This is a genomic window from Streptomyces sp. A 4/2 (genome assembly GCF_940670765.1).
Lineage (GTDB): Bacteria > Actinomycetota > Actinomycetes > Streptomycetales > Streptomycetaceae > Streptomyces.
In genome coordinates, this window is the sequence record NZ_CALNVW010000004.1 from 1 (window position 1) to 47,431 (window position 47,431).

Below are 47,431 nucleotides of genomic sequence, written 5' to 3' on the forward strand. Positions count from 1 at the left end.
AACCTAACGAGAACTCGGCTGTGCGGAACCCTCCCGTCAGCGGATGCAGCTACTGACCAAGCCACCGGACGGCTTGTTTCCGTCGCCTGGCGTGGCCTTGTGTACCTCGCTTTCTGGAGCATCCCTGAGCGCGGGTCGACTCGTCCCTGACGTAGCTCGCGCCCTCGGTGACCGGAGCATCCCCGCAGGCGCAGGTCGCCCACGGGGCACCTGGTCGACCCCAATATCTGCCGGCGCGGAACCGGCGCCCTTCGGAGCAACCCTGACGGAGAGCGAGGGCGACAGCCCAATCACTCAACTCTCGAAACGAGGCGGGTGGGACGCCCCATCACGCATCCCACGGAGGCGCCACGACAAAAGCCCAGGTCACAGCAGCCAAAGACTCATCCGCCACACGCGAGGACGCACACTCGCCACACCCCCGTTAGGCATCCGCCACACGCAAAACAGCCCCCGAAAAACACGTTTCCCCAGGTCAGAACGATTCTGCCTGGGGATACTCGGTGGGGCGGGTGGGACTCGAACCCACGGCCGACGGATTATGAGTCCGCTGCTCTAACCGGCTGAGCTACCGCCCCTTTACGGCGTGGCGCGCACACCTGTGCGCGCCGTCTGCCGCAGCATAGCCGCTCATACGATCTCCTGCCTCGGATGGTCGGCTTCACCTGACCATGAGGACTGCGCCGCAGGCCGGGCGGTTCCACCAGGGTGGGAAAGACACACGAAAAAGGGCCCCGGGGGGCCCTCTTCCGTCATGTGCTCCCCCGACTGGACTCGAACCAGTAACCCTCCGGTTAACAGCCGAATGCTCTGCCAATTGAGCTACAGGGGACCGCGCTCCCCCGACTGGACTCGAACCAGTAACCTGCCGGTTAACAGCCGGCTGCTCTGCCAATTGAGCTACAGGGGATTGCTCTTTGCACCGAACGTACCCGTCCGAACGATCCCGGGGGGCGTGTGCTCGCTGCGACACATACATTAGCGCAAGCAGGGGGGTGCTCCGCCAATCGGTTCCGCCCCGGGTGATCACGCGCGTTGCCGGGTAGGCGGGCAGCACCGGCACAAGGGAAGGCAGCCATGCGGTACAAGCTGACGTTCGTCGTTGGACTCGCTCTCGGATACGTGATCGGCACACGGGCCGGGCGGGAGCGTTACGAGCAGTTGAAGAAGTCCGCCCGCCAGGTCGCGGAGAACCCCGCCGTGCGCAACGCCGCCGAGGCCGCAGCGCAGAACGGGCGGGATGTCGCGGGCAAGGCTCTCCACACGGTGAGCGAGAAGGTCGGGGACCGGATGCCCGAAGCGATGGCCCAGCGGGTCCGCTCGCTGCGGGAGCGCAACGGCGCCGTCGAGGACGACTGGGGCACCACCAACACCTGACGTTCCGGTTGTACGGCACAATCGGTCCGCATGGGGATAGTCGCCGGTCTTGACAGCTCTTCCGCGTTCACGCGCATCGTCGTCTGCGACGCGGACACAGGTGCCGTGCTGCGGCAGGGGTACGCGCCGCACCCGATCGACCCGAAGGTGTACGAGGTCGATCCGCAGGCCTGGCTGCTCTCGCTCGGCGAGGCGGCGGCCGGCGGCCTCCTGGAGGGCGTGCAGGCCATCGGCGTCTCCGCGCAGCAGCACGGTCTGGTGCCGCTGGACCGGCAGGGCAATCTCGTACGTCCCGCGCTGGTCGGCAACGACAAGCGGGCGCAGGTCGCCGCGGCGGATCTGATCGACTCGCTCGGCGGCCGGTCCGCGTGGGCCGAGGCCGTCGGGTCCGTACCGCAGTCCGCGCAGCCGGTGGCGAAGCTGCGCTGGCTGGCGAAGCACGAGCCGGAGGCCGCCGCGCAGGTCGCCGCCCTGCTCCAGCCGCACGACTGGCTGGTGTGGCAGCTCCTGGGCCGCCCCGCCCGGCGGATCACCGACCGGGGCGCGGCCTCGGGGACCGGCTACTGGTCGGCGGCGACCGGCGCCTACCGTCCCGACCTGGTGGAGCTGGCGCTCGGTCACCCGGCCGCGCTGCCCGAGGTGCTCGGCCCGTCCGACACAGCGGGGACCACCCCCGAAGGGCTGCTGATCTCCGCCGGGACGGGCGAGACGATGGCCGCCGCGTTCGGGCTCGGGGTCGCGGCCGGGGACGTGGTCGTGTCGCTGGGCGCTTCGGGTTCGGTGATGGCGGTGCATCACGAGGCGCTGGCCGACCCGTCCGGGATGATCACGTCTTTCGCCGACGCGACCGGCATGCATCTGCCCGTCGTGCATACGCTCAACGCCGTACGGGCCCTGCGCGGCACCGCCGAGCTGCTCGGGGTCGAGGATCTGGAGGCCCTTTCGGCCCTCGCGCTGACCTCCACCCCCGGCTCCTCCGGACTCGTACTCCTGCCGTACCTGGAGGGCGAGCGCACCCCCGAGCTGCCGCACACCGCGGGGACCCTGTCCGGGCTGCGGCGTGAGTCGATGAAGCGTGAGCATCTGGCGCGGGCCGCCTTCGAGGGCATGCTCTGTTCGCTGGCCGACGCGATGGACGTACTCCGGGACCGCGGGGTCGAGGTGCGCCGGGTGTTCCTGCTGGGCGCCGCCGCCGAGCTGCCCGCCGTCCGGGCCGCGGCGCCCGGGATCTTCGGGGCGCAGGTCGTCGTACCGCAGCCCGCCGACTACGCCGCGGTCGGCGCCGCGAGGCAGGCCGCGTGGGCTCTCGGGGTCTCCCGGGGAACGCTGGACGCGAAGACCCCGCCCGCCTGGCAGGGCGCGGCGGCGCAGGTGCTCGAACCAGGTGAGGAACTGGCGGTGGGGCAAGCCGTGCGTAAGCAGTACGCAGCCACCCGTGACCAGATCCATCCGGGAGCCTTCGGCGAGCCGTCCTGATGCGGTCGTCTTGACCTGTCCTTGAGGAAAACGGTTAGTTTCGGGAGGGCCGGTACCGGAAACTGGGGGGATCTGCCCTGCCGGACCGCCGACCCCGAGAGACAGCGCGTGCTCATACAACTCCTGCGGACGTACCTGCGTCCGTACAAGAAACCGATGGCCCTGCTGGCGCTGCTTCAGCTGTTCCAGACCTGCGCCACCCTCTACCTGCCGACTCTCAACGCGGACATCATTGACAACGGTGTCGTGAAGGGTGACTCGGGTTACATCCTGACCTTCGGTGGCGTCATGATCGCCATCAGCGTGGTCCAGGTGATCTGCAACATCGGCGCCGTCTACTTCGGTGCGCGGACGGCCTCCGCCCTCGGCCGGGACATCCGTGCCGGGGTCTTCGACCGGGTGCAGTCCTTCTCGGCGCGCGAGGTCGGGCACTTCGGGGCGCCGTCCCTCATCACCCGCACCACCAATGACGTCCAGCAGATCCAGATGCTGGTGCTGATGTCGTTCACGCTGATGGCTTCGGCGCCGATCATGTGTGTGGGCGCCATCGTCCTGGCGCTCGGACAGGACGTACCGCTCTCGCTCGTCCTGGTCGCGGTCCTCCCGGTCATGCTCGTCCTGGTCTCCCTGATCGTCCGGCGCATGCGCCCGCTCTTCCGGCAGATGCAGGTCCGGCTCGACACGGTGAACCGGGTGCTGCGCGAGCAGATCACCGGCAACCGCGTCATCCGCGCGTTCGTCAAGGACGACTACGAGAAGGAGCGCTTCAAGGGCGCCAACACCGAGCTGACCGAGGTCTCCCTGGGGACCGCGCGGCTGATGGCGCTCATGTTCCCGACGGTGATGACCGTGGTGAACGTCTCGTCGATCGCGGTGGTCTGGTTCGGCGCGCACCGGATCGACAGCGGGGCCATGCAGATCGGGGCGCTGACCGCGTTCCTCTCGTATCTGATGCAGATCGTGATGTCCGTGATGATGGCCACCTTCATGTTCATGATGGTGCCGCGTGCGGAGGTCTGTGCCGAGCGGATCCAGGAGGTGCTCGGCACCGAGTCCAGCGTGGTGCCGCCGCTGGAGCCGGTGCGGGAACTGGTCAGGCACGGCCATCTGGAGATCCGGGGGGCCGGTTTCAAGTACCCGGGCGCCGAGGCTTCGGTGCTGCGGGACATCGCCCTGGAGGCGCTGCCCGGTGAGACGACCGCGGTGATCGGATCGACGGGCAGCGGGAAGTCGACGCTGCTCGGCCTGGTGCCGCGGCTGTTCGACGCCACCGGCGGCGAGGTGCTGGTGGACGGCGCGGACGTCCGGCAGATCGATCCCACGCTACTGGCGAAGACCGTGTCGCTGGTGCCGCAGAAGCCGTATCTGTTCTCGGGGACCGTCGCGACGAACCTGCGGTACGGAAACCCCGACGCGACCGATGAGGAGCTGTGGCACGCGCTGGAGGTCGCGCAGGCCAAGGACTTCGTGGAGAAGCTGGAGGGCGGGCTGGACGCGCCGATCGCCCAGGGCGGCACCAATGTCTCCGGCGGGCAGCGGCAGCGGCTCGCGATCGCCAGGACGCTGGTCCAGCGGCCGGAGATCTACCTCTTCGACGACTCCTTCTCGGCACTGGACTACGCGACGGACGCGGCGCTGCGGACCGCGCTGCGGCTGGAGACCGCCGAGGCGACCGTGGTGATCGTCGCGCAGCGCGTCTCCACCATCCGCGACGCGGACCGGATCGTCGTGATGGACGAGGGCCGGGTGGTCGGAACCGGCCGCCATCACGAGTTGATGGACGGCAATGAGACATACCGGGAGATCGTGCTCTCCCAGCTGACCGAGGCGGAGGCAGCCTGATGGCCGGTCCTGGTGGACGCATGATGATGGGGCCGACCCAGAAGTCCATGGACTTCAAGGGGTCGGGCAAACGGCTGCTGCGGATGCTCGCGCAGGACCGCCCCGCGCTCTTCGCGATGCTGACGGCCGTGGTCGGCAGCGTCGCTCTCTCGGTGATCGGGCCGAAGATCCTCGGCCGGGCGACCGACCTGATCTTCGGTGGGATCATCGGCCGGCAGCTGCCGGCGAGCACGACCAAGGCGCAGGCCCTTCAGGGGCTGCGCGCCAAGGGCCAGGGCGCCATGGCCGACATGCTCTCCGGTGTCGACTTCACTCCGGGCCAGGGCATCGACTTCACCGAGGTCGGCAAGATCCTGCTGCTCGCGCTGGCGGCGTTCGTCTGCGCGGGCCTGCTGATGCTGACCACCACCCGGCTCGCGGCACGGATCATCAACCAGGCCGTGTACCGGATGCGTGAGGAGATCCAGGCGAAGCTGTCGCGGCTGCCGCTGTCGTACTACGACAAGGCGAAGCGCGGCGAGGTGCTCAGCCGGACGACCAACGACGTCGACAACATCGGCCAGACCATGCAGCAGACGATGGGACAGCTGGTCAACTCGCTGCTGACCATCATCGGTGTGCTGGTGATGATGTTCTGGATCTCCTGGATCCTCGCGCTGGTCGCGCTGGTGACCGTACCGCTGTCGGTCCTGGTGGCGACGCGGGTCGGCAAGCGGTCGCAGCCGCAGTTCGTGCAGCAGTGGAAGGTCACCGGCAAGCTCAACGCCCACATCGAGGAGATGTACACCGGGCACGCCCTGGTGAAGGTCTTCGGGCGGCAGGAGGAGTCGGCGGAGGCGTTCCGCGAGCAGAACGACGCGCTGTACGAGGCGGGCTTCAAGGCGCAGTTCAACAGCGGGATCATGCAGCCGCTGATGATGTTCGTCTCCAACCTCAACTACGTGCTGGTGGCGGTCATCGGCGGCCTCCGGGTCGCTTCGGGCTCGCTGTCGATCGGTGACGTCCAGGCCTTCATCCAGTACTCGCGGCAGTTCTCGCAGCCGCTGACGCAGGTCGCGTCAATGGCGAACCTGGTGCAGTCGGGCGTCGCGTCCGCCGAGCGGATCTTCGAACTGCTCGACGCGGAGGAGCAGGAGCCCGACGCGGAGACCGCCGAGCGGCCCGAGAACCTGCGCGGCAGCATCTCGCTGGAGAAGGTCGCCTTCCGGTACTCACCGGACAAGCCGCTCATCGACGATCTGTCGCTGTCGGTGGAGCCGGGGCACACGGTCGCGATCGTCGGTCCGACCGGCGCGGGCAAGACGACCCTGGTGAATCTGCTGATGCGGTTCTACGAGGTGACCGGCGGGCGGATCGTGCTCGACGGTGTCGACATCGCCAGGATGTCCCGTGAGGACCTGCGTTCCGGCATAGGGATGGTGCTCCAGGACACCTGGCTCTTCGGCGGCTCGATCGCGGACAACATCGCGTACGGCTCCTCGCGTCCGGTCACCCGCGAGCAGATCGAGGAAGCGGCCCGCGCGGCCCACGCCGACCGCTTCATCCGCACCCTCCCCGAGGGCTACGACACGGTGATCGACGACGAGGGCACCGGGGTGAGCGCGGGCGAGAAGCAGCTGATCACGATCGCGCGGGCGTTCCTGTCCGAGCCGGTGATCCTGGTGCTGGACGAGGCGACGAGCTCCGTCGACACCCGTACCGAGGTGCTGATCCAGAAGGCGATGGCCCGGCTGGCGCACGGTCGTACGAGCTTCGTCATCGCACACCGGCTGTCCACGATCCGGGACGCGGATGTGATTCTGGTGATGGAGAGCGGGGCGATCGTCGAGCAGGGGTCGCACGAGGAGCTGCTGGCGGCGGACGGGGCGTACGCGCGGTTGTACGCGGCGCAGTTCGCGCAGGCAGTGGTCGAGGTCGACTGAGCGGAGCGGCCGGTCCAGCGATGGACCGGCCGCCGCCGGGACGGGGTCCGGAGGGGCAGCTGTCACGGCACCGGGGGCAGGTGCGGGGGCCGAACGGAGCCGGGCTCGCGGCGTCGAGGGGGCGCCGGAGCGGGGCGCAGGCGCGCGGTGTCGGGGCCGGGCCTGAGGGCCGGGTCAGTCCAGATAGCCGCGCAGCTGCTCCGCGAACGCGTGGTCCCGCAGCTTGTTCAGCGTCTTGGACTCGATCTGGCGGATACGCTCCCGGGTCACCCCGAAGATCCGCCCGATCTCCTCCAGGGTGCGCGGCCGTCCGTCGGCCAGCCCGTAGCGCAGTTGAACGACCTTCCGCTCCCGCTCCCCCAACGTCGAGAGCACGGCGTCCAGATGCTGCCTCAGCAGCAGGAACGCCGCCGACTCCACGGGGGACGCCGCATCGCCGTCCTCGATCAGGTCGCCCAGCGCCACATCGTCCTCCTCCCCCACCGGGGCATGCAGCGACACGGGTTCCTGGGCCAGCCGCAGGACCTCGGTGACGCGTTCGGGGGTGAGATCGAGATGAGCGGCGACCTCGTCGGCGGTGGGCTCCTCGCCGCGTTCCTGGAGCATCCGGCGCTGCACCCGCACCACCCGGTTGATCAACTCGACCACATGGACGGGGACTCGAATGGTCCGGGCCTGGTCGGCCAGGGCGCGGGACATCGCCTGCCGGATCCACCAGGTCGCGTACGTCGAGAACTTGTAGCCCCGGGCGTAGTCGAACTTCTCCACGGCCCTGATCAACCCGAGGTTTCCCTCCTGGACCAGGTCGAGCATGGTGAGCCCGCGACCCACGTACCGCTTGGCGACGGAGACCACCAGCCGGAGGTTGGATTCGATCAGGCGGCGCTTGGCCATCCGGCCGAGTACGACCAACTTGTCCAGATCGACGGCGAGTCGGGAGTCGAGATCGGAGGAGCCCGACAGCCGCTCCTCGGCGAAGAGGCCCGCCTCGACCCGTCGGGCGAGCTCGACCTCGTCGGCCGCCGTGAGCAGTGGGATGCGGCCGATCTCACGTAAGTACTGGCGGAAGAGGTCGGAGGACGGGCCACCGGAATCGGCCGTGGCTCTGCGGCGGGGCGGCTCGGGGGTCTCCGCCAGGTCCTCCATGGCGGGCTCGGGCGCGGACGGCCCGTCGTCGGCGGTGGGCCGGATCTCGGGGTGATGTGCGGCCGGGCCCTGCGGTGGAACCGCCGTGGCCACATCGGTTTCGGTCAGGGTCCGGGTCTGCACGGGGGCGGCCTCCAGGGGGACTGCCGGATCGGGGGCGTGCGGCAGTGGAGCGTCGGCGGCCGGGCCGATCCCGTCCCCCGTTCGCGGGTCGGTCTCGGACACCGCTGTCCAGTGTGGGGTACGACACATCGCCGCCACGAGGGGCGTGCGGTGACTTTCTGGTTCCCCAGCGTGACTTTCCGGCCCGCGGCCAATCCTGCTTCCCGGGGAAGCGCAGTGATCCGTCGACACGGGGAGGGAGCGCACCGGTCGGAGTACGCCGGGGCGGCGCTCCGGAGCCACGCCCCGGGTCGGAGCGCTCCGGGTCGGCGTGCCTCGGGTCAGAGCGCCTCGGCGCCGAGGTTGCGCAGGGACCGGCCGTACTGCTGGAGGGTCCAGAGTTCGTTCTGGACCGCCGCGTACTGTTCCGCGTCGCCCTGGGTGGACACCCGGGCCAGGGTGGACTGGACGTCGGTGATGCGGCGGTCCACCGCGCGGAGCCGGACGCTGACCAACTGGTCGCCCGCGTACACCTCGTCGACCGTACGGCGCATGATCGCTTCCACGGCCAGCTCGGTGACGACGGCGCGGACCGTGTCGTCGGGGGCGGCCCCGCGGACCCGGGTGAGGTACTCGAAGGAGTCGGTGATGCCTTCCTCGGCGCCACCCGCCTCCATGATCGCCTCGCGTACGGCGGCGTACGGCGGGGCGGTGAACTCGTCGGCCCCGTACGCGTCGAAGGCCGGGGAGACCAGTTCGGGGCGCTGGAGCGCCAGCTTCAGCAGCTCCCGCTCCGTACGGTGGGCGGGGCTGCGGAGGTTGAGTGCGGGGCCGCCCGCGGGGGCCGGGGCCGGCCGGGTCCCGGGCTGGGGGCGACCGCCGCGCGCGGGCGTCGGTGCGTTGCCCCGGCCGCGGGCCCACTGGGCCAGCTGGCTGATGCGCTTGACCACGAACTGGGTGTCGAGGATGCCGACCATTCCGGCCAGCTGTACGGCCACCTCGTGCTGGGAGGCGCTGTTCTTGATCCGGGCGACGATCGGTGCGGCTTCGTCCAGCGCCGTCGCACGGCCCGCCGGGGTCTCCAGGTCGTAGCGGGAGACGATCTGGCGGAGCGCGAACTCGAAGAGCGGGGTGCGGGGTTCGGCGAGGGTGCGCACCGATTCGTCGCCCTGGGCGAGCCGCAGGTCGCACGGGTCCATGCCGTCGGGGGCGATGGCGATGTAGGTCTCGGCCGCGAACTTCTGGTCGTCCTCGAAGGCGCGCAGGGCGGCCTTCTGGCCGGCCGCGTCACCGTCGAACGTGAAGATCACGCGGGCGCTGCCGTTGTCCATCAGGAGCCGGCGGAGGATCTTGATGTGGTCGGTACCGAAGGCCGTGCCACAGGTGGCGACCGCGGTGGTCACCCCGGCCAGGTGGCAGGCCATGACATCGGTGTAGCCCTCGACGACGACGGCCCGGCTGGACTTGGCGATCTCCTTCTTGGCCAGGTCGATCCCGTACAGGACCTGGGACTTCTTGTAGATCGACGTCTCGGGGGTGTTCAGGTACTTCGGGCCGTTGTCGTCGTCGCGGAGCTTGCGCGCGCCGAAGCCGACGACCTCGCCGCTGATGTCCCGGATCGGCCACATCAGCCGGCCGCGGAAGCGGTCGATGGGTTTGCCGCCGCGGGTCTCCTGGGCGAGGCCGGAGGCGAGCAGCTCCTTGTCGGAGAACCCCTTGCCGCGCAGGAAACGGGTCAGGTGGTCCCAGCCCGCCGGGCTGTAGCCGACGCTGAAGTGGGTGGCGGCGGCCTGGTCGAAGCCCCGCTGGGCGAGGAACTTGCGCCCGATCTCGGCCTCGGCGCTGTCGAGCTGGTCGACGTAGAACTGCGCGGCTGCCTTGTGCGCCTCGACCAGCCGGATGCGCTCGCCGCGCTGGCTGTTCGGGGTGTAGCCACCCTCTTCGTACCGCAGGGTGATGCCCGCGGTGCCCGCCAGCCGCTCGACCGCCTCGCTGAACGAGAGGTGGTCGATCTTCATGATGAAGGCGAGGGTGTCCCCGCCCTCCTGGCAGCCGAAGCAGTGGAAGAGGCCCTTGGCGGGGCTCACCTGGAAGGAGGGGGACTTCTCGTCGTGGAAGGGGCACAGACCCTTCAGGTTTCCGCCGCCCGCGTTCCGCAACTGGAGGTACTCGGAAACGACGGCGTCGATCGGGACCGCGTCCCGGACCGCCTTCACGTCGTCATCGTTGATCCTGCCTGCCACGCATGAAGTCTACGGTCCGGGTCGGACAGTCCGTGCTGCCGATCCCCGGCCGGCCGCGGCCGGGGCGCGGGCCCGGCCGCGGACCAGCCCGGGAGGATCACCGTGCTTCGGGTCGGATTCCCAGCGTGGCCAGCTCCACCGACGGGTCCGCCAGCGCTTCGGGGTCCAGCGTCGCGCCCGAGCGGATCAGCCGCTGGAGCTGTTCGGTGACGTCCCACACATTCACGTTCATCGCGGCCAGCAGCCGGCCGTCCTTCAGCCAGAAGGCGATGAACTGGCGCTTCCCCGCGTCACCCCGGACGATCACCTGGTCGTAGGAGCCGGGCGGAGCCCACCCCGAGTACTCCAGGCCCAGATCGTACTGGTCGGAGAAGAAGTACGGGATCCGGTCGTACGCGACGTCCTGGCCGAGCATGGCGCGCGCCGCCGCCGGGCCTTCGTTCAGGGCGTTGGCCCAGTGTTCGACGCGCAGCCGGGTGCCGAGCAGCGGATGCTCGGCGGCGGCCACGTCCCCTGCCGCGTAGATGTCCGGGTCGGAGGTGCGCAGCGAGGCGTCGACGGCGATGCCGCCGCCGTGCGCGCGGTCGACGAGCTCCAGACCGGCCGCCTCCGCGAGGGAGACGCGCGGGGCGGCGCCGATCGCGGCGAGGACGTCGTGGGCCGGGTGTTCCTCGCCGTCGTCGGTCTGGACGGCGAGGACCATGCCGTCCTGGCCGGTGATCTCGGTGAGGCGGGCGCCGAAGTGGAAGCGGACGCCGTGCTGGGTGTGCAGGTCGGTGAAGATCTGGCCGAGTTCCGGGCCCAGCACGGCGTGCAGCGGGGTCGGGTGCGGTTCGACGATGGTGACCTCGGCGCCGTAGCCGCGGGCCGCCGCCGCCACCTCCAGGCCGATCCAGCCTCCTCCGGCGATCACCAGATGGCCGTTGTCCCGGCCGAGGGAGGCGAGGACGTGGCGCAGCCGGTCCGCGTGGGCCAGGCGGCGCAGATGGTGGACGCCCGCCAGCCCGGTGCCTGGAATGTCCAGCCGGTGCGGTTCGGCACCGGTGGCCAGCAGCAGCTTGTCGTAGTGGATGGCGGTGCCGTCACCGAGCCGTACGACCTTGACGGCACGGTCGATCTCGACGACCGTCTGGCCGAGGTGCAGCTCGATGTCGGCCTGCGCGTACCAGGCCGGTTCGTGGACGTAGACGCTGTCGCGCTCCTCCTTGCCCGCCAGGTACCCCTTCGACAGCGGCGGGCGCTCGTAGGGGTGGTCGCGTTCGTCCCCGATGAGGATCACGCGGCCCGCGAACCCTTCGGCGCGGAGGGTTTCGGCGGCCTTCGCCCCCGCGAGCCCTCCGCCGATGATGACGAACGTCAGATGTGCGTCGACCACTTGATGCCTCCTTGTAGTGCGGGCGCCGCTTGCGAGCGTCCCGCACGGAGTGTGATGGGGGAAGAGGTGTGAGGTGTTGAGGCTCACGCACGGTCAGGAATGGCCGGTCATGATGGCATGTCGGCCGGTCCGGAACCCCGTCCGGGCCGCCGGCCGCCGGTCAGTGACGGCCGGTCAGCCGGGCGTGCAGGGAGCGCGCCGAGGCATCGGTGAGCGAGCCGATCTGGTCGACGATCACGCGTTTGCGGCTGCGTTCGTCGGGTGCCGCGTCGAACAGGGTCCGGAACTGCGGGTCCAGCCCTTCCGGCGCGCGTTCGGTCAGTGCCTCGGCCAGTTCGGCGAGGACGACGCGCTGGTCGGCCCGGAGCCGCTCCTGCTCCTCGCGCTGCATGACGTACCGGTCGGCGACGGCTTTGAGCACGGCGCATTCGAGCCGTGTCCGGCGCGGGACGACCAGTTCCGCGGCGTATCTGGTGAGCGGTCCCGTGCCGTACGACCGGCGGGTGGCGCTCTCGGCGGCCAGACAGAAACGGCCGATGAGCTGGCTCGTGGCGTCCTTCAGCCGGGCCTGCGCGACGGCCGTTCCGTCGTAGCCGTGCGGCCACCAGTCCTGGGCGAGCAGTCCGTCCAGGGCTTCGGCGAGCTCGGCCGGGTCGGTGTCGGCCGGCACGTAGCGGCCGACGGCCACGGCCATGATGTCGGCCCGTTCGGGCGCGGAGTGCAGGCAGTTGGGGTCGATGTGGCCGGCGTGCAGCCCGTCCTCGACGTCGTGCACGGAGTACGCGACGTCGTCGGACCAGTCCATGACCTGGGCCTCGAAGCACTTGCGGTCCTGGGGGGCGCCGCGCCGGGCCCAGGCGAAGACGGGCAGGTCGTCCTCGTACACGCCGAACTTCACCGAGCCGGGCTCGGTGGGATGGCCGCCGCGGGGCCAGGGGTACTTGGTGGCGGCGTCGAGGGCGGCGCGGGTGAGGTTGAGGCCGACGCTGACCAGCTCGCCGGTGGTCTGCGAGGTGACGAACCGCTTGGGTTCCAACCGGGTCAGCAGGCGCAGTGACTGGGCGTTGCCCTCGAAGCCGCCGCAGTCCGCGGCGAAGTCGTTGAGCGCCAGTTCGCCGTTGTGCCCGAACGGCGGATGCCCCAGGTCGTGGGCGAGACAGGCCGTCTCGACGAGATCGGGGTCGCAGCCGAGTGCCGCGCCGAGCTCTCTTCCCACCTGGGCGCATTCCAGGGAGTGCGTGAGGCGGGTGCGCGGGCTCGAGTCCCAGACGCGGCTGCGCGAGCCGGGGGTGACCACCTGTGTCTTGCCCGCGAGGCGCCGCAGCGCGGCGGAGTGCAGCACGCGCGCACGGTCGCGTTGGAAGGCGGTACGGCCTGGTCGCTTGTCCGGCTCGGTGTCCCAGCGTTCGAAGTCGGTCGGGTTGTACGCGGTGCCTTCCATGCTTCGACAGTACTGAGTTTCACCTCGCGGACGGCGCCGGGCCCGCCAGGTGGCGGTTCAGGTGGTGTCGGGCGGTCCTGGCCCGTCCGCCCGTCCGGGCGTTGTCAGACCCCCCGCCTACTGTGATCCACAGAACGAACCTGAAGGTCGGGAGGGGGTCTCGCCATGGGCTGGATCAGTACATCGGGTGGGTATGCCGTCACTCTGGACGGCGCGCGGCTGCGCTGTCGGAACGCGGCAGGGCGCGAGCTGAAGCAGGTGCCCGCCAAGCTGCGGGACGACGCGGAGGTCGTACGGCTGCGGCAGTTGGCACAGTGGCTTGACCGGCACGAACGGGAGTGCCGGGAGCAGGTGGACACCTGGCTGGTGCGTTCGCTGCCGGTGCCCGCGGAGCTGCTGGCGCGGGTCTGGGCCGACACGGCGTGGCAGGGGGCGCTGCGGGACCTGGTGGTGGCGCCGGTGCGCCCCGACGGTTCCGCGGACCTGGCGCGCGCCGGGTTCCTGCGCGACGCGGACCCCGAGCGGGGTATCGGCGTGGTGGACCTCGACGGGGATTCGGTGCGGCTGGACGCCGGGTCGGTACTGATACCGCACCCGGTTCTCCTCGAAGACCTGGCGGAGCTGCGGGAGTTCGCGGCGGAGCTGGGCGTCGAGCAGGGGATCGAGCAGTTGTTCCGCGAGGTGTGGCCGATACCCGCCGAGCTGGACGGTGCGGCGCAGGAGTGGCGGGCCTACGCGGACGGGAAGTTCGAGGAGCTGCGCCACGCGACGGCGCGAGCGGTGTCGCACGGCTACCGGGTGCGCGGCGGGTCCGCCGTCTGCTCGCTGGTGGAGGACGGCCGTCCGCTGGAAGCGGCGTACTGGATCGGCGACGACTACCCGGAGGGCGAGGCCTGCACGGGCGGTCTGGAGTGGCGGGGCGCGGGCGGTCGGCGGCTGCCGCTGCGTGAAGTCGGGCCGGTGGCCTGGTCGGAGGGGGCGCGGATGGCCGCGCTGGTGTACGCGGGTCGTGTGGTGCGGGACGAGTCGGAGGGGGAGCTGTGAACGGACTTCTTGAGGCGGGGGCGGTGCTGCCCGCGGGTGGCGCCGAGGGCGACGCGCTGACGGCGCGGGCCTACGAGCATCCGGTGCTGGAGGGCCGCACGGTCGTGCGGCTGGTCCCCGAGGCGATCGGGCCGGCCGAGGATCTGGCCCTGGAGTACCTGGGGTTCGGCGCTGCCGCTCCGGTGGTGGTGGGCCGGGTGAAGCGCCGTTCGCTCGGCTTCCCCGCCTGGGCGCTGGTCAACGACCCGGCCAACGGTCACCATGCGCTGGCCGTGGTCAAGGAGATGGAGCGGCTGACCCGGCTCGTCACCAGTAAGCCGGGGCATGCCAAGGACGGCTTCGACGAGATCGGTGTGCGGCTCGACCGGTCGGTCCCGCACTTCCTGCCGACGTTCTACGAGCAGGTGGCGCGGCTGTTCCTCGCGGCGGAGTCGCAGCAGCAGGCGTCGACGTTCTTCGGGAAGGCGCGGGCCGCCGAGCAGCGGCACGCGCTGGAGGTCGACGAGGACCGGCTGCGCGAGGTGTTCCTGGAGTTCGCCGGGGCGGGCGCGCTCAGCGGCAAGGCGATGCGTGACCACGCGAAGGGCCTCGCGGAACGGCTGTCCGCGGAGGCGGCGTACGCGGAGTTCCGGACGCTCTCGGTGGAGCGGTGCGGGGCCGGACTCGCCCCGTACGCGGGCATGCTGGAGGATCTGCGGCGGCTCGCGAGGAGTGCGGGTCTCGACGCGCGGGCCGAGGAGCGGTCGGTGCTCGGCGAGATCATCCAGCTGGGCGGGATGAACCGCGCGGCGGCGAGCTTCTGGAAGTCGGCGCTGCCCGCGCTGGCGGAGGCCGCGGCCGGTGACAGGACTGTCCAGGAGCGGCTGTTGGCCCTGTTGCCGACCGCGGGCGGTGACTCCACGGCGGAGTTCGACGCGGCCTGGCTCGGCGTGCTGGAGACGTGCGGGGCCATCGATCTGCTGACCGACGGCACGGTGCCGGCCGCCGAGTGGCTGGCGTCCTGGGCGGCGCACCGGCAGCGCGGCTGGCGGCAGTCGAGGCGTCTTGCCGACGAGCTGGCACTGGTGGAGCGGCTGGCTCCACGGCTGATCGCGGACGGGACGCCGGTCGAGCTGGTCGGCGGGGGCCGCAGGCGTGCCGATGTGGATCTGGATCTGCTGGACACCTGTCTGGCGGCCGGAATCCCGGTCGCCGATCCGGTATCCGGGGCGCGACCGCTGGATCTGCGCGAGTGGCTGGCCGACGACGGGCCGGGCCGCCGGGATCTGGCCGTGCTCCTCTCGGACACCCGTTTCGTTCCGATGGTGCGGCAGGCGGTGGAGAACCTCGCGACGTACGGCGGCTCCGGGAACGGCCCGTCCGCACGGTTGGGGAAGGCGGCCGAACACCCTTCGCTGCACGGCGCGATGGCGGGCTGGCTCGACGACCGGGCCGAGGAGCTGGGGCAGCCCCTCGGGCTGCCCGGTCTGAACTCCCTGCTGTCCAGGGTCGCCCGGTTCTCCGCGCCTTCCGTGCTGGCCACATCGGAGGCCGCGACACAGCGGATCACCACCTTCGACCCGGTGCCGGTCCTCGGCCGTACGCTGCGGGCGGGCATCCTCGACGAGCTGGGCTGGCCCGCGCTGGAGCAGGCGCTGGGCACGCTCGGCGAGGTGGACGCCCCCACGCAGGGCGGGCGTTACTTCACCGCGCGCGACCGGTGGTACCGGGCCGAGGACGCCTGGCCGGCACTGGTCGTGCGCACCGGGCTCCAGGTCGCGCTGGCCGGACCCGACGCGGTGCTCGATCAGCGCACTCTCCCGATGCCCGGTCCGAACTCGCACGGCGAGCCGATCGTGCGCCATGTGGACGGACAGTGGCTGGTCGCCTCGTGGCACAACGGCGAGTGGCGGGCCACCTGGTCGGGACGCCAGGCCGACGTGTTCCGGCCGACGGGACTCGACGGCGCCGCATACACCGACCACACGGTCTCGCTGCCGCTGCCCGAGGGCGGACGCTGCTACGGCGGTCGCCCGGTGCACGCGGGCGACACCTCCTTCGCGGAGCAGCGCCGCGAGGTCGCCTCGGACGGCGTCTCGTACTGGGTGCTGCACGAGGGCCGTTGGTACGAGTACGACCCGCAGTCGGCGCGGCGCGGCCGGGCCTCGGTGCCCGCGGTCTTCGACGCGGCGCTCGCCCAGGCGCTCGCCGGTGCCGGATCCGGCACCGGAACACGCCTCGAAGAGCGGGCGAGCCAGCTACTGCCGGTCCCGCCGGGGCTCGAAGCTTCGCCGTTCGGCACAAAGGACGGGCTGCTGGGCTGGTCGGTGACGTACGAGGCGGATTCCGGCGCCCGGACGGCCTGTTCGGTCGACGGGACGCGCGGTCTGCCCACCACCGACGGCTACCCGGTGGCGCCGCTGCGGCTGCCCGCCGGTGCGGTGCTGCATCCGGTGCGTACGGGCCACGGCCGCGGAGTGGTCGAACTGCGCGACACGCAGGGCGTGGTGGTCGGCCAGGTGACGCCGCGCGAGGGCGGTGGCGTCCATGCGGCGGGCACCCGGTTCGTACCGCCGCTCTGGTACTGGCACGCGCTGCGGCCCCGTGACGAGCAGGGTTCCGCGGTCCTGCGGTCGGTGACCGACGCGGACGCGGCGGCGTTGCTGGCCGCTGTCGACGAAGGTCTTGACGCGGCCGGGGCGGTGGCCCGGGTGCTGCCCGGGATCACCGATCCGGCGCTGGCCGCCGGGGTGGCCGGGCTGGTGACGGAGACGGTGCGGTGCCGTGAGCGCATCGCCCAACTGGCCGAGCGGGCCGCCGCCCCGGCCCCCGCGAAGTCCACCCGCGTCGTACGGGCGGCACGGGACGGACTGCTGCTCAGGTCACTGGGCGGGCTGCTGGAGTCCGGCGGCTACTGGTCCAGCCATTCCGACGCCGAAGGCACCACGACGCTGGACCACCTCCACTTGTTCCAGGCGCTGCTGAACGAACCGCGGAGCGCCGCGACCACACAGGTGAACCTGGCGGACACCCGGGTCGAGTGGCAGCGGTTCATCGGCGAGGGTATGGCGACCGTGGCCTTGCGGGCCGTCTCGTCGGGTACGGACGCCGAGGAGCGGGCCGCGGCAGCCGAGTTCGTCGAGGCCGCGCTCGCCGCCGGGCCGGACGGGGACTCGCTGTTCGCCGACCCGCGCGGGCGGCTGCGCACGCTGCAGCTGTGCTCGCCCCCGATCGCCGGACACACGGGCATCGGAACGGTTCACCGCGCGGGGAACCGGCTGGTCCTGCTCACCAACTCGCAGTGGCACCGGGGTGACCGCAAACACTGGACGGCCGTCGAGTACGACCCGGCCGGGGAGTTCGGGCCGTGGGAGGGCTTCACGATCCATGAGTCGCAGGTGCACGGCGCGCCCGGCGACCCCGTGCGGGCACCCGCGCTGCGCAAGCTCCTCGCGCTCGCCGAAACCCGGGGGCCGCTGGCCTTCCGGCCCGAGCAGGCCATCGGGTTCGCCGAGGCCACCGGGGTGAGCGTGGGGGCGGCCCTGTTGCTGCTCCTGGGGCTCCCCCGGCTGCACGAGAGCGGCCGGGACGGGCTGCCGGGCGCCGCGTGGCTGGACCCGCTGGGGCTGAAGGTCACCCAGGTCAAGTCCGCCAGGGAGACCCTGCAGGAACTGCGGGGAGGACAACGGCGCCATTTCCCCGGGCTGCTGATTCCCACCGACCCCGAGGCGGTCGAGCCGCTCTGGGAGAGGGGGTTCGACCTGGGTCCCCTGACGCGCGCATGGATCGCGGTGCACGGCAAACAGCGGGCCGTGCCGCAGCCGTTGCTGGACCGGGCCGTACGGGAGGGCCTGGTGGCGGCGGAGGTTCAGCTGACGCTCAACCCACAGCTGGACATCCGGCTCCGGGGCCGCACCGTACAGCGGGTCGAGGACGGCGAGGTGACATGCGCGGAGCCGGCGAAACTGGTCGGCCTCCCGCACCTGCTCGGCCTGGCGACCCGGCTGCGCTGGCTGGCGTACCGGCTGCCGTACGGCGATGCGCTGCGGGCGGTGCTCCCTGAGACCCTGCGTGCGGTGCGCGACCGGCTGACCGATCCGGGGCTGCTGCTCCAGGTGGACCAGGGATGGACCCAGCCCGGCGTGCTCTCGCTCTCCGAGCGGGTCCGCGAGATGTACGCCATGCCGAAGACCGGCGGCGAGAACGCGGACGGGCTGGTGCCCGCGGGCCCCGCGCTGGTGCTGGGACCCAACCGGTACAGCGGCCTGTACGGCCGGGAGACGGTGTGGCTGCGGCCTGCCGCCCTGTCGGAGAGCAGTGCGGCGGCCGGGGACGACGCCGTGTCCGACAGCGGCGGCCCGGCGCTCCAGTTGGTGCTGGCAGCCGCCGACGACCCGAGGCCGCTGGGGGCGCTGCGCACTCTGCTGAGCCCGGAGTTCATGGATCTGCTCAGTGCCGACGGCCCGGCCGGGGCCCCGCAGGACCCGACGGTTTCGGCGCCGGGGCCGCTGTCGGACGCGGCTGACCGCTTCGGTCTGTCCCCCGACGCGGCGGTCGTCTATCTGATGCTGCTCGCACTGCCCGATCCGACCGACCGCAACCAGGCGGAGTGGACGGGCTGGAAGCCGGCCAGGCTGAAGCGCGCGCGGGCCGAACTGGCCGCCACCGACCTGGTCCTGGAGGCCAAGCGGGCACGTGCGGGGCGGTCGCTCTTCCTGCCGGGCGGCTGGCTGGAGCGCCGCACACCTCAACTGCCCCACGAGCTCTGGAAGACGGCGCTGCTCGCGGAGGCCGACGGCAGTTTCGAAGTGCCGGACATTCCGGTTCCCCAGCTGTACGAGCGGGCATGGCAGCGGGTCGTCGACGGCGACGCACCCGGGTTCGAGGAGTTCACGGGGCGCGAGCGCGGAAGAGGCAGGCGATGACGGAGACGACGGCCGGGACGATGACGGGGTCCGGCAGGCAGCTCGAACTGGCCGAGGAGCGCTACGCACGGGAACTGGAGTTCCTCGCGGTGTACGACGGCGGCCCGCGGCCACCGGGCTGGCGGCTCACGCCGCGCGCGGTGGTGCTGTTCGTCTGCGGTTCCGACGGCGAGGCCCTGCGCACGGCGGAGGGTGAACGGCTCTGCGTGTCCCGGAAGTTCGTGGGCGACCGGGCCCTGGTGGAGCGGTGCGTGGTAACGCTGGCGGGTGAGCGGGGCCTGCTGCTGGTGGGTGAACCCGGCACCGCCAAGTCGATGCTCTCCGAGCTGCTGTCCGCCGCCGTGTGCGGCACCAGCACCCTCACCGTCCAGGGCACGGCGGGCACCACGGAGGACCAGCTGCGCTACGGCTGGAACTACGCGATGCTGCTGGCCAAGGGCCCCAGTCGGGAGGCGCTGGTGCCCTCCCCCGTGCTGACGGCCATGACGCGCGGCGCCGTGGTCCGGATCGAGGAGGTCACCCGCTGCCTGCCCGAGGTACAGGACTCGCTGGTCTCCCTGCTCTCGGAGCGCCGGATGTCGGTCCCGGAGCTGGCGGGTGACGAGGGCGGCGACGGCACGGTGCATGCGGTGCCTGGCTTCACCCTGATCGCCACGGCCAACCTCCGGGACAAGGGCGTCTCCGAGATGTCGGCGGCCCTCAAACGGCGCTTCAACTTCGAGACGGTCGGCCCGATCGACGATCTCGACGCGGAGACGGCGCTCGTACGGAGCCAGGCGACGGCGGCGCTGGCGCGTGGCGGCGCCCCGTTCGGAGTCGACGACACGGTGCTCGAAGCGCTGGTCACCGCCTTCCGGGATCTGCGCACCGGGCGCAGCGCCGAGGGCTGGGAGATCGAGCGCCCGTCCACGGTCCTGTCGACGGCCGAAGCGGTGCAGGTCGCCGCGGCGATGGGGATAGGTGCCGCCTATCTCGGTGGCGGGCGCGATGTCGTACGGACCCTGCCGGGTCATCTGCTCGGCACGGTCCGCAAGGACGATCCGGCCGACCACGCCCGGCTGCTCGGCTACTGGGACGGCCCGGTCCGTCGGCGTGCGGAGGCCGGCGCTCCGCTGTGGCGCACCTTGTGGGAGCTGCGTGATGAGCTCACCTGAGGAGGCACTCGCCGCGCTGGCAGGGTGCCGTGCTCCGTATCTGATCGGGGTACGGCACCACTCCCCCGCGCTGGCGGCTGCCGTGCCCGCGATGCTGACGGCCGCCGCGCCCGAGGTGCTGCTGGTGGAGCTGCCGGAGGAGTTCGCACCCTGGCTGGAACACCTCGGGGACCCGGCGACGGTCCCCCCGGTGGCTCTGGCCGGGAGCGGCGGCGGGGGCGGGCTGGTCTTCCTGCCGTTCGCGGAGTTCTCCCCGGAGCTGGCGGCCATCCGCTGGGCCAGGGAGGCGGGGGTGCCGGTGGTGCCGTTCGATCTTCCGTTGTCCGTACGGGAGTTGGGCGCACGGGAGTCGGAGGTCCGGGAGTCGGAGGTCCCGGAATCGGAGGTCCCGGAGTCGGAGGTCCCGCAGTCGGAGGTCCCGGAGTCGGAGGTCCGGGCCGAGAAGACCGATGGCTCCCGGAGCGGGCAGCTGACGGCCGCGCTGCGGGCGCGGGCCGGCGGGCGGCCCGGGGACGATCTGTGGGACCGCCTCGTCGAGGCCGTGGCTCCCGGCGCCGCACCGGAGGCGCTGCGTCGTGCCGCGCTACTGGTCGGCTGGGCGCTGCGTACCGACGCGGGCGAGGTGGACCCGTACGACCTGCGGCGCGAGGAGAACATGCGGCAGCGGCTGGCCGAGCACGCGGGACGCCGGACGGCTGCGGTGGTCGGCGCGTTTCACGGACCCGCGCTGACCGGCGGGACGCCCCCCGTCGACGCTGCCCACGCTCCGCTCCGGACGCCTCTCCCCGATACCGCTCGCGGTGCGGACCCGGACGCCGTGGTGACCTCTCTGGTGCCGTACGCCTACCCGCTGCTCGACGAGCGCTCCGGTTACCCCGCGGGCATCCGGGACCCCGAGTGGCAGCGCGGAGTCTTCCTCGCCGGGGGCGAACCCGCCCTGCTGGACGAGCTGTTGACCGCGACGGCGGTCCGTGTCTGCGCTGCGGTACGGGCCGCCGGGCACCCGAGTGGACCTGCCGACGCACGGGAGGTGGTGCGCGTCGCGCGTGACCTGGCGACGCTGCGCGGGCTCCCGGCCGCCGGACGCGGTGAGCTGGTCGAGGCGGCCCAGACCGTGCTGACCCAGGGGCAGTTGCTCGGTCGTGGCCGGGTCGTCGCCGCCGCCATGGAGCGGACCCTGGTCGGCGACCGGCAGGGGCGGCTGGCCCCGGGCACGCCCCGGTCCGGGCTGGCACCCGCCGTGGAGGCGCTGCTCGTCGAGCTGGCCCTGCCCGGCCCCGATGCCCCCGGGAGACGCGAACTGCGGCTCGACGCGCTCCGCTCCGGCCCGGACCGCCGGCGCGAGGTCCTTCTGCGGCGCCTCACGGCCTGCCGTGTCCCGTACGGGGAGGAGACCCGGGTCACCGGGGCGGGCGACGCGGTCGCGCTGACCACCCGCTGGACGGTGACCTGGTCTCCGGCGACGGCCGCGATGCTCGATGTCGCGGGTGTCCACGGGGTCACGCCGGAACAGGCCGCGGCCGGAATGCTGCGCCGTCGGCGCACCGCCGAACGGCAGCAGGGCGGACCGACCGCTGCCGAGGTCCTCGCCGGGCTGTCGGAGGCGGCGCACTGCGGGCTTCCGGGCCTTGCCGCAGAGCGCCTGGCCGAGACCGCCGAGCTGCTGCCCCGCACCGGTACGCTCTCCGAACTGCTGGACGGAATGGCCCTGTTGGACCGGATCGGTGCGGGCCATGTGCCGGGCCTGCCCAACGGCTGGGAGACCTCCGCGGTGGCATCGGCGTACGAAGAGGTCGCCGCGGCCGGGGTCCGGGCGCTCGACGGGCTGGCAGGTTCCACCGAGCCGGACGACGCCCGCGCACTCGTCTCGCTCGCCACCCGGGCCACCGGTTCGGACGGCGGGCTGCGCCTCACCGACGCGGTCGCCCGCCTGGAGTCGGACGCCACCCCGCTCATCCGCGGGGCCGCGGGCGCCGCACGGGTGCTGCTCGGCCAGCGGGACGCGGGCGAGTTCGGCCGACGGCTCGCGTCTCGGGTCGACAGCGCGTCCACGGCCGAACTCCGCGCGGACCTGGCGTCGTTCCTGCGCGGCGTACTGCTCGCCGCGGGGCCGCTCCTGGAGACGGGGCAGGCACTGGACCCGCTGGCCGAGCGGGTCGAGGCCCTCCCGGACCGCCCGTTCCTGGACCGGCTGCCCGCACTGCGGGCCGGTTTCGACACCTTGGCACCGGCTGCGCGGGCCCGGCTGCTGGCGACGGTGGAGGACCGTACGGGCATCGCGACGGGCACCCTTCCCGCATCGGTCTCCGACCCGGTGGCCCTGGCGCGCCTCGCCCTGGCAGATCTGGCGGGCCGTGAAGCGCTGCTGACAAGGGAGTTGGTGGTTCGCGGGCAGACGGAGGGACCGACCGGACCGGGCGGTGCGCCTGCCGCAACGATCACAGGCACACCGTCCGCCCTCGTACCCGCCGCTTTCGGGCCCACAGTTTTCGTGCCCACCGCAGGCACACCCACCGCACGCACAACCACCGCACGCACAACCACCGTCCCCGCACCGGTCGTTCACCGTTCGGCGGACGCGCTCACGCCTGCTGAACGGTGGCGGCTCCTGCTGGGACAGGGGCGGGGAATGACAGGCCGTGCGGGCCGGCTGGCCGCCGCGCTCGACGAGTTGTACGGCCGGGGCCGCGGTGAAGGGGCACGCGGTGAGGACGGCGGTGGAACCGGCGGCGGCGCCGAAGCCTCGTACCCCGATGTGCGGACCTGGTCGGAGGAGCTGTCCGCGCTGTTCGGGCCCGGAGTGCGCGAAGAGGTGCTCGCCGCTGCCGCCGACGCGGGACGGCTCGACGCCGCCCTGGAACTCGATCCGGGGTCGGCCCGCCCGTCCGTGGAACTGCTGCGCACCGTCCTGTCGTACGCGGGTGGCATGCCCGAGCAGCAGCTCTCCCGGCTGCGGCCCCTGGTCGCCCGGCTCGTACGGGAGCTGACCGAGGCCCTGGCCTCCCGGTTGCGGCCCGCGCTCACGGGCCTCGCCCATCCGCGCCCCACGTACCGCCCCGGCGGTCCGCTCGACCTGGGCCGCACGCTGCGCGCGAACCTGGCGACCGCGCGCCGCGACCCGGACAGCGGGGCGGTGACCGTGCTCCCGGAGCGGCCGGTCTTCCGTACCCGCGCCCGCAAGTCCGCCGACTGGCGCCTCGTCCTGGTCGTCGATGTCTCCGGGTCCATGGAGGCGTCGACGGTCTGGGCGGCGCTGACCGCGTCCGTGCTGGCCGGTGTTCCGGCGTTGAGTACCCACTTCGTCGCCTTCTCCACCGAGGTCCTCGACCTGACCGACCAGGTGGAGGACCCGCTGAGTCTGCTGCTGGAGGTCAGCGTCGGCGGTGGTACGAGCATCGCGCGCGGCCTGCGCCACGCCCGCGAGCTGGTGACCGTGCCCTCGCGCACGCTGGTGGTGCTGGTCAGCGACTTCGAGGAGGGCGGCCCCGTCGGACCGCTCCTCGGCGAGGTGCGGGCCCTGGTGGACGCGGGCTGCCATGTCCTGGGCTGCGCCTCGCTCGACGACGAGGGGCGGCCCCGCTATGCGGCAGGCGTGGCCTCCCAGTTGGTGGCGGCCGGAATGCCGGTCGCGGCGCTGAGCCCCTTGGAGCTGTCCCGCTGGGTCGGCGAGCGCGTAGGAGGTACGCACCGATGACCGCACTCCCTCCGGTGAGCACCGAGGTGGCGGCTGCCGCCCTCGACCTGCTGCCTGCCCGGCTGCGCAAACGCCTCGACGGAGCGGTGGCGAAGGCAGCCGGGTGGCCGGTACAGGTGGTCGCCGACGGGCTGGTCGTCAGAGTGGCCGAGGACACGGCGGTCACGCTGGTACTCAGCCCGGCGGGGATCGTGGCGGACGCGGACGACGCGGTCTGCTCATGCCTGCTGGCACCGGCCTGCCTGCACCGGGCGGCCGTGCTGTCGAGCGCCCCACTGGCCGAACCGCACGCGGAAGCAGAACACGAGGAGGTAGAACACGAGGAAGCTGACGGGAACGAGAGCACGGGGCCGGGGCCGGGGCCGGAGGCCGCGTCGACGACCGATCGCACCGGGTCGCCCACCCCGGAGCACACCAGGCCACCCACGCCGGAACAGGAGCCCCAGCCGTACCCGGGCGCCGACGGAACCCCCGGCGTCCCAGCGGCAGCGCACGCCCTGCGGGAGGCGGGAACGGAGGTGCTGAGTACGGGAGTTACCGGAGCAGGCGCACACCACCGCGCCCAACTGCTCCATGCGGCGCACTCCGCGCGCCTCGCCGGGCTCCACGAGGAATCGGCCACCGCCGTGCGGATCGCCCGCCATCTCGGGGCCGCGCGGGAGAACGACCCGGCGTTCCGGCTGGCGGAGCTGACCGACGAGCTGACCGGGCTGCTCGACGCCGTACGGCGGCCGGGGCGCGCCACGGCCGCCCGGCGCGACTACCGCCCCGGCGGACCGCTGCGGCTGCACGGTCTGTTCACCGAACCGGTGGTCACCGCGTCCGGTTACTCCGGCGCCACCACCCATGCGCTGGCCCCCGACGGGACCCTGCGCACGCTCTCGGACATCGCGCCCGGCGGCCCCGGCCGCGCCGTGCAGGCCGCGGGCTCATCCGTGCCCGGCGGCTGTGCGCTCCCGCTGCGCGAACTGGGCGCGGGAGGCGGGGTCATCCTCACCTCGCCCACGGTCTCGGCGGACGGCCGGATCGGCGGCGGAAAGCAGGTCCGTTCCGTCCGGGCGTCCGGCGCCGAGTGGCACGAGGCACCGCTCGACGCGCTCTGGCAGCAGCCGCCCTCCGCCCAACTCGCCGCGGTTCTGGGGGCTCCGGCCGCGAGCCCCGCGGGCGGCGGGCTGCTGTTCCTCGACGGGACGCTCACCACCGACGGAGCGCTCGCGGTCACCCGGGGCCCGGTGCTGCGTCTGCTCGCCCCGGACGAGCGGCCGGAGTTGCCGTACGCCGAGAATCTGCGCCTGCTCACCTCGTATCCCGGTCTTCCGCTGCGGCTGATCGGCCGGATACGGCAGGACCGGCCGGGCGGTATCAGCGTTCTGGCCGCTTCGTGGACGGCCACGGACGGCAGCGAGTTCCGTGCCGATCTGGGGCTGCGCCGGCTGAACCGTGCACAGTTGCCCAGCGTGGTCCCCCCGTCCGGGAGCATGACCGGCACGCCCCTGGTGCTCCCGGTCGAGCTGGACCTGCTCCGGCGCGCGGTGGACCGTACGGTCGCGGGCGGACGGCCAGTCGCGGCGGCGGACGACGAGCTGCCCGGCCGGCTGCGAGCCGCGGGTCTGACCACGGGCGCCGACTGCGCACACGCCCTGACCGAGGCGGCAGCGGCCCGCCACCACGACGTGCTCGGCCGGCTGCTCCCCACCGACAAGGACGCGTTCGCGACCGCGTGGCTCGCCACCGCCCTGTATGCGCGGGCAGCGGTCGCAGCACTGCTGGTGGCCGCCTGGACAGCCTGATGGCGGCGCCCCCGGACACGCCCGCGCCGAGAGGGCGCGTCCGGCCCGCGCCCGTACCGAGGGGGCCCGTCCGGCCGCGCCCGTGCCGAGGGGCCGTTCAGCCCTGGCGGTGCCGGGCCGGGCCCGGTAAGTTGGCGATCTTCGGCTGGCGCAAGCGCGCTCCCGGAGTCCTCGAAGGCGACCAGTCACGATGAACCTCGATCAGCCCCACGCCCGGCTTCGCCTCGACGCCGCACTGGACGGCCTGGCCGTCACCTTCCGCGGGATGACCGCCCGCCCCGATGAGCACAACTGCGAGTGCCACTGGGGCAGCGCGGAGGAGCTCGCCCAGCTCAAGGTGCCCGACACCGAGCTCGACCCCGACCTCCTGCAACGCACCTGGGGGGCCATCGACTGGAGCGACCACGCGTCCGTACTCCGCCGGATCCTGCCCCAGTTCGCCACGAGTCTCGCCAACGGTCACCTCACGCCCTCCTTCGACACGGAATCGGCCGGGCGCTCGTTCGCTCTCGGCCACTGGCAGCAGTGGCCTGCCGAGCAGGCCGCGGCCGTCCGGGAATTCCTGCAGGCGTGGTGGGCGCACACGCTCACCGATCCGGATCCCGCGGTGCCCGCGTACGACGTGCTCGTGCTGAACACCGAGGCGTCCGCCACGCTCGGCCCGTGGCTCGCCATCTGGGAAGAGCTGAGCGGCCCCGTCCCCGACCAGCACCTGGCCGACGCGGTTGCGCACTGGGAGCGCGAGCTGCTCGATGACGAACTTCCCTGGCACGCCTGGTACGCCTGGGAGAACGAGGAAGAGCTACGCGTCGAGCTGACGGCCTGGCTGGTCCGCCACGCTCCCGCCCGGCTCCGCGCCCACGGCGTGTCCGAGGAGCTGCTCCACCGGATACGGCTGCTCGGTATGACCGGCCCGGACCGCTGGGAAGACCCCCACTGGCCAAGTCGCTCTTACCGATCCACTACCGATCGCCAGTGATCCGCTACTGATCCGCCGAACCGCGCGGCGCTCCGCCAGCGGCGGCACCGGACACCCCCGGTCCGCCTCCACGGCCCCGCTCAGGCCCCTTCCCACCCCCTGCCGAGCCCGGCCCCGCTCCCGGGTCGCCGGGCCGTCCACATCGGAGGAACGTGGGAAGGGAGCCCGACCGAGGAGAAGACCGATGGCCAAGGTGACCGCCAACATGTCCATGTCGCTGGACGGGTTCGTCTCCCACCCCACCGACGGGGTCGACCAGCTCTTCCAGTGGTACGGGAACGGAGATGTCCCGGTCGAGTCCGCCAGCCCGGACATCTCCTTCCGGATGTCCGCACCGTCCGCCGAGCGGATGAAGCGCGCGCTGGAGGAGATCGCCGTGCTCGTCTACGGGCGGCGTACGTTCGACGAGGCGGGTGGCTGGATCGGCGGGCACCCCATGGGTAAGCCCGTCGTGGTCGTCACCCACAGCGTCCCGGACGGCTGGCCCCGCGCCGATACCCCCGTCACCTTCGTCACCGACGGCATCGAGAGCGCGATAGCGCAGGCCAAGGCGACCGCGGGTGAGAAGACCGTCGCGGTCGGAAGCGCCGATCTGACCCAGCAGTGCCTCAACAACGGGCTGCTGGACGAGCTGGACATCGATCTGGTGCCGCTGCTGCTCGGTGAGGGGATCCGGTTCCTCGACAACCTCGCCGAAGCGCCGCGCGTGCTGCGGGGGCCGACGGTGGTGGAGGGTACGGGCGTGACACACCTGTCATACACCGTGCACTGACCCGCCCACGGGCACCGGGAACGGTGACCGATGCGAACCGAACGTGCGTCCTGAGCGTCCGACAGGTCAGGGGCCGGAACCACCGGCGCCAGGACGTCAGCAGAACATCAGCCAGCACAGGACGTCAGCACACGACGCCAGCAGAACATCATCAGCATCGGAGCGGACCGGCCGTCGCGACAGCCGTGACGTGACGTGACGGGGGGACATCCATGCGCGGGCCACAGCTGTCGAAGCAGCAGGTGAAACGACGCCTGACCATGGCGTCGTTGCGGCTGCCGCGTCTTCCGAGGACGCGGCGCGGCCGACGGCGCGCCGTCCAGGCCACCGTGCTCGGATGTGTGCTGGCCCTCGCCCCCGCCACCTGGATGTTCGCCACCACCGGCGACCGGATACGCACGGCGGCCGACGTCCCGTCCGCCGATGTCGCCGTCGTCTTCGGCGCCGGACTCCAGCAGGGCGAACCGTCGCCGTACCTCGCACACCGGCTCGACGCCGCTGTCGGCCTCTACCGCGCGGGAAAGGTGAAGGTGGTCCTGGTCACCGGGGACAACAGCCGGACCGAATACGACGAACCGGACGCCATGCGCGCCTACCTGGTGAAGCACGGGGTGCCGGACCGCAAGGTGGTCAGCGACTTCGCCGGGTTCGACACCTGGGACTCCTGTGTCCGGGCGAAGAAGATCTTCGGGGTCGACCGGGCCGTCCTCATCAGCCAGGGCTTCCACATCCGCCGGGCCCTCGCGCTCTGCGAATCAGCGGGAATCGAGTCGTACGGCGTCGGGGTGAACGCCGTGCACGACGCGACCTGGTACTACGGCGGCGCCCGGGAGGTGCTGGCCGCGGGGAAGGCTGCCGTCGAGGCCACGTTCAAGCCCGACCCGCACTTCCTCGGCCCCCGCGAGAAGGGTGTCGCGCAGGCGCTGGGGCGCTGACGCCGACCGGCCCCGGCCCCGTACGACCAGCCCGCGCCACACCCGACTCGCCCGCGCCACACCCACCAGCACCGCACCCGACCCACCCGCACCACGCCCGCGCCGCAGGCGACCCGCACGGGTGGACACCGCGTGGCGCGTCAGCCTCCGTACGGGCGCACCGCCTTCGCGTCCCGCAGCGCGTGCGCCCACCAGACGAGCTGGTCGAGCATCACCCCGGCCGCCGCGTCGGCGGCTTCGGGGTTCTTGTGCGTGCCGTCCTCGTCGAAGTGCCCGTGGGCGTGGTGGAAGCTGACCGTGTCCCGGACGGTGACCGCGTGCATCTCGGCGAATACCTGGCGCAGTTGCTCGACCGCGCGCAGCCCGCCGGAGACCCCGCCGTACGAGACGAAGGCGACCGGCTTGGCCTGCCACTCGGTGAAGTGCCAGTCGATGAGGCTCTTGAGGGACGCGGGGAAGGAGTGGTTGTACTCGGGGGTGAGGACGACGAAGGCGTCTGCGGCTCCCAGTTTCGGGGAGATCCGGCCCAGCACGTCGCGCACGTCGGGCGACGGTTCGGACGAGAGGGCGGTCGGCAGGTCGGTCTCGGCCAGGTCGACGACGTCGACGGTCAGATCGGGTCGGTCCGCGTGGGCGAGAAACCAGTCGGCGACAGTTCCCGCGAAGCGGCCCGAGCGGTTGCTGGCGATGATGACAGCCAAGTTCAAGGGGTGTGTGGTGAGGTCCATGCGGTGAGCGTCATACATCAAGCGTGATTGAGGTCAAGCCGTCACGCGGGTCGCGGTGCAGCCGGACGGCTGGTTGACGCCGAGCTGCCGTCGGGGACGGGCCGTCGGCGCAGGTGACTTCGGTACCCCGACCGAAAATCCGATCGCCGACTCGTACCGTGTTCCCATGCACATCGAGATCGACGGCCGCCCCGTCCCGGATGAGTCCCTCCGTACGCCCGCCCTGGACAACTACGGGCATTTCACGGCCATGCAGGTCAGGGACGGCCGGGTGCGCGGTCTCGGCCTGCACCTCGCCCGGCTCGACTCGTCGACACGTGAGCTGTTCGGCGCGGGGCTCGACGGCGAGCGCGTACGGGAGTTGATCCGGCACGCTCTGGACGGCGCGGGCGTACGGGACGCCTCGACGCGGGTGTACGTGTACTGGCCCGACGGGGACGGGACGGCGACCGTGATGGTCACCGTCCGCCCGCCCGCCGTGATGCCCGACGCCCCGCAGAGCCTGATGTCCGTCCCGTACGAGCGGCCCGTGCCCCACATCAAGCATCTGGGCGGATTCGCCCAGGTCTACTACGGCAAGGCCGCGGTGCGCGCGGGCTTCGACAACGCCCTGCTGACCGGCCCCGGCGGGGTGATCGCCGAGGGTGCGGTCACCAACATCGCCTTCTGGGACGGCACTTCGGTCGTCTGGCCGGACGCGCCCGCCCTCCCGGGGATCACCATGGGCCTGGTCGAGCCACGGCTGCCGTCTGTACGGCGCCGGGTGACCCTGGGCAGCCTGAGTGCGTACCGGGCGGTCTTCGTCTCCAACTCGCAGGGCATCGCGCCGGTGCGCAGGATCGACGACACCGAGTTCGCCGTGGACACGGATCTGATGAGGACGGTGGCCGGGGTGTACGACAGCACCCCCTGGGACGAGATCTAGCCTTCCCGGCAGGTCAAGGGCCAGGGTTCGGATCAGGCCGACGCACTGATGATCTCGTCGGTGACCCACCGTGCGACACCGGAGGGGTAGGGCGCCGACAGCCCGAGGACGATGTGGCTGAACCCCGCGTCGATCGCTTCACCGATCGCGGCCCGCGTGACGGCGGGCCGGTCGTAGGAGACGGGCAGGAAGATCGAGCGGGTGACCGAGGCGGGGTCGCGGCCGATCTCGGCGCAGTAGCGGTCCAGCAGCGCGCTGCGCCGGACGACGTCGTCGATGTCGCCGCCCGGGATGTTCCACAGATCGGCGTGTTCGGCGACCACGCGCAGCGTCGAGGACGCGCGTCCGCCGATGAGGATCGGCGGGTGGGGGCGCTGGACCGGTTTGGGGTTGCCGAACGCTCCGGTGAGGTGATGGTAGGTGCCCTGGAAGTCGAACGGTTCCGTCCCGGTCCACAACCGCCGGATGATCGTGCAGGCTTCGGCGAGGCTCCCCACGGCGTCCGCGGAGTCACGGAAGGGCAGGCCGTGCGCTTCGTACTCACGCCGGGCCAGCGGGTGGCCGGGGCGTGAGCCCACGCCGATGCCGAAGTCGAGCCGTCCGCCGGAGACGATGTCGACGGTCGTGGCGATCTTGGCCAGCACCGCGGGTGGCCGGAAGCGGTTGCTGGTCACGAGGAGTCCGAGCCGCAGCCGTCGGGTCTGTGCGGCGAGGGCCGAGAGCAGTGTCCAGCCCTCGTACGTCGGTCCGCCCGGGTCGCCGCCGATCGGCATGAGGTGATCGAAGAGCCACGCGTGCTCGATCTCCGGGATGGCGTCCGCCTCGCGCCAGACCCGCAGGATGTCGTGGTAATCGACCTGCGAGGGCGGGGTCATGATCCCGAAACGGGGCCGGGGTGTGTGCGTCATGGAATCGTTGGTCCTTTCGACACCGGCGGCGCCGACCGGGCGCACGACCGAGGTTCAGGCAGAACGTGGAACACGGTCCCACCGGGCACCCGCGCGATTCCGCAGGCTCGCGAGCCACGGGTGCCACAGGTGCCACGGGTGCCACGGGTGCCACGGGTGTCACTGGCGCCACAAAAGCCACTGGCGCCACAGGAGCCGGCGGGAGGGCTCGACGTTCAGCGGCGCCGCAGCGAGGGGTCGAGCAGCGCGGGCGGAGCGTCGTTCTTCTCGTGCGCGGCCAGGTCGACGCCAGGGGCAACGATCGTGTCGATCGCGTCGAGCACGTCGGCTGAGAGCACGGTGTCGGCGGCGGCGAGCTGCGAGTGCAGATGGTCCAGGGTGCGGGGGCCGATGATCGCGCCCGTCACAGCGGGGTGCGCGGTCACGAAGCCGAGCGCGAGCTGGATCAGCGTCAGACCGGCCTCGTCGGCGACCCCGGCCAGTTTCTCGACCGCGTCGAGCCTGGCCCGGTTGGCCGGGACGGTGGTGTCGAAGCGCTGCGGCATGAACGCGGAGCGATGGGTGGTGATTTCCCGGCCCTCGCGGATCGCACCCGACAGCCAGCCGGAGGCCAGCGGGCTCCACGCCAGTACACCGAGCCCGTACTGCTCGGTCACGGGCAGGACATGGGTCTCGATCCCGCGCTGCAGGATCGAGTAGTTGGGCTGCTCGGTGACGTAACGGCTCAGGCGGTTGTCCCGGGCGGCCCACTGCGACTGCACGAGGCGGTACGCGGGGAAGGTCGAGGAGCCGAAGTAGCGGATCTTCCCCGCGCGTTGCAGGTCGGTCAGGGCCGACAGCGTCTCCTCGTCACTGGTGCTCGGGTCCCACCGGTGGATCTGGTAGAGGTCGATGTGATCGACACCGAGGCGGCGCAGGCTGTCGTCCAGCGCGGTGACCAGCCAATGGCGCGAGCTGCCCCGATGGCTGCGCTCGCCATCCATCGGCAGACCCGCCTTGGTGGCCAGCACGATGTCGTCGCGGCGGCCTGCGATGGCCTTGCCTACCAGCTCTTCCGACTCGCCGCCGCTGTACACGTCGGCGGTGTCGATGAGGTTGATCCCGCCCGCCAGGGCGGCGTCGACGACGGCGGTGACCTCTTCCTGGGTGGTGTGCCCGATCCTGCCGAAGTTCATCGCGCCGAGCGCGAGGGAGCTGACCTGTACGCCGGTGCGACCCAAGGTGCGGTACTGCATGACCCTGTTCCTCCATTGCGAATGATGTGGATGATGCCGATGAAGGTGCCGGTGGAGCGGGGCGACGTGGCACGGCTTGGCCGCCGGGCCCCTGCTCTGACATCATGAGCAAGCGGAACCTTGCTCCGCTTAACGATACGGAACACTGTTCCGCTTTGGCAAGCCCCATTTGCCAAGCCCCACGACGAGGAACCAGCCCCACGACGAGGAACCAGCCCGGTGACGAGGAACAAGCCCGGCCGCAAAGGGAGCAGCACGGTGACGAAGGGAGCAGCACGGTGAACGACAGCGACGAGGGCACGGACACCCCGGCCCGGCCCCGGCGGGCGGACGCCCGGCGCAACAAGGAGGCGCTGCTCGACGCGGCAGCGACGGTCTTCGTCACGTCAGGCGTGGAAGCTCCGGTACGCGACATCGCGGCGGAGGCCGGAGTCGGGGTGGGCACGATCTACCGCCACTTCCCGACGCGGGCGGACCTCATCATCGCCGTCTACCGGCACCAGGTGGAGGCCTGCGCCGAGGCCGGTCCGGCTCTGCTCGCGACCAGCGCGACTCCGCACGCCGCCCTGGGGCAGTGGATCAACCTCTTCGTCGACTTCCTGGTCACCAAGCACGGACTCGCCGCCGTACTGCAGTCCGACAACGCAGGCTTCGAGACCCTGCACGCCTACTTCCTCGACCGCCTGCTGCCCGTGTGCACCCAACTGCTCGACGCCGCAGCCGATTCCGGCGAGATCCGGCGCGATCTGGAGGCCTACGCACTCATGCGCGGCGTCGGGAACCTCTGCATCGGCGCCGAACACGACCCCCGCTACGACGCACGCCTGCTGGTCGAGCTCCTCATCGCAGGACTACGCCGGCCGCGGTGACCAACGGCGGGGTGGCCGGGTACGGGCGGCGCGCTCAGGCCCACTGGTCGAACGCCAGCTTCGCCACCAGGGAGAAGACCACCACCAGCAGCACTCCCCGGACGAACTCGCTGCCCTTCCTGAGTGCCATCCGTGCGCCCAGCAGGCCGCCCGCCAGATTGAACACCGCCATCAGCGCGGCCAGTTGCCAGAGCACCGTGCCCTGGTAGGCGAACATCGCCAGCGCGCCCAGGTTGGTGCAGACGTTGACGATCTTGGCGGTGGCCGACGCGGTCACCAGATCGAGGTGGAGTACGGCAGTGAGCGCCAGCACCAGGAAGGTCCCGGTACCGGGGCCGAACAGCCCGTCGTAGAAGCCGATCCCGCCCCCGACCAGAACGATCGCCATGACGATCCTCCTGCGGGTGGCGGGCCCGTCCGGCCGGGCCGTGCCGAATGACGGGCGCAGCATCACGAAGGCCGCGACCAGGAGCAGCACCACCATGATCACGGGCCGGAGCACCGCGCTGCTGATCCCGGCCGCGAAGAACGCCCCGGTCATGGACCCGGCGAGAGCGACAGCCCCGATCCGGATCGCCAGCTTCACATCCACCGGCGCCTTGCGTACGTACGTCACGGCCGCGCCCGAGGTCCCGACGATCGCCACCGCCTTGTTGGTACCGAGCACCTGCGCGGCGGGGACGTGCGGAAGGCCGAGCAGCAGCGCGGGCAGAAGCAGCAGCCCGCCGCCGCCCACCACCGCGTCGATCCACCCGGCCGCTGCGGCGGCGACGCAGAGGACGACAAGCATGGTCAGAGATATGTCGGGCATGACCGCGACCCTAGTGCCGTTCCCGGCAAGCATCGCCGGTCGCGGCCCCGGACCGGTCCCGGGCCGTGTCGGCACGTACCTGCCGGCGTACGCGCGAAGGGCGACCGGGCAGGATCCACCGAACAGGTCCCAAGCGTCGGACCGGGCGGTCCTAAGCGCCGGAGGAGTCCTCCAGGTACCGCAGCACCGCGAGCACCCGGCGGTGCCCCGGCTCGGACGACGGCAGGTCCAGTTTGGTGAAGATGTTCGCGATGTGTTTCTCCACCGCCCGCTCCGACACGACGAAGGACTCCGCGATGGTGCGGTTCGTCAGCCCCTGGGCCATCAGCCCGAGCACCTCCCGCTCGCGCGGGGTCAGCGCGGCCAGCGCGGAGGTACGCCGGGCGGCGCCGAAGAGCTGGGCGACGACCTCCGGGTCTAGTGCCGTGCCGCCGGACGCCACCCGGTGCAGGGCGTCGACGAACTCGCCGATGTCCACGACCCGTTCCTTGAGCAGATAGCCGACGCCGCCACCGCCACCGCCCAGCAGCTGCGCCGCGTACTTCGTCTCCACGTACTGGGAGAAGATCAGCACCCCGACCCCGGGGGACGAACGGCGGATGGTGACCGCGGCCCGCAGCCCCTCGTCGGTGTGGCCGGGCGGCAGCCGGATGTCGATCACGGCGGCGTCCGGACGGTGTTCGCCGACCGCGGCGAGCAGCGCCTCCGCGTCCTCGACCGCCGCGGCCACCTCCACCCCGCGCAGCGTGAGCAGCTGGACCAGGCCGTCACGCAGGATCGCCGAGTCCTCGGCTATGACGACGCGCATGGGCCCTGCCTCTGTCCGGCCTCGGAAAGGCCTTGGTGATAGGGGAGTTCGACGGTCACCACCGTAGGCCCTCCCGCCGGGCTCTCGCAGGTGAGTGTGCCGTCGACGGTACGGACCCGGGCCAGCAGCCCGGCCAGCCCGCTGCCCGCGCCGATCACCGCTCCCCCACGCCCGTCGTCCCGTACGGACAGCCGGAGGGATCCTTCCCCGGAGCGAGCGACGACCGTGATCTCCGAGGCTCCGCTGTGCTTGGCGGCGTTGGTGAGCAGCTCGGCCGTGCAGAAGTACGCGATGGACTCCAGTGCCGGAGAGGGCCGTTCGGGGATGTCGGCGGTGACGGTCACCGGCAGGGCGCTGTCCGCGGCGAGGGTCGCGAGCGCGGTGTCCAGGCCCTGGTCGAGCACCGGCGGATGGATGCCCTTCACCAGCAGACGCAGTTCGGCGATGGTCTGCTTGGCGTGGGTCTGCGCGGTGCCGACAACGGTGAGCAGCTGGTCGCGGCCCGCGTCGGCCGTGACCAGCTCGCCGATCAGTGTGAGGTGCATGCCCAGGCCGACGAGCCGCGCCTGGGTGCCGTCGTGCAGGTCCCGTTCGATGCGCCGGAGGGTGGCCGCCGCGTCGTCGACGGCCTGCGCGCGGGTCTCCTCCAGGGTGCGGATGCGCTGTCCGGCGGCGTCGGGGCCGAGGAGGGAGCCCAGCAGCCGGCCGTGCGGGACGAGGGAGCGGCGGACCAGCCACGGGGCGAGGAGGAGCAGTACGGCCCCGACGGCCACGACGAGCAGCCAGCGGGGCCAGGAGTCGAACTGGACGCCCGCTACCTCCAGCGATACCCGGCGCACCGAACCGTCGGGCCGGTGGACGGTGGTGTAGTTCCAGCGCTCGACCAGTGGGTGCAGGACGAACAGCAGCCCGTACACGTACCCGCACGCCACTGCGGCCAGGGGCGGTACGGCGGTCAGCGGCGCGGCCAGCGCACAGCCCACCGCCCGCCAGGCGGCCCGGTCACCGAGCACGGCCCGCCGCCAGCCGAGGGCGCCGGGCTGCCGACTACGGACAGGCGGATCGATGGGGGTGTCCAACAGGCGTGCGGACAGCCCTCGTTGGAGAGTTCCGATGGCGAGCGCACCCCGTGCCGTCAGCGCGATCAGCCACGGCCCGACGGCCGTGACCGACAAGGCTGCGCCGACGAGCAGCCCGGAGAGTACGAGCACCATGCCCAACAGGGCGATGGGCAGGGCCAGTACGGCGTAGAGCACTGCACGCGGACGCTGTTGCATGGGGTTCGATCCTAGACGGGCCGTCGCAGTCGGCCTCAGAGCTGATGGATCACGGGCACGGACAGCAGGGCGCACACGGCGGCGATGCCGAGCGCGATCCACGTGTGGCGGGCGAGGCCGGTGCGGTCGGCGCCGAGGAACCCGCTCACCAACCGCGTCTGGAGGGCGGTGAATCCCCTGGCGACCCAGGGCGTGAGGAAGAGGAAGGTCACCCCGCCGCCCACCGCGTGCACCGCCCAGGCACCCGCCATGGTGGGTCCTCCCCAGGAGTGGGAGGGGTCGCCGTCGGTCCGCAGCGGAAAGCCGAAGTTGATCACCACGATGGTCCAGAAGTAACCGCAGACCGTGAGGGCGACGAGGTTGAGCGGGCTGCTGACCACGGCGTGCACGAGCGCGAGAGGCCCCGTACGCGCGGGCTCCCCCGCGTCCACCCGCAGCAGCCGGCGGGCGAGGCCGCGCTGGATGCGGCCGACCGGTCCGCCGGCCAGGGCGAGCGGAATGCACAGGAGGGTGACAGGGAGGGCGAGCACGATGTACGCCATTCGCCGCCAGGTCTCCGCCCGGAACGGCTCCCGCAGGACGATGCGGACACGGTCGGCGGGGCCGGCGCTGGAAACGGCGGGCGCGACCGGCCCGGCGGCGGCCGGGCTGCTGCTGCCGCCGCGAGGGGCGACTGACTGCTGTGTGAGGTCCATGCACCAAGACTCGCGACCGGACAGCCGCTGATCGATCGTGCCTGCACGGAAGCAGAGGGTTCGGTTTGCCCCACCCCTGGTCGCCGACCACCGAAGCCACCGACCACCGAGGTCACCCCGGCGGCGTCGCCGCCCGACGGCGGCGCCCCGGCCGTACGCTGAAGTCATGACCAAGGGCTGGAACGCGAACGACATCCCCGATCAGAGCGGACGCACCGCAGTCGTCACCGGAGCCAACAGCGGCATCGGTCTCGTCACCGCGCGGCAGCTGGCCCGGCACGGTGCCCGGGTGATCCTCGCGTGCCGCAGTGAGACCCGCGGCAAGGAGGCGGAGTCCCTGATCCGGCGCGAGGTGCCCGGCGCGCAGGCCGAATGCGTACCGCTGGATCTCGCGGATCTCTCGTCGGTACGGGAGTTCGCCTCCGGCCTTCCCGCCGAGCGCCTCGATCTGCTCGTCAACAACGCGGGCGTCATGGCCCTGCCGTACGGCCGGACCGCTGACGGTTTCGAGACACAGTTCGGCGTCAACCACCTCGGCCACTTCGCCCTCACCGGGCTGCTGCTGCCCCGGCTGCTGGCCACTCCGGGCTCGCGGGTGGTCAGCGTGTCCAGCGGCCTCCACGCGCTCTCCAACATCGACATCAACGATCTCAACAGCGAGGGGAACTACCGGCGTTGGATCGCCTACGGCCGCGCCAAGACGGCGAATCTGCTCTTCATCCATGAGCTGTCCCGCCGCCTCTCCGCCGCCGGGTCGGGCACGGTCGCAGCCGCCGCGCACCCCGGTTACGCGCGCACCAACCTCCAGACGGCCGGGGTGCGGATGGAGGGCCGCAAGGCCGCCGAGCGGCTGGTCGAACTCGGCAACGGGCTGCTCGCCCAGCCCGCCGAGGTGGGCGCCCTGCCCTCGCTGTACGCGGCCACCGCGCCCGGCGTCCGGCCCGATTCCTTCACCGGCCCGAGGATCCTCGGCTGGCGCGGCGCCCCCGCGCCTTCCTGGCGGGCGAAGTGGGCGACGAACGATGTGGCGGGCGAGCGGCTCTGGGCGGCCTCGGAGCAGCTCACCGGGGTGTCGTACGGAGACCTCGACACCTGAGCGCTCCCTACCGGTTCCGACATGCCCGCGCAACACCCCTGTCGTAATCCCGCACCATGGTTGATCGTTGGGGCGTGCAACGACGACCGACGCCGACGGAGCCAGGGGGACCCTTCATGACCATCAGTCGCAGGCGACTGCTCAGTACCAGTGGCGGCCTCGCACTGACCGGGGCCCTCGCCACCGCGTGCGGGTCCAACACCGGTCGCAGCGGTGACAGTTCAGGGACCGGCAAGGACAGTGGCGGGAAACCCACGCTGCAGCAGTGGTACCACCAGTACGGCGAGGCCGGGACCGAGGAGGCCGTACGGCGTTACGCCGCCGCGTACGGCAGGGCGAGCGTCAAGGTCCAGTGGCGGCCCGGCAGTTACGACCAGCAGACCGCCGCTGCGCTGCTGACCTCGTCCGGTCCCGATGTCTTCGAGGTCAACGGACCCACCCTCGACCAGATCCAGGGCGGCCAGGTCACCGATCTGACCGACCTCTTCGAGGGGGTGAAGGACGACTTCAACCCGGCGGTGCTCGCGCCGAAGACGTACGACGGGAAGATCTGGGGCATCCCGCAGACCATCGACATGCAGCTGCTCTACTACCGCAAGAGCCTGCTCAAGGACGCGAACGTCGAGCCGCCGCAGACGCTCGACGAACTCGTCGACGCCGCGAAGAAGTTGACCGACAAGAAGGTCAAGGGGCTGTTCCTGGGCAACGACGGAGGTGCGGGCGTTCTCGGCGGGACCCCGCTCTACGCGGTCGGGCTGAGCCTCTTCACCGAGGACGGCAAGGTGGGCTTCGACGACCCGGCGGCGGCCCGCACCCTGGGCAAGTTCCACCGGCTGTACGCCGACAAGTCGCTCCTGCTGGGCGCTCCGGCCGACTGGTCCGACCCCTCGGCGTTCGTCCAGGGCCTCACGGCCATGCAGTGGTCGGGGCTGTGGGCGCTGCCCGCGGTCCAGAAGGCCCTCGGGGACGACTTCGGGGTGCTGCCCTTCCCGAAGGACGGTCCGGCGGGCAAGCCCGCGGTCCCGGTCGGTGCGTACAGCTCGGCGGTCAGCGCGCGCAGCGGGCACCGGGCCGAGGCGAAGGCGTTCGCCAAGTGGCTGTGGATCGAGAGGACCGCGTACCAGGAGGACTTCGCGCTCAGTTACGGATTCCACATCCCGGCCCGGATCTCCCTCGCGAAGAAGGCCGCGAAGCTGCGTGAGGGCGCGGCGGCCGACGCCGTGCGGTACGCGACCGAGAACGGCTGGGCCCAGCCCCTGCTGTGGACGCCCGCCGGGCAGACCGCGTACCAGGACGCCCTGAGCAGGATCATCAAGGACGGCGCCAACCCGGACACGGAGCTCAAGGCGGTCGTCCGCAAGACGAACGCCGAGCTCCAGCGCGTCCAGAAGAAGCCGTGACAGTCGCGGAGGACGTGACGGGCGCGGCGGACGTCGGAGTAGCGCGGGACGCGAAGGAACCGGCGCGACGGCGTCGGCGCCGGGGGTCGGTGCGGCACCGCACCCTCTGGTTCTGGATCTTCGTCGGCCCCTTCGCGGCCGGGCTCGCGCTCTTCACCTACGTACCGCTGGCGTGGAGCCTCTACCTCAGCTTCTTCGACGCGCACAACACGGTCTCGCCGACGCATTTCATCGGCTTCGACAACTACGCGTCGATGCTGCGCGACGGGGCGTTCACCGACAGCCTGTGGACGTTCACGGTGTTCTCCCTCTTCATCGTCCCGGCGACCTACGCGCTCTCCCTCGCGCTGGCGCTGATGGTGAACCGGCTGCGCGCCGCCCAGGCCTTCTTCCGTTCGGTCTTCTTCCTCCCGGCGGCCTGCTCCTACGTCGTCGCGGCGCTGGTCTGGAAGCTCTCGATCTTCAACGGGGTGCGGTTCGGGCTCGCCAACACCGTCCTCGGCTGGTTCGGCAGCGACCAGACCGCGTGGCTGTCGACGACCCACCCGCCCTGGTACTGGCTGGTGATCGTGACCCTGCGGCTCTGGCTCCAGGCCGGGTTCTACATGGTGCTGTTCCTGGCCGGTCTCCAGCGGATCTCCCCGCAGCTCTACGAAGCGGCGGCCGTCGACGGGGCGCGCCCCGGCTGGCAGGTCTTCCGCCACATCACGTTCCCGCAGCTGCGGGCCACCTCGGTCGCCGTCGTCCTGCTGCTCGTGATCAACGCGTTCCAGGCGTTCGACGAGTTCTACAACCTGCTGAGCGACGCCCGCGGCTATCCCCCGTACGCGCGGCCCCCGCTCGTCTACCTCTACTACACGGCCCTCGGCCAGGGGCAGAACCTCGGCCTGGGCAGCGCGGGGGCCGTCATCCTCGCCCTGATCATCGCCGTGGTGACGATCGTCCAGGCCCGCTGGTTCGGGCTCGGCAGAAGGGAGGACTGACATGGCCAGGACCAGAACCGGGACCACCACCGCCCGTCACGACGACGCCCTGGTACGGGCCGGCCGGGCCCTGCGCATCGTGCTGCTGATCGCGCTCGCGGCCCTCTTCCTCATCCCCTTCTATCTGCTGCTGCGCAACGGGCTCGCCACCGAGCAGGACATCACCTCACCGCAGTGGACGTTCTTCCCCTCCGACCTCCAGTGGTCCAACATCCGCGAACTGTTCGACGACCCGGCCGTGCCGATGGCCCGCTCGCTGCTCAACTCGGCCCTGATCGCGGTCGCGACGACGCTCGGCACCGTCCTGCTCGCCTCCCTGGCCGGGTACGGTCTGGCCCGCATCCCGTACCGCCACGCGAACAAGGTCTTCTACGGGATCCTCGGCACCCTGATGGTCCCGGCCGCCGTGACCTTCGTACCGAGCTTCGTCCTGGTCTCCACGCTCGGCTGGATCTCCACGCTGCGCGGACTGATCATCCCGACGCTGTTCTCCGCGTTCGCCTGCTTCATCTTCCGGCAGTACTTCCTGGGCTTCCCGCAGGAGTTGGAGGACGCGGCGAAGGTCGACGGCCTGGGATACTGGCGTACGTACTGGCGCATCGTGGTGCCCAACTCCCGCCCGGTCTTCGCGGCGGTCGGCACGATCGTCTTCATCGGCGCGTGGAACGCCTTCCTCTGGCCACTGGTGATCGGCCAGGACAAGAGCGCGTGGACGGTACAGGTGGCGCTCTCCACCTTCACGACGGCGCAAGTGGTCAACATCCACGAGCTGTTCATCGCGGCGGCGGTGTCGATCCTGCCGTTGCTGCTGGTGTTCCTGCTGCTGCAACGGCACATCGTGGCGGGGGTGGAGCGGTCGGGGATCGACGACTGAGGCGGCCGTCGGACCTACCAGTCCGTGAGGTCCACGACGACGTCGCAGTGCGGGTCATCCGGTGCGAGCCGATGGCGCTCCTCCTCTTCGACGAGGGTGGGGAGCGAGGCGGTCAGCGCGGTGGGTTCGTCGGTGAGGCGGATATCGACACCGACGAGACCGGGGCGGCCTGGACGGTTCACGTACAGGCGCATCAGGCCGCCGTCCTTCATCAGAAAGCCGACCAGGAAGGGGTCCTCATCGTCACCTGGGGCGGACAGGCCGAGCAGGGTTCTGAGCGCCTGGCCCTCCTCGGGTTCGGGGGCAGGCGTGATCTCCTCCGGGCGCAGTCGGACGAGCGTCATCCCGAGCACGTCGCTGACGTCGCCACTCCCGTAGATCTGGGTTCCGGACAGGACAGCGCGCAGGACGCCGGGGATGCGGGCGGGGGCCACCGTGTCGTGCGGGATCTCGTAGAGGAACAAGTCGCCGTTCTCGCCGTCGCCGGCGCGGATGGCGACCCGTACGGCGCCGGAGGCGGGCAGAACGCCACGCAGGCGGCAGCCCTCGGCAATAGGGGCATTGAGGTAGTACAGCAGCAGGCGGGTGATACCCGCCTGCTGCTCCCGGTCCTCGGAGTCGTTCACTTGTTCATCCAGGCAGGGCACTTGTTGTTCGGCTGGTTGCGACAGAAGGCGTTCACCACGCCGATCATCTTCCCTTTGCCGGCGTCATGGATGCCGCCCTTGCTCTTGCGTTCGTCGTGGCGCGAGCAGTCCAGGACACCGGCCTGGCCAATTGGGCACTTCAGCGGCTGTCGCTGCCGTCCGACAGGGCCGCCGCCCGGCCCGCTTCGAGGCGGGCCACCGGGATGCGGAACGGTGAGCAGGAGACGTAGTCCAGGCCCACCTCGTGGAAGAAGTGCACCGACTCGGGGTCGCCGCCGTGTTCGCCGCAGATGCCCAGTTTGAGGTCGGGGCGGGTGGCCCGGCCCGCCTCGCAGGCGCTGCGGACGAGTGCGCCGACGCCGTCGCGGTCGATCGTCTCGAACGGGGACACCCCGAAGATGCCCTTCTCCAGGTACGCGGTGAAGAAGCTGGCCTCCACGTCGTCGCGGGAGAAGCCCCACACGGTCTGGGTCAGGTCGTTCGTGCCGAAGGAGAAGAACTGCGCGGCCTCGGCGATCTGGCCCGCGGTGATCGCCGCACGCGGCAGTTCGATCATCGTGCCGATGGTCAGTTTCAGTGCGGCGCCGGTGGCGGCCTCGACCTCGGCGATGACCCGGTCGGCCTCGTCGCGGACGATCTCCAGCTCCTGGACGGTGCCCACCAGCGGGATCATGATCTCCGCGCGGGGGTCGCCCTTGGCAGCCTTGCGGGCGGCTGCCGCTTCCGCGATGGCCCGTACCTGCATGGCGAACAGACCCGGGATGACCAGCCCGAGGCGTACTCCGCGCAGCCCCAGCATCGGGTTCTGCTCGTGGAGTTTGTGCACGGCCTGGAGGAGACGCAGGTCGTTCTCGTTGGCGTCCTTGCGGGACTCGGCGAGCGCGACCCGGACCGACAGCTCGGTGATGTCGGGAAGGAACTCGTGCAGCGGCGGGTCCAACAGTCGTACCGTGACGGGCAGTCCGTCCATCGCCTCCAGCAGCTCGATGAAGTCCTTCTTCTGGAGGGGCAGCAGCGCCCCCAGCGCCTTCTCCCGCTCGTCGTCCGTGTCGGCCAGGATCAGCCGCTCGACCAGTTCCCGGCGCTCGCCGAGGAACATGTGCTCGGTGCGGCACAGACCGATGCCCTGGGCTCCGAACCGGCGTGCGCGCAGCGCGTCCTCGGCGTTGTCGGCGTTGGCCCGGACGCGCAGCCGGCGGCGGCGGTCGGCGTACGCCATGATCCGGTGGACGGCCTTGACCAGTTCGTCGGCGTCGTCGGCGCCCGCGTGCATCCGGCCCTCGAAGTACTCGACGACCGGCGACGGTACGACGGGCACCTCGCCCGCGTAGACCTTGCCGGACGAGCCGTCGATCGAGACGGTGTCGCCCTCCTCGATGACCAGGCCGCCCGGCGCGGTCAGCCTGCGGCGCTTGGTGTCGACCTCGATCTCCTCGGCGCCGCAGACACAGGTCTTGCCCATGCCGCGCGCCACGACGGCCGCGTGCGAGGTCTTGCCGCCGCGCGAGGTGAGGATGCCTTCGGCGGCGATCATGCCGTCGAGGTCGTCCGGGTTCGTCTCCCGGCGGATGAGGATGACCTTCTCGCCGGAGCGCGACCATTTGATCGCGGTGTACGAGTCGAAGACGGCCTTGCCGACGGCGGCGCCCGGCGACGCGGCGATGCCCCGCCCGATCCTGTCGACCTTCGCGGTGTCGTCGAAGCGGGGGAACATCAGCTGCGCGAGCTGCGCGCCGTTCACCCGTTGCAGCGCCTCCGCCTCGTCGATGAGCCCCTGGTCGACGAGTTGGGTGGCGATCCGGAACGCGGCCCCCGCGGTGCGCTTGCCGACGCGGGTCTGGAGCATCCACAACTGGCCGCGCTCAATGGTGAATTCGATGTCGCAGAGGTCCCGGTAATGGGTCTCCAGGGTCTCCATGATCTGCATGAGCTGGTCGTACGACGTCTTGTCGATCTGTTCCAGGTCGGCGAGCACGACGGTGTTGCGGATGCCCGCCACGACGTCCTCGCCCTGCGCGTTCTGGAGGTAGTCGCCGTAGACGCCCTGGTGGCCGCTGGCCGGGTCGCGGGTGAAGGCGACGCCCGTGCCGGAATCCGGGCCGAGGTTGCCGAAGACCATCGAGCAGATGTTGACGGCGGTCCCGAGGTCACCCGGGATGCGCTCCTGACGGCGGTAGAGCTTGGCCCGGTCGGTGTTCCACGATTCGAAGACGGCCTTTATGGCGAGGTCCATCTGCTCGCGGGGGTCCTGCGGGAAGTCCCGCCCGGCCTCCTGCTCGACGATCTTCTTGAACCGGCCGACCAGCTTCTTCAGATCGGCCGCTTCGAGGTCGGTGTCGACGCTGACCTTCTTGGCGGCCTTGGCCTCCTCCAGCGCCTCCTCGAAGAGGTCGCCGCTGACGTCGAGGACCGTCTTGCCGAACATCTGGATGAGGCGGCGGTACGAGTCCCAGGCGAACCGCTCGTCACCGGACTGCTTGGTGAGGCCGACCACGGACGCGTCCGAGAGGCCGATGTTCAGGACGGTGTCCATCATGCCGGGCATGGAGAACTTGGCGCCCGAACGGACCGACACGAGCAACGGGTCGTCGGCCTGCCCGAGCTTCTTGCCCATCGTCTGCTGCAGGGCTTCGAGGTGCGCACTCACCTCGTCGCGGAGCGCGGCCGGTTCGTGGCCGCTGTCGAGGTAGACCTTGCAGGCCTCGGTGGTGATCGTGAAACCCGGAGGGACGGGCAGCCCGAGGTTGGTCATCTCGGCGAGGTTGGCGCCCTTGCCGCCGAGCAGATCCTTGAGGTCCTTGTTGCCCTCGGTGAAGTCGTAGACGAACTTCTTTACGCGGGGATCTTTGTTTTCCGACACGGGTCTCGACTCCTCGACGACGCGGTGGCTGCCCTGACGGCGAGGAACATACCCAGATCGAAGGCATCTGGGTACGTCCACTTGCCCGTCGCACGGCACGGACCACCCGTCCGCCAGCAGATCGAATGCGATCGGCACTGCGGCCCGGATTCCGCCCCGGTTCAACTCCTGAAGGCATGACAGCGGTACGTGGGCAGCCGTACGGGTTTCCGGCCACGCATGGCGATACCGGGTTCAGAGAAGAAACGGCCAGCGACTGGCACCCAGTGCCACCGTATGAGAAGTGCAGCCTGAACGGAATCGCTCGTTTGAGCGTCACCCTTATCAGAGGTGGCGAGAATCACGCCCGAATTCCACCCTGAGGCCGTCACGGAGCCACCATGCGGACATCGGTCGACTATCGACTGAACACGAGGCGAGCGGGCGCGGCACTCAGTGCCGCACCCGTGCCGTCGGTGGGCTCGGTGGGCTCGGTGGGCTCGGTGGGCGGGCTCAGCCGCCGGACGTGTCCAGCTCCGCTTCCGCGCTCACGCCCGAGCAGTCGTACGGGTCCTTCAGCCAGCCGTCGGGCAGCACCACCCGGTTGTTGCCCGAGGTGCGCCCCCGCGGCCCGTCCGCCCCGTCCGGCCACGGCTGGTCCAGGTTCAGCTCGTGCAGCTGGGTGCCCAGCTCGTCCAGCGAGGAGGTGACGGCGAGCTTCTTGCGCATCTCCGAGCCCACCGAGAAGCCCTTGAGGTACCAGGCCACGTGCTTACGGAAGTCGATCACGCCACGCGTCTCGTCGCCGATCCACTCCCCCAGCAGCGTCGCGTGCCGCAGCATGACCGCCGCGACCTCGCGCAGCGTCGGCGCCTGCCGGGTCGCGGTGCCCTCGAAGCCGCTCACCAGGTCGGCGAAGAGCCAGGGCCGCCCCAGGCACCCACGGCCCACGACCACACCGTCGCAGCCGGTCTCGCGCATCATCCGCAGCGCGTCGTCCGCGCACCAGATGTCGCCGTTGCCGAGGACGGGGATCTCCGGGACGTGCTCCTTGAGCCGGGCGATGGCGTCCCAGTCGGCGGTGCCGCCGTAGTGCTGGGCGGCGGTCCTGCCGTGCAGGGCGACGGCCGTGACGCCCTCGTCGACGGCGATCCGGCCCGCGTCGAGATAGGTGAGGTGGTCGTCGTTGATGCCCTTGCGCATCTTGATGGTGACCGGGAGGGCGCCCGCGTTGGAGACCGCCTCGTGCAGGATCGCGCGCAGCAGCGGACGCTTGAACGGGAGCGCCGAGCCGCCGCCCTTGCGGGTCACCTTGGGGACCGGGCAGCCGAAGTTCAGGTCGATGTGATCGGCCAGGTCCTCGTCCACGATCATGCGGACGGCCTTACCGACGGTGACCGGATCCACCCCGTACAGCTGGATCGAGCGCGGCGTCTCGGTCTTGTCGAAGTGGATCAGCTGCATGGTCTTCGCATTGCGCTCCACCAGCGCCCGCGTCGTGATCATCTCGCTGACGAACAGCCCCTTGCCCCCGCTGAATTCACGGCAGAGGGTGCGGAAGGGGGCGTTGGTGATGCCCGCCATGGGGGCGAGGACTACGGGCGGCTGCACGGAGTGCGGGCCGATGGAGAGCGTGGTCATGGCTCCATTGTCGCGTACAACGTGGCGCGTACACCGAGGTCGTTAGTTAACCGTACTATTCATACATGCCCGAGCTCTCCCACCGCCGGCGGATGCTGGTGCTCGCGATCTGCTGCATGAGCCTGCTGATCGTGAGCCTCGACAACACCGTCCTGAACGTCGCCCTCCCCTCGATGCAGAAGGAACTGCACGCATCGGTCTCGGGGCTCCAGTGGACGATCGACGCCTACACGCTGGTCCTGGCCTCGCTGCTGATGCTCGCGGGCTCGACGGCCGACCGGATCGGCCGCCGCAAGGTCTTCAAGGCCGGGCTCGTCATCTTCACGCTGGGCTCGGCCCTCTGCTCCGTGGCACCGAACCTGGAGTCGCTGGTCGCCTTCCGGATGCTGCAGGCCGTCGGCGGCTCGATGCTCAACCCGGTCGCGATGTCGATCATCACCAACACCTTCACCGAGCCGCGGGAACGTGCCCGTGCCATCGGGGCGTGGGGCGGTGTCGTCGGTATCTCCATGGCGGCGGGCCCGCTGATCGGCGGCCTGCTCGTGGAGTCCGTCGGCTGGCGTTCGATCTTCTGGATCAACCTGCCGGTAGGGCTGGCGGCCCTGCTGCTGACCTGGCGCTACGTACCGGAGTCGCGCGCGCCCAAGGCCCGCCGCCCCGATCCGGTGGGCCAGTTGCTCGTCATCGCGCTGCTCGGTTCGGTGACGTACGCGATCATCGAGGCGCCCTCGTCGGGCTGGACCTCGCCGCTGATCCTCAGCTTCACCGGCGTCGCCGTCCTCGCGCTCGCCGGGCTCCTGGCGTACGAGCCGAGATGCCCGGAGCCCCTGATCGACCTGCGCTTCTTCCGCAGCGCACCGTTCAGTGGCGCCACCGTCATCGCGATCTGCGGCTTCGCCGCGCTCGGTGGCTTCCTCTTCCTGAACACGCTGTACCTCCAGGAGATCCGCGGCCTGTCCGCGCTGCACGCAGGGCTGTACATGCTGCCGATGGCCGCGATGACCTTCCTCTGCGCGCCGCTGTCCGGGCGGCTGGTCGGCCAGCGCGGGCCGCGGCTCTCGCTGTTGATCGCGGGGGTGGCGATGACGCTCAGCGGGCTGGTGTTCGCGGTACTCGACGCGCAGACGAACACCACGCTGCTCTTCACCGGCTATGTGCTCTTCGGTATCGGCTTCGGCATGGTGAACGCGCCGATCACCAATACCGCCGTCTCCGGGATGCCCCGTGCGCAGGCCGGGGTGGCGGCGGCCGTCGCGTCGACCAGCCGGCAGATCGGATCGACGCTCGGGGTCGCGGTGATCGGAGCGGTGCTGGCCTCGGCGGTGCACGGTGCCTCGTACACCTCCGAGTTCACCTCGGTCAGCCGGACGGCCTGGTGGATCATCACCGGCTGCGGTGTGGCGGTCCTCGCCGTGGGGCTGCTGACCAGCGGGAGGTGGGCGCGGAGGTCGGCCCTGCGGACCGCGGAACTGCTGGGCGCACCCGAGACGGCTCAGAGG

Annotated in this window: 33 protein-coding genes and 3 tRNA genes; 19 read left to right on the plus strand and 17 right to left on the minus strand. The window is 71.2% G+C overall.

Annotated features, from left to right (window positions below; all coding sequences use genetic code 11):
* Nucleotides 1–504 precede the first annotated feature (504 nt).
* From NBY69_RS03690 to NBY69_RS03700, 3 genes are all read right to left on the minus strand, one after another.
* A tRNA-Ile gene (locus tag NBY69_RS03690) sits at nucleotides 505–578 on the minus strand.
* A gap of 181 nt (nucleotides 579–759) precedes the next feature.
* Nucleotides 760–832, minus strand: a tRNA-Asn gene (locus NBY69_RS03695).
* 5 nt (nucleotides 833–837) lie between these two features.
* Nucleotides 838–910: transfer RNA gene (locus NBY69_RS03700), tRNA-Asn, on the minus strand.
* A 167-nt stretch (nucleotides 911–1,077) separates the two neighbouring features.
* On the opposite strand from NBY69_RS03700, the gene NBY69_RS03705 reads away from it, so the two are divergent.
* From NBY69_RS03705 to NBY69_RS03720, 4 genes are all read left to right on the plus strand, one after another.
* Nucleotides 1,078–1,377 (plus strand): YtxH domain-containing protein, encoded by a 300-nt coding sequence (locus NBY69_RS03705; RefSeq protein WP_250298192.1) that lies wholly within the window; start codon nucleotides 1,078–1,080, stop codon nucleotides 1,375–1,377.
* A gap of 30 nt (nucleotides 1,378–1,407) precedes the next feature.
* Nucleotides 1,408–2,853 carry an FGGY family carbohydrate kinase gene (locus NBY69_RS03710; RefSeq protein WP_250298193.1) on the plus strand — a complete coding sequence of 482 codons (1,446 nt, stop codon included), beginning with the start codon at nucleotides 1,408–1,410 and terminating at the stop codon, nucleotides 2,851–2,853.
* Nucleotides 2,854–2,961: 108 nt separating this feature from the next.
* Complete coding sequence (locus NBY69_RS03715; protein WP_250298194.1) at nucleotides 2,962–4,695, plus strand: ABC transporter ATP-binding protein; 1,734 nt, start codon at nucleotides 2,962–2,964, stop codon at nucleotides 4,693–4,695.
* A complete protein-coding gene (locus NBY69_RS03720; protein ID WP_250298195.1) occupies nucleotides 4,695–6,617 on the plus strand; it encodes an ABC transporter ATP-binding protein in 1,923 nt (640 codons plus the stop codon). Before NBY69_RS03715 ends, NBY69_RS03720 begins: the two co-directional genes overlap by 1 nt.
* A gap of 174 nt (nucleotides 6,618–6,791) precedes the next feature.
* On the opposite strand, the gene NBY69_RS03725 is transcribed toward NBY69_RS03720, so the two are convergent.
* The 4 genes from NBY69_RS03725 to NBY69_RS03740 all read right to left on the minus strand — a co-directional run bounded on the left by NBY69_RS03725 (nucleotide 6,792) and on the right by NBY69_RS03740 (nucleotide 12,924).
* The gene (locus NBY69_RS03725; RefSeq protein WP_250298197.1) at nucleotides 6,792–8,015 is read right to left on the minus strand and encodes a sigma-70 family RNA polymerase sigma factor; all 1,224 of its coding nucleotides are present in this window, start codon (nucleotides 8,013–8,015) and stop codon (nucleotides 6,792–6,794) included.
* A gap of 191 nt (nucleotides 8,016–8,206) precedes the next feature.
* Nucleotides 8,207–10,108: a DNA primase gene (gene dnaG, locus NBY69_RS03730; RefSeq protein WP_250298199.1), complete on the minus strand. Its 1,902-nt coding sequence runs from the start codon at nucleotides 10,106–10,108 to the stop codon at nucleotides 8,207–8,209.
* Nucleotides 10,109–10,205: 97 nt separating this feature from the next.
* Complete coding sequence (locus tag NBY69_RS03735; protein ID WP_250298200.1) at nucleotides 10,206–11,483, minus strand: NAD(P)/FAD-dependent oxidoreductase; 1,278 nt, start codon at nucleotides 11,481–11,483, stop codon at nucleotides 10,206–10,208.
* Between the two features lie 160 nt (nucleotides 11,484–11,643).
* On the minus strand, nucleotides 11,644–12,924 hold the full coding sequence (locus tag NBY69_RS03740; RefSeq protein WP_250298202.1) for a deoxyguanosinetriphosphate triphosphohydrolase: 1,281 nt from the start codon (nucleotides 12,922–12,924) through the stop codon (nucleotides 11,644–11,646).
* Nucleotides 12,925–13,089: 165 nt separating this feature from the next.
* Here NBY69_RS03740 and NBY69_RS03745 point away from each other — a divergent pair, with 165 nt between their 5' ends.
* The 8 genes from NBY69_RS03745 (at nucleotide 13,090) to NBY69_RS03780 (ending at nucleotide 28,196) form a co-directional block, all read left to right on the plus strand.
* Entirely contained in the window at nucleotides 13,090–13,968 is an 879-nt protein-coding gene (locus NBY69_RS03745) for a DUF4132 domain-containing protein (RefSeq protein WP_250298203.1), read from the plus strand.
* Nucleotides 13,965–18,872: a hypothetical protein gene (locus tag NBY69_RS03750; protein WP_250298204.1), complete on the plus strand. Its 4,908-nt coding sequence runs from the start codon at nucleotides 13,965–13,967 to the stop codon at nucleotides 18,870–18,872. The genes NBY69_RS03745 and NBY69_RS03750 overlap by 4 nt, the downstream gene beginning before the upstream one ends.
* Nucleotides 18,869–20,026, plus strand: a complete 1,158-nt coding sequence (locus NBY69_RS03755) for an AAA family ATPase (RefSeq protein WP_250298206.1) — start codon at nucleotides 18,869–18,871, stop codon at nucleotides 20,024–20,026. The genes NBY69_RS03750 and NBY69_RS03755 overlap by 4 nt, the downstream gene beginning before the upstream one ends.
* Nucleotides 20,013–23,720: a DUF5682 family protein gene (locus NBY69_RS03760; RefSeq protein WP_250298208.1), complete on the plus strand. Its 3,708-nt coding sequence runs from the start codon at nucleotides 20,013–20,015 to the stop codon at nucleotides 23,718–23,720. The genes NBY69_RS03755 and NBY69_RS03760 overlap by 14 nt, the downstream gene beginning before the upstream one ends.
* Nucleotides 23,717–25,510 (plus strand): hypothetical protein, encoded by a 1,794-nt coding sequence (locus NBY69_RS03765; RefSeq protein ID WP_250298211.1) that lies wholly within the window; start codon nucleotides 23,717–23,719, stop codon nucleotides 25,508–25,510. The genes NBY69_RS03760 and NBY69_RS03765 overlap by 4 nt, the downstream gene beginning before the upstream one ends.
* A gap of 190 nt (nucleotides 25,511–25,700) precedes the next feature.
* A complete protein-coding gene (locus tag NBY69_RS03770; protein WP_250298213.1) occupies nucleotides 25,701–26,489 on the plus strand; it encodes a hypothetical protein in 789 nt (262 codons plus the stop codon).
* Nucleotides 26,490–26,673: 184 nt separating this feature from the next.
* A complete protein-coding gene (locus NBY69_RS03775) occupies nucleotides 26,674–27,261 on the plus strand; it encodes a dihydrofolate reductase family protein (protein ID WP_250298214.1) in 588 nt (195 codons plus the stop codon).
* Nucleotides 27,262–27,473: 212 nt separating this feature from the next.
* Nucleotides 27,474–28,196, plus strand: a complete 723-nt coding sequence (locus tag NBY69_RS03780; protein ID WP_250298216.1) for a vancomycin high temperature exclusion protein — start codon at nucleotides 27,474–27,476, stop codon at nucleotides 28,194–28,196.
* Between the two features lie 140 nt (nucleotides 28,197–28,336).
* On the opposite strand, the gene NBY69_RS03785 is transcribed toward NBY69_RS03780, so the two are convergent.
* Nucleotides 28,337–28,924 carry an NADPH-dependent FMN reductase gene (locus NBY69_RS03785; protein WP_250298217.1) on the minus strand — a complete coding sequence of 196 codons (588 nt, stop codon included), beginning with the start codon at nucleotides 28,922–28,924 and terminating at the stop codon, nucleotides 28,337–28,339.
* 166 nt (nucleotides 28,925–29,090) lie between these two features.
* On the opposite strand from NBY69_RS03785, the gene NBY69_RS03790 reads away from it, so the two are divergent.
* Nucleotides 29,091–29,849 (plus strand): aminotransferase class IV family protein, encoded by a 759-nt coding sequence (locus NBY69_RS03790; RefSeq protein ID WP_250298219.1) that lies wholly within the window; start codon nucleotides 29,091–29,093, stop codon nucleotides 29,847–29,849.
* Between the two features lie 32 nt (nucleotides 29,850–29,881).
* On the opposite strand, the gene NBY69_RS03795 is transcribed toward NBY69_RS03790, so the two are convergent.
* Together NBY69_RS03795 and NBY69_RS03800 are read right to left on the minus strand one after the other, a co-directional pair.
* On the minus strand, nucleotides 29,882–30,757 hold the full coding sequence (locus NBY69_RS03795; RefSeq protein WP_250298221.1) for an LLM class flavin-dependent oxidoreductase: 876 nt from the start codon (nucleotides 30,755–30,757) through the stop codon (nucleotides 29,882–29,884).
* 215 nt (nucleotides 30,758–30,972) lie between these two features.
* Entirely contained in the window at nucleotides 30,973–31,992 is a 1,020-nt protein-coding gene (locus NBY69_RS03800) for an aldo/keto reductase (protein WP_250298223.1), read from the minus strand.
* Nucleotides 31,993–32,270: 278 nt separating this feature from the next.
* Here NBY69_RS03800 and NBY69_RS03805 point away from each other — a divergent pair, with 278 nt between their 5' ends.
* Nucleotides 32,271–32,861: a TetR/AcrR family transcriptional regulator gene (locus tag NBY69_RS03805; RefSeq protein ID WP_250298225.1), complete on the plus strand. Its 591-nt coding sequence runs from the start codon at nucleotides 32,271–32,273 to the stop codon at nucleotides 32,859–32,861.
* Between the two features lie 34 nt (nucleotides 32,862–32,895).
* Here the strand turns inward: NBY69_RS03805 and NBY69_RS03810 are convergent, their stop codons facing one another.
* The 4 genes from NBY69_RS03810 to NBY69_RS03825 all read right to left on the minus strand — a co-directional run bounded on the left by NBY69_RS03810 (nucleotide 32,896) and on the right by NBY69_RS03825 (nucleotide 36,452).
* Nucleotides 32,896–33,672 carry a TSUP family transporter gene (locus NBY69_RS03810; protein ID WP_250298226.1) on the minus strand — a complete coding sequence of 259 codons (777 nt, stop codon included), beginning with the start codon at nucleotides 33,670–33,672 and terminating at the stop codon, nucleotides 32,896–32,898.
* Between the two features lie 151 nt (nucleotides 33,673–33,823).
* Nucleotides 33,824–34,480 carry a response regulator transcription factor gene (locus tag NBY69_RS03815; protein ID WP_250298228.1) on the minus strand — a complete coding sequence of 219 codons (657 nt, stop codon included), beginning with the start codon at nucleotides 34,478–34,480 and terminating at the stop codon, nucleotides 33,824–33,826.
* Nucleotides 34,465–35,757 (minus strand): sensor histidine kinase, encoded by a 1,293-nt coding sequence (locus NBY69_RS03820; RefSeq protein WP_250298229.1) that lies wholly within the window; start codon nucleotides 35,755–35,757, stop codon nucleotides 34,465–34,467. Before NBY69_RS03820 ends, NBY69_RS03815 begins: the two co-directional genes overlap by 16 nt.
* A 35-nt stretch (nucleotides 35,758–35,792) precedes the next feature.
* Entirely contained in the window at nucleotides 35,793–36,452 is a 660-nt protein-coding gene (locus NBY69_RS03825; RefSeq protein ID WP_250298231.1) for a hypothetical protein, read from the minus strand.
* 166 nt (nucleotides 36,453–36,618) lie between these two features.
* Here NBY69_RS03825 and NBY69_RS03830 point away from each other — a divergent pair, with 166 nt between their 5' ends.
* From NBY69_RS03830 to NBY69_RS03845, 4 genes are all read left to right on the plus strand, one after another.
* Nucleotides 36,619–37,548: an oxidoreductase gene (locus NBY69_RS03830; protein WP_250298232.1), complete on the plus strand. Its 930-nt coding sequence runs from the start codon at nucleotides 36,619–36,621 to the stop codon at nucleotides 37,546–37,548.
* A 116-nt stretch (nucleotides 37,549–37,664) separates the two neighbouring features.
* On the plus strand, nucleotides 37,665–38,948 hold the full coding sequence (locus NBY69_RS03835) for an ABC transporter substrate-binding protein (RefSeq protein WP_250298233.1): 1,284 nt from the start codon (nucleotides 37,665–37,667) through the stop codon (nucleotides 38,946–38,948).
* A gap of 89 nt (nucleotides 38,949–39,037) precedes the next feature.
* Nucleotides 39,038–39,931 (plus strand): carbohydrate ABC transporter permease, encoded by an 894-nt coding sequence (locus tag NBY69_RS03840; RefSeq protein ID WP_250298242.1) that lies wholly within the window; start codon nucleotides 39,038–39,040, stop codon nucleotides 39,929–39,931.
* A gap of 1 nt (nucleotide 39,932) precedes the next feature.
* The gene (locus NBY69_RS03845; RefSeq protein ID WP_250298235.1) at nucleotides 39,933–40,805 is read left to right on the plus strand and encodes a carbohydrate ABC transporter permease; all 873 of its coding nucleotides are present in this window, start codon (nucleotides 39,933–39,935) and stop codon (nucleotides 40,803–40,805) included.
* A 14-nt stretch (nucleotides 40,806–40,819) separates the two neighbouring features.
* Here the strand turns inward: NBY69_RS03845 and NBY69_RS03850 are convergent, their stop codons facing one another.
* The 3 genes from NBY69_RS03850 to dusB all read right to left on the minus strand — a co-directional run bounded on the left by NBY69_RS03850 (nucleotide 40,820) and on the right by dusB (nucleotide 45,932).
* On the minus strand, nucleotides 40,820–41,431 hold the full coding sequence (locus tag NBY69_RS03850; protein WP_250298236.1) for a hypothetical protein: 612 nt from the start codon (nucleotides 41,429–41,431) through the stop codon (nucleotides 40,820–40,822).
* 160 nt (nucleotides 41,432–41,591) lie between these two features.
* Entirely contained in the window at nucleotides 41,592–44,312 is a 2,721-nt protein-coding gene (ppdK, locus tag NBY69_RS03855) for a pyruvate, phosphate dikinase (protein WP_250298237.1), read from the minus strand.
* 492 nt (nucleotides 44,313–44,804) lie between these two features.
* Entirely contained in the window at nucleotides 44,805–45,932 is a 1,128-nt protein-coding gene (gene dusB, locus NBY69_RS03860) for a tRNA dihydrouridine synthase DusB (RefSeq protein ID WP_250298238.1), read from the minus strand.
* A 65-nt stretch (nucleotides 45,933–45,997) separates the two neighbouring features.
* On the opposite strand from dusB, the gene NBY69_RS03865 reads away from it, so the two are divergent.
* A partial coding sequence (locus tag NBY69_RS03865; protein WP_250298240.1) for an MFS transporter occupies nucleotides 45,998–47,431 on the plus strand: 1,434 nt, incomplete at its 3' end.

Bases quoted from the DNA above. Each gene is read 5' to 3' on its own strand.
- NBY69_RS03705 (WP_250298192.1), top strand. From the start codon at position 1,078: ATGCGGTACAAGCTGACGTTCGTCGTTGGACTCGCTCTCGGATACGTG.
- NBY69_RS03710 (WP_250298193.1), top strand. From the start codon at position 1,408: ATGGGGATAGTCGCCGGTCTTGACAGCTCTTCCGCGTTCACGCGCATC.
- NBY69_RS03720 (WP_250298195.1), top strand. From the start codon at position 4,695: ATGGCCGGTCCTGGTGGACGCATGATGATGGGGCCGACCCAGAAGTCC.
- NBY69_RS03725 (WP_250298197.1), bottom strand. From the start codon at position 8,015: ATGTGTCGTACCCCACACTGGACAGCGGTGTCCGAGACCGACCCGCGA.
- NBY69_RS03740 (WP_250298202.1), bottom strand. From the start codon at position 12,924: ATGGAAGGCACCGCGTACAACCCGACCGACTTCGAACGCTGGGACACC.
- NBY69_RS03745 (WP_250298203.1), top strand. From the start codon at position 13,090: ATGGGCTGGATCAGTACATCGGGTGGGTATGCCGTCACTCTGGACGGC.
- NBY69_RS03755 (WP_250298206.1), top strand. From the start codon at position 18,869: ATGACGGAGACGACGGCCGGGACGATGACGGGGTCCGGCAGGCAGCTC.
- NBY69_RS03760 (WP_250298208.1), top strand. From the start codon at position 20,013: ATGAGCTCACCTGAGGAGGCACTCGCCGCGCTGGCAGGGTGCCGTGCT.
- NBY69_RS03765 (WP_250298211.1), top strand. From the start codon at position 23,717: ATGACCGCACTCCCTCCGGTGAGCACCGAGGTGGCGGCTGCCGCCCTC.
- NBY69_RS03770 (WP_250298213.1), top strand. From the start codon at position 25,701: ATGAACCTCGATCAGCCCCACGCCCGGCTTCGCCTCGACGCCGCACTG.
- NBY69_RS03775 (WP_250298214.1), top strand. From the start codon at position 26,674: ATGGCCAAGGTGACCGCCAACATGTCCATGTCGCTGGACGGGTTCGTC.
- NBY69_RS03780 (WP_250298216.1), top strand. From the start codon at position 27,474: ATGCGCGGGCCACAGCTGTCGAAGCAGCAGGTGAAACGACGCCTGACC.
- NBY69_RS03785 (WP_250298217.1), bottom strand. From the start codon at position 28,924: ATGGACCTCACCACACACCCCTTGAACTTGGCTGTCATCATCGCCAGC.
- NBY69_RS03790 (WP_250298219.1), top strand. From the start codon at position 29,091: ATGCACATCGAGATCGACGGCCGCCCCGTCCCGGATGAGTCCCTCCGT.
- NBY69_RS03795 (WP_250298221.1), bottom strand. From the start codon at position 30,757: ATGACGCACACACCCCGGCCCCGTTTCGGGATCATGACCCCGCCCTCG.
- NBY69_RS03800 (WP_250298223.1), bottom strand. From the start codon at position 31,992: ATGCAGTACCGCACCTTGGGTCGCACCGGCGTACAGGTCAGCTCCCTC.
- NBY69_RS03810 (WP_250298226.1), bottom strand. From the start codon at position 33,672: ATGCCCGACATATCTCTGACCATGCTTGTCGTCCTCTGCGTCGCCGCC.
- NBY69_RS03815 (WP_250298228.1), bottom strand. From the start codon at position 34,480: ATGCGCGTCGTCATAGCCGAGGACTCGGCGATCCTGCGTGACGGCCTG.
- NBY69_RS03820 (WP_250298229.1), bottom strand. From the start codon at position 35,757: ATGCAACAGCGTCCGCGTGCAGTGCTCTACGCCGTACTGGCCCTGCCC.
- NBY69_RS03825 (WP_250298231.1), bottom strand. From the start codon at position 36,452: ATGGACCTCACACAGCAGTCAGTCGCCCCTCGCGGCGGCAGCAGCAGC.
- NBY69_RS03830 (WP_250298232.1), top strand. From the start codon at position 36,619: ATGACCAAGGGCTGGAACGCGAACGACATCCCCGATCAGAGCGGACGC.
- NBY69_RS03835 (WP_250298233.1), top strand. From the start codon at position 37,665: ATGACCATCAGTCGCAGGCGACTGCTCAGTACCAGTGGCGGCCTCGCA.
- NBY69_RS03845 (WP_250298235.1), top strand. From the start codon at position 39,933: ATGGCCAGGACCAGAACCGGGACCACCACCGCCCGTCACGACGACGCC.
- dusB (WP_250298238.1), bottom strand. From the start codon at position 45,932: ATGACCACGCTCTCCATCGGCCCGCACTCCGTGCAGCCGCCCGTAGTC.